General features: G+C 44.1%; 53 protein-coding genes (2 of these 53 running past the window's edge). 20 read left to right on the forward strand and 33 right to left on the reverse strand.

Annotated elements, in window-relative coordinates; genetic code table 11:
* From hutI to AC5JPT_RS06405, 7 genes are all read left to right on the forward strand, one after another.
* Window positions 1–680: the 3' portion of an imidazolonepropionase gene (gene hutI, locus AC5JPT_RS06375; protein WP_493857512.1), read on the forward strand. Its footprint begins 646 nt before the window's first position; 680 of the gene's 1,326 nt are visible here — the last part of the coding sequence; its start codon lies beyond the left edge, outside the window; the stop codon is at window positions 678–680.
* A gap of 244 nt (window positions 681–924) precedes the next feature.
* Entirely contained in the window at window positions 925–1,287 is a 363-nt protein-coding gene (locus AC5JPT_RS06380; RefSeq protein WP_493857513.1) for a roadblock/LC7 domain-containing protein, read from the forward strand.
* 188 nt (window positions 1,288–1,475) lie between these two features.
* Window positions 1,476–1,970, forward strand: coding sequence for a PAS domain-containing protein (locus AC5JPT_RS06385; protein ID WP_493857514.1), 495 nt, complete (start codon window positions 1,476–1,478; stop codon window positions 1,968–1,970).
* Window positions 1,971–1,973: 3 nt separating this feature from the next.
* Complete coding sequence (locus AC5JPT_RS06390) at window positions 1,974–2,723, forward strand: PhnD/SsuA/transferrin family substrate-binding protein (RefSeq protein WP_493857515.1); 750 nt, start codon at window positions 1,974–1,976, stop codon at window positions 2,721–2,723.
* Between the two features lie 99 nt (window positions 2,724–2,822).
* Window positions 2,823–3,452: a hypothetical protein gene (locus AC5JPT_RS06395; RefSeq protein WP_493857516.1), complete on the forward strand. Its 630-nt coding sequence runs from the start codon at window positions 2,823–2,825 to the stop codon at window positions 3,450–3,452.
* Between the two features lie 62 nt (window positions 3,453–3,514).
* Window positions 3,515–4,129 (forward strand): hypothetical protein, encoded by a 615-nt coding sequence (locus AC5JPT_RS06400; protein ID WP_493857517.1) that lies wholly within the window; start codon window positions 3,515–3,517, stop codon window positions 4,127–4,129.
* A gap of 382 nt (window positions 4,130–4,511) precedes the next feature.
* Window positions 4,512–5,189, forward strand: a complete 678-nt coding sequence (locus tag AC5JPT_RS06405) for a class I SAM-dependent methyltransferase (protein WP_493857518.1) — start codon at window positions 4,512–4,514, stop codon at window positions 5,187–5,189.
* 6 nt (window positions 5,190–5,195) lie between these two features.
* Here AC5JPT_RS06405 and AC5JPT_RS06410 read toward each other — a convergent pair whose 3' ends face one another.
* The 7 genes from AC5JPT_RS06410 to nfsB form a co-directional block, all read right to left on the reverse strand.
* The gene (locus AC5JPT_RS06410) at window positions 5,196–5,756 is read right to left on the reverse strand and encodes a GNAT family N-acetyltransferase (protein ID WP_493858439.1); all 561 of its coding nucleotides are present in this window, start codon (window positions 5,754–5,756) and stop codon (window positions 5,196–5,198) included.
* Window positions 5,757–5,790: 34 nt separating this feature from the next.
* Entirely contained in the window at window positions 5,791–6,546 is a 756-nt protein-coding gene (locus AC5JPT_RS06415; protein WP_493857519.1) for an NTP transferase domain-containing protein, read from the reverse strand.
* Window positions 6,543–7,838: an XdhC family protein gene (locus AC5JPT_RS06420; protein ID WP_493857520.1), complete on the reverse strand. Its 1,296-nt coding sequence runs from the start codon at window positions 7,836–7,838 to the stop codon at window positions 6,543–6,545. Before AC5JPT_RS06420 ends, AC5JPT_RS06415 begins: the two co-directional genes overlap by 4 nt.
* 109 nt (window positions 7,839–7,947) lie before the next feature.
* Window positions 7,948–10,371, reverse strand: a complete 2,424-nt coding sequence (locus AC5JPT_RS06425; protein WP_493857521.1) for a molybdopterin cofactor-binding domain-containing protein — start codon at window positions 10,369–10,371, stop codon at window positions 7,948–7,950.
* A gap of 2 nt (window positions 10,372–10,373) precedes the next feature.
* On the reverse strand, window positions 10,374–11,366 hold the full coding sequence (locus AC5JPT_RS06430) for an FAD binding domain-containing protein (RefSeq protein WP_493857522.1): 993 nt from the start codon (window positions 11,364–11,366) through the stop codon (window positions 10,374–10,376).
* Complete coding sequence (locus tag AC5JPT_RS06435) at window positions 11,363–12,034, reverse strand: 2Fe-2S iron-sulfur cluster-binding protein (protein ID WP_493857523.1); 672 nt, start codon at window positions 12,032–12,034, stop codon at window positions 11,363–11,365. Before AC5JPT_RS06435 ends, AC5JPT_RS06430 begins: the two co-directional genes overlap by 4 nt.
* 438 nt (window positions 12,035–12,472) lie before the next feature.
* Complete coding sequence (gene nfsB, locus AC5JPT_RS06440) at window positions 12,473–13,129, reverse strand: oxygen-insensitive NAD(P)H nitroreductase (protein WP_319051328.1); 657 nt, start codon at window positions 13,127–13,129, stop codon at window positions 12,473–12,475.
* A 436-nt stretch (window positions 13,130–13,565) separates the two neighbouring features.
* Between nfsB and AC5JPT_RS06445 the strand changes: the two genes are divergently transcribed.
* Window positions 13,566–14,219: a DsbA family oxidoreductase gene (locus AC5JPT_RS06445; RefSeq protein WP_319051329.1), complete on the forward strand. Its 654-nt coding sequence runs from the start codon at window positions 13,566–13,568 to the stop codon at window positions 14,217–14,219.
* Between the two features lie 43 nt (window positions 14,220–14,262).
* Complete coding sequence (locus AC5JPT_RS06450; protein ID WP_493857524.1) at window positions 14,263–14,958, forward strand: haloacid dehalogenase type II; 696 nt, start codon at window positions 14,263–14,265, stop codon at window positions 14,956–14,958.
* A 128-nt stretch (window positions 14,959–15,086) separates the two neighbouring features.
* On the opposite strand, the gene AC5JPT_RS06455 is transcribed toward AC5JPT_RS06450, so the two are convergent.
* A complete protein-coding gene (locus AC5JPT_RS06455; protein WP_493858440.1) occupies window positions 15,087–16,196 on the reverse strand; it encodes an S-(hydroxymethyl)glutathione dehydrogenase/class III alcohol dehydrogenase in 1,110 nt (369 codons plus the stop codon).
* Between the two features lie 316 nt (window positions 16,197–16,512).
* Here AC5JPT_RS06455 and AC5JPT_RS06460 point away from each other — a divergent pair, with 316 nt between their 5' ends.
* Together AC5JPT_RS06460 and AC5JPT_RS06465 are read left to right on the forward strand one after the other, a co-directional pair.
* Window positions 16,513–17,403 carry a LysR family transcriptional regulator gene (locus AC5JPT_RS06460; protein ID WP_493857525.1) on the forward strand — a complete coding sequence of 297 codons (891 nt, stop codon included), beginning with the start codon at window positions 16,513–16,515 and terminating at the stop codon, window positions 17,401–17,403.
* Window positions 17,404–17,496: 93 nt separating this feature from the next.
* Window positions 17,497–18,012 carry a DUF302 domain-containing protein gene (locus tag AC5JPT_RS06465; protein ID WP_493857526.1) on the forward strand — a complete coding sequence of 172 codons (516 nt, stop codon included), beginning with the start codon at window positions 17,497–17,499 and terminating at the stop codon, window positions 18,010–18,012.
* Between the two features lie 75 nt (window positions 18,013–18,087).
* Here AC5JPT_RS06465 and AC5JPT_RS06470 read toward each other — a convergent pair whose 3' ends face one another.
* From AC5JPT_RS06470 to epmB, 8 genes are all read right to left on the reverse strand, one after another.
* Complete coding sequence (locus AC5JPT_RS06470; RefSeq protein WP_493842653.1) at window positions 18,088–18,360, reverse strand: DUF4031 domain-containing protein; 273 nt, start codon at window positions 18,358–18,360, stop codon at window positions 18,088–18,090.
* A 112-nt stretch (window positions 18,361–18,472) separates the two neighbouring features.
* A complete protein-coding gene (locus AC5JPT_RS06475) occupies window positions 18,473–20,722 on the reverse strand; it encodes a transglutaminase TgpA family protein (RefSeq protein WP_493857527.1) in 2,250 nt (749 codons plus the stop codon).
* Complete coding sequence (locus tag AC5JPT_RS06480) at window positions 20,719–21,735, reverse strand: hypothetical protein (protein WP_493857528.1); 1,017 nt, start codon at window positions 21,733–21,735, stop codon at window positions 20,719–20,721. The genes AC5JPT_RS06475 and AC5JPT_RS06480 overlap by 4 nt, the downstream gene beginning before the upstream one ends.
* A gap of 100 nt (window positions 21,736–21,835) precedes the next feature.
* Window positions 21,836–22,792, reverse strand: a complete 957-nt coding sequence (locus AC5JPT_RS06485; RefSeq protein ID WP_493844402.1) for an AAA family ATPase — start codon at window positions 22,790–22,792, stop codon at window positions 21,836–21,838.
* A 116-nt stretch (window positions 22,793–22,908) separates the two neighbouring features.
* Entirely contained in the window at window positions 22,909–23,370 is a 462-nt protein-coding gene (locus AC5JPT_RS06490) for a c-type cytochrome (RefSeq protein WP_493857529.1), read from the reverse strand.
* Between the two features lie 72 nt (window positions 23,371–23,442).
* The gene (locus tag AC5JPT_RS06495; protein WP_443525861.1) at window positions 23,443–25,542 is read right to left on the reverse strand and encodes an EAL domain-containing protein; all 2,100 of its coding nucleotides are present in this window, start codon (window positions 25,540–25,542) and stop codon (window positions 23,443–23,445) included.
* A 332-nt stretch (window positions 25,543–25,874) separates the two neighbouring features.
* Entirely contained in the window at window positions 25,875–27,596 is a 1,722-nt protein-coding gene (locus AC5JPT_RS06500) for a cyclic-di-GMP receptor FimW-related protein (protein ID WP_493857530.1), read from the reverse strand.
* 387 nt (window positions 27,597–27,983) lie between these two features.
* The gene (gene epmB, locus AC5JPT_RS06505) at window positions 27,984–28,991 is read right to left on the reverse strand and encodes an EF-P beta-lysylation protein EpmB (RefSeq protein ID WP_493857531.1); all 1,008 of its coding nucleotides are present in this window, start codon (window positions 28,989–28,991) and stop codon (window positions 27,984–27,986) included.
* Window positions 28,992–29,139: 148 nt separating this feature from the next.
* Between epmB and efp the strand changes: the two genes are divergently transcribed.
* Window positions 29,140–29,712 carry an elongation factor P gene (gene efp, locus AC5JPT_RS06510; protein ID WP_443525856.1) on the forward strand — a complete coding sequence of 191 codons (573 nt, stop codon included), beginning with the start codon at window positions 29,140–29,142 and terminating at the stop codon, window positions 29,710–29,712.
* A 162-nt stretch (window positions 29,713–29,874) separates the two neighbouring features.
* Here the strand turns inward: efp and AC5JPT_RS06515 are convergent, their stop codons facing one another.
* The 14 genes from AC5JPT_RS06515 to AC5JPT_RS06580 all read right to left on the reverse strand — a co-directional run bounded on the left by AC5JPT_RS06515 (window position 29,875) and on the right by AC5JPT_RS06580 (window position 44,652).
* On the reverse strand, window positions 29,875–31,653 hold the full coding sequence (locus AC5JPT_RS06515) for a GAF domain-containing hybrid sensor histidine kinase/response regulator (protein WP_493857532.1): 1,779 nt from the start codon (window positions 31,651–31,653) through the stop codon (window positions 29,875–29,877).
* A 21-nt stretch (window positions 31,654–31,674) separates the two neighbouring features.
* Window positions 31,675–32,544, reverse strand: a complete 870-nt coding sequence (locus AC5JPT_RS06520) for a tRNA threonylcarbamoyladenosine dehydratase (protein ID WP_493857533.1) — start codon at window positions 32,542–32,544, stop codon at window positions 31,675–31,677.
* Window positions 32,545–32,693: 149 nt separating this feature from the next.
* Window positions 32,694–33,635, reverse strand: coding sequence for a TatD family hydrolase (locus AC5JPT_RS06525; protein WP_493858441.1), 942 nt, complete (start codon window positions 33,633–33,635; stop codon window positions 32,694–32,696).
* A 183-nt stretch (window positions 33,636–33,818) separates the two neighbouring features.
* Window positions 33,819–33,989 carry a hypothetical protein gene (locus AC5JPT_RS06530; protein ID WP_493857534.1) on the reverse strand — a complete coding sequence of 57 codons (171 nt, stop codon included), beginning with the start codon at window positions 33,987–33,989 and terminating at the stop codon, window positions 33,819–33,821.
* Between the two features lie 214 nt (window positions 33,990–34,203).
* Complete coding sequence (gspD, locus tag AC5JPT_RS06535; protein ID WP_493857535.1) at window positions 34,204–36,447, reverse strand: type II secretion system secretin GspD; 2,244 nt, start codon at window positions 36,445–36,447, stop codon at window positions 34,204–34,206.
* 78 nt (window positions 36,448–36,525) lie between these two features.
* The gene (locus AC5JPT_RS06540) at window positions 36,526–37,422 is read right to left on the reverse strand and encodes a type II secretion system protein N (protein ID WP_493857536.1); all 897 of its coding nucleotides are present in this window, start codon (window positions 37,420–37,422) and stop codon (window positions 36,526–36,528) included.
* Window positions 37,423–38,268 carry a type II secretion system protein N gene (gene gspN, locus AC5JPT_RS06545; protein WP_493857537.1) on the reverse strand — a complete coding sequence of 282 codons (846 nt, stop codon included), beginning with the start codon at window positions 38,266–38,268 and terminating at the stop codon, window positions 37,423–37,425. It abuts the gene before it with no gap.
* 229 nt (window positions 38,269–38,497) lie between these two features.
* Window positions 38,498–38,821 carry an H-NS histone family protein gene (locus AC5JPT_RS06550; RefSeq protein ID WP_201607544.1) on the reverse strand — a complete coding sequence of 108 codons (324 nt, stop codon included), beginning with the start codon at window positions 38,819–38,821 and terminating at the stop codon, window positions 38,498–38,500.
* A 345-nt stretch (window positions 38,822–39,166) separates the two neighbouring features.
* On the reverse strand, window positions 39,167–39,604 hold the full coding sequence (locus AC5JPT_RS06555) for a BLUF domain-containing protein (protein ID WP_201607542.1): 438 nt from the start codon (window positions 39,602–39,604) through the stop codon (window positions 39,167–39,169).
* 56 nt (window positions 39,605–39,660) lie between these two features.
* A complete protein-coding gene (locus AC5JPT_RS06560) occupies window positions 39,661–40,179 on the reverse strand; it encodes a BLUF domain-containing protein (protein ID WP_201607541.1) in 519 nt (172 codons plus the stop codon).
* A gap of 140 nt (window positions 40,180–40,319) precedes the next feature.
* Window positions 40,320–40,967 (reverse strand): hypothetical protein, encoded by a 648-nt coding sequence (locus tag AC5JPT_RS06565; protein ID WP_493857538.1) that lies wholly within the window; start codon window positions 40,965–40,967, stop codon window positions 40,320–40,322.
* Window positions 40,968–41,582: 615 nt separating this feature from the next.
* Complete coding sequence (ssb, locus tag AC5JPT_RS06570; RefSeq protein WP_493857539.1) at window positions 41,583–42,206, reverse strand: single-stranded DNA-binding protein; 624 nt, start codon at window positions 42,204–42,206, stop codon at window positions 41,583–41,585.
* Between the two features lie 374 nt (window positions 42,207–42,580).
* The gene (locus tag AC5JPT_RS06575; RefSeq protein ID WP_493857540.1) at window positions 42,581–43,138 is read right to left on the reverse strand and encodes a DUF3833 domain-containing protein; all 558 of its coding nucleotides are present in this window, start codon (window positions 43,136–43,138) and stop codon (window positions 42,581–42,583) included.
* Between the two features lie 149 nt (window positions 43,139–43,287).
* The gene (locus tag AC5JPT_RS06580; RefSeq protein WP_493857541.1) at window positions 43,288–44,652 is read right to left on the reverse strand and encodes an MFS transporter; all 1,365 of its coding nucleotides are present in this window, start codon (window positions 44,650–44,652) and stop codon (window positions 43,288–43,290) included.
* Between the two features lie 699 nt (window positions 44,653–45,351).
* On the opposite strand from AC5JPT_RS06580, the gene uvrA reads away from it, so the two are divergent.
* The 3 genes from uvrA (at window position 45,352) to AC5JPT_RS06595 (ending at window position 51,171) form a co-directional block, all read left to right on the forward strand.
* Window positions 45,352–48,258: an excinuclease ABC subunit UvrA gene (uvrA, locus tag AC5JPT_RS06585; protein ID WP_493857542.1), complete on the forward strand. Its 2,907-nt coding sequence runs from the start codon at window positions 45,352–45,354 to the stop codon at window positions 48,256–48,258.
* Window positions 48,259–48,575: 317 nt separating this feature from the next.
* Window positions 48,576–48,845 (forward strand): hypothetical protein, encoded by a 270-nt coding sequence (locus AC5JPT_RS06590; protein WP_493857543.1) that lies wholly within the window; start codon window positions 48,576–48,578, stop codon window positions 48,843–48,845.
* A 160-nt stretch (window positions 48,846–49,005) separates the two neighbouring features.
* The gene (locus AC5JPT_RS06595; RefSeq protein ID WP_493857544.1) at window positions 49,006–51,171 is read left to right on the forward strand and encodes a nuclease-related domain-containing protein; all 2,166 of its coding nucleotides are present in this window, start codon (window positions 49,006–49,008) and stop codon (window positions 51,169–51,171) included.
* 101 nt (window positions 51,172–51,272) lie between these two features.
* Here AC5JPT_RS06595 and AC5JPT_RS06600 read toward each other — a convergent pair whose 3' ends face one another.
* The gene (locus AC5JPT_RS06600; RefSeq protein WP_493857545.1) at window positions 51,273–51,554 is read right to left on the reverse strand and encodes a DUF503 domain-containing protein; all 282 of its coding nucleotides are present in this window, start codon (window positions 51,552–51,554) and stop codon (window positions 51,273–51,275) included.
* 132 nt (window positions 51,555–51,686) lie between these two features.
* Here AC5JPT_RS06600 and AC5JPT_RS06605 point away from each other — a divergent pair, with 132 nt between their 5' ends.
* The 4 genes from AC5JPT_RS06605 to AC5JPT_RS06620 all read left to right on the forward strand — a co-directional run bounded on the left by AC5JPT_RS06605 (window position 51,687) and on the right by AC5JPT_RS06620 (window position 54,871).
* Complete coding sequence (locus AC5JPT_RS06605; protein ID WP_319051470.1) at window positions 51,687–52,475, forward strand: threonine/serine exporter family protein; 789 nt, start codon at window positions 51,687–51,689, stop codon at window positions 52,473–52,475.
* Window positions 52,476–52,928, forward strand: coding sequence for a threonine/serine exporter family protein (locus tag AC5JPT_RS06610; protein ID WP_493857546.1), 453 nt, complete (start codon window positions 52,476–52,478; stop codon window positions 52,926–52,928).
* 176 nt (window positions 52,929–53,104) lie between these two features.
* Window positions 53,105–54,460, forward strand: coding sequence for a glutathione-disulfide reductase (gene gorA / locus AC5JPT_RS06615; RefSeq protein ID WP_493857547.1), 1,356 nt, complete (start codon window positions 53,105–53,107; stop codon window positions 54,458–54,460).
* 249 nt (window positions 54,461–54,709) lie between these two features.
* Complete coding sequence (locus AC5JPT_RS06620) at window positions 54,710–54,871, forward strand: hypothetical protein (protein ID WP_319051467.1); 162 nt, start codon at window positions 54,710–54,712, stop codon at window positions 54,869–54,871.
* Between the two features lie 46 nt (window positions 54,872–54,917).
* On the opposite strand, the gene AC5JPT_RS06625 is transcribed toward AC5JPT_RS06620, so the two are convergent.
* Both AC5JPT_RS06625 and AC5JPT_RS06630 read right to left on the reverse strand, forming a co-directional pair.
* Window positions 54,918–55,547: a GNAT family N-acetyltransferase gene (locus AC5JPT_RS06625; protein WP_493857548.1), complete on the reverse strand. Its 630-nt coding sequence runs from the start codon at window positions 55,545–55,547 to the stop codon at window positions 54,918–54,920.
* Between the two features lie 195 nt (window positions 55,548–55,742).
* Window positions 55,743–57,386, reverse strand: a complete 1,644-nt coding sequence (locus AC5JPT_RS06630; RefSeq protein ID WP_493857549.1) for an FAD-dependent oxidoreductase — start codon at window positions 57,384–57,386, stop codon at window positions 55,743–55,745.
* Window positions 57,387–57,620: 234 nt separating this feature from the next.
* Between AC5JPT_RS06630 and truD the strand changes: the two genes are divergently transcribed.
* A protein-coding gene (gene truD / locus AC5JPT_RS06635) for a tRNA pseudouridine(13) synthase TruD (protein ID WP_493857550.1) crosses the window boundary here: on the forward strand, window positions 57,621–57,671 show its 5' portion. It continues 1,206 nt past the right edge of the window; 51 of the gene's 1,257 nt are visible here — the first part of the coding sequence; its start codon is at window positions 57,621–57,623; the stop codon falls past the right edge of the window.

Below are 57,671 nucleotides of genomic sequence, written 5' to 3' on the forward strand. Positions count from 1 at the left end.
CTCATATGCAGGACCGTGCAGACGACTATATCGAGCAAGTCTGCGAGTGGCTGCCGATTCTACATGCAGAAGGCTTGGTCGATGCGGTCGATGGCTTTTGTGAAAACATTGCGTTTAGTAGCGATCAAATCAGACGCGTTTTTGAGGTCGCGCGCTCATTAGAGCTGCCCGTCAAACTACACTCTGAGCAGTTATCTGATATCGGCGGTAGTGCATTGGTTGCCGAATATAAAGGGCTATCTAGCGACCATTTAGAACACTTATCAGAAACTGACATAGCGAAGATGGCCGCTAGCAACACGGTTGCGGTGATATTACCCGGAGCGTTTTATACCTTGCGTGACACTAAGCTGCCACCAATTGAGGCACTGCGTAAGCACCACGTACCCATGGCGATTTCGACCGATTGCAACCCCGGAACCTCACCCTTAACATCGCTGCTATTGACGATGAATATGGGCTGTACGCTATTTTACCTCACCCCTGAAGAAGTATTGGCAGGATCAACAATTTATGCAGCGCAGGCTTTAGGATTATCTAATAAAGGAAAAGTAGAGGTTGGTTGTGACGCTGATTTGGCGTTATGGGACATCGCCCGCCCTGCTGATTTGGCATACCAAATGGGGCTTAACCCCATCCAAGGTATTATGGTTAAAGGACAATGGCGCGAGACCATATAGTCAAGCTACCTTTATTTATCTCAGTTAAAAAGCCCCAGTCATTCAATGACTAGGGCTTTTTTTGGCAAAAATATTAAAAATTTTATGAAATTAAAGAAAGAAATGTTCATAACCTTAGTTTAAATAGGGATTTACTATATCAATATCTTTAGTAAGGATTTATAATACCCTTTTTTAAACAGGGTTATTTTTGGCTAACTATAGTTCATAAATAAAAATTAACACACAGTATAGAGAAAGCGATATGCGTACAGATTCATTTCAACAGATATTGGAAGACTTAAACAGCTCATCAGCAGATGTTGAAGCATCCGCCCTAATCTCTAACGATGGTCTGATGATTGCTTCAGCTCTACCTACAGGCGTTGACGAAGACCGTGTTGGGGCGATGTCAGCAGCATTGCTATCACTGGGTGACCGTGCAGGCCGCGAGTTGGCACGCGGCAGTATCGATCGCATCATGATTCAAGGAGAAAGAGGCTATGTGATCATGACTTCATCAGGTGATGAAGCAGTACTCACCATCATGGCAAAGCCCAACGCCAAGCTTGGCTTGATATTCTTAGACATCAAGCGTGCTTCAGAAGCCCTGTCAAAACTCATTTGATTGGTAGCTTTAGCTTTTGATAAGCACCTTATCTATTCGCTTTTAATTATTATAAACATAGTCGGTTCAATATGATTTGGATACAAGGAAGCCAAGTGAAAGCCCTATAACTAGTAGACTAAGCAAGGCTAACACCATATCCAATTTATAGAGCATTGACGACATAACGACTAACGAAGGAGATGACCATGGGTTCTCCAATCCCTGATGCACACAAGCCTGACCTGCCTGCTGAGCAAATCACCCTAATCTATTATGATGGCACGTCACGGACTGTCTATGATACGGTAATAGAACGCCCTTATCCCGATGGCAAACTGATTGTCTCGCGTACCGATCTGGACGGTATCCTCACTCATGTCAACGATGCCTTTGTCGAGATTAGTGGCTACAGCGTTGATGAGCTTATCGGTCAACCGCAATCTATCTTGCGCCACCCTGATATGCCAAAAGCCGCCTATAAAGACCTATGGGATACCGCTGAATCTGGACAAAAATGGCATGGCTATGTCAAAAACTTATGCAAAGACGGTAGTCACTATTGGGTATATGCCACTGTCGTACCCAATGTTCGCCGCGGCGAAACCGTTGGCTATACCTCAGTACGCCGCAAGCCATCACGCAGCAAAATCGAAGCGGCGATGTTGCAGTACGCCCAAATGAAACAAGATGAGGAAGGCTAAATCATGACGACACACAATATGTTAATCGCCCCTGATTTCTCGCCTGAGCGCTTTGCAGGCTGGCATATGTTCAATACCTTGATTCAAAAACGTGCCAACCTAAACATGCACCTAAACATCCCAGCATCACATGCTGAGCAAGAAGCATTGATTGAGGCAGGTGATATTCAAATTATCTATGCCAATCCTTTTGATGCAGCCGCCCTCATCCGCGAGCAAGGCTATCGAGCCATTGCGCGCCCTATCGGTAAATCTGATGAAATGGTGATTGCAGCAGCGGCCAATAGCGATATCAACCGCTTAGAAGATATCACTAAAGGCGCAACTGTGGCGATGGCAGACAACCGCGACGTCAAGCTGATTGGTTTGCGTTTACTAGAAGCCGTCGATATAGAAGAATCTGATCTTAACTGGGATGTGACTGAGACCTATCAAGCCGCCGCCCGCAAAGTGATCAAAGGCGATGCCCAAGCTGCCTTTTTCTTAGCGGAAATCTTCCACAGCTTCTCACGCTTAACCAAAACCCAGCTATCGGTACTGATTGAGAGTGATTTGGCCGACATCAGCCATGTACTCCTTGTTAAAGAAAACTTTCCCGATGCGCAAATCTTCCTAGAGGCCATCCTCAATTTGCATAACGATGCAGATGGTAAAGAAGCCTTGGCTGAGCTTGGCATGCCTCAAGGGTTTGAGCCAATGAGCGAAGAAGATGCTGAGTTTATGATTGATTTGATGCAAACGCTATTGGACTGATCGCTTATTCGCTTTATTGATATCGCACTTCGTTTTACGGAATTAGGCGGTGGCTTGTTGCGCTTATTGCCATCACGGCTATGATACAAGGATACTATGATGTCTGATGCAGACCTGATCAAAGAAAATGAGAAAGTGGCGCACCGAGTATTTCGACTTTATTCGCGCAAGGTGTTTTTGGCACCCAATAACCGTCACTTTCATGAGCAGCGTATCAACGCCGCCTTACTGATGACTGAAAAAGAACCGTTACAAGGCGCTATAGCGGACTTTTTCTATGGGTGTTGGTTTGATATTCCGTACGATGTCAACAATCTCTTTACACGTATCAAGGATCGTTTGCATCCTGATGCCCAGCAAGGGTTTCGTGATTGTATTGATAAAAAGAGCTACATTCAGCGCAACAGTATGCTCGCCACTCGCTGGAGCGTGCTGGTGTCGCCGTCGCTCAATGAGCAGAAACAGCGACTGCGTATCAGTAGCGATGATGCCAAAGAAGTCGCTAAAGACATCACAAGCGAGCTGATGCAAGCATGTGCTGATCAAGACTGGGGCACCATTGAGCAAATTGAGAATGAGTTTTTTGCCTATTGTATGGCACGCAACGATCGTCTGGCATTTTCCTTAGTGTGGTTTAGCTTGGGCAAAAGTGATTGGCAGTTTGATAAGCGCTGGGACAATTGCCAACAGCACCTTGACCAAACCATTAGACTTTCTACTACACGATAGATCATCGTTTGTTTATAACCTTAAATATTTTTTATCACCCTTTCATCACTACGGTAGCCGCTATGTCTTCTTACTTAAATGCTGATAAAACCTATCTAACCCTCACGCCTGCTGGTATTTTTGAGGCGTTTTCACAAAATGAGCCAACTGACGAGCAGTTAGCACTACAAGATTTATTGTCTTATGGGCAGACACTACTCGCTGCTGATTGGTTACAGCGTTATTCTGATATCTGGCTACAGAGCTTTATCGAGCAAGGCTGGATTGAAAAACTGTCTTTGCTTTTACCCGCACCCAATTTGCCACTGGATCAGTTTTTGCCTTATGTGGTGGCGAGTTTATCGGGCAAACGCCGTGCTGCGATCGGCTCTGATGAAGGGTTTTGTCTGGCTCGGATTGGCTACAGTCAAGAAGAAGCGGACATGCTCAGTGTCGCCGCCGCCGATTTTTCAGGGTTTATGCTTCGCCAAAAGCAACGCGGCTGGGCAGTAGAGAGTCAAGCCATCTCGTTTTTTCAGCAAGTTGATTTACTCATTCCTGAAATCAGTTTTGTGTTTTTATGGATTGATGGCGCGGGCTATGTGCTTATTATCGATGGTGAACCTTTAACCAACAGTCGCGCCTTTGTAGAGCTAGTATGGGCATTAAAAACGTCTGGGCTAAAATTTCTTAGCTGATTAAATTAAAAATATCAAAGATACACTCCATATTAGATTCGTGCGCTTATATCCACTAAAGCGCACAATATTTTTCATTACTCTTTATAAATTTCCACACATCAACGCTTCTCGTATTTTTCTCGATGCCATGCTTTAGTTATAGCTAAGCTGATGCAGCAATAACAATACCTTCAGAATTAACAATAACTTGTCACTATTTGAGGCATACTCTTCTCAGACTTATCTTGTCACTGACTAAGTTTCTACGAGATATCAGCTTCTACAACATCGAGTTTTACACCATTTCCAAGATTTAAATTATCGCCTCCAACGTCCTACCTTACTGAAAGTGGCACCCTCTGCCAGGCTTTGCATTCTTGCTTCTTTTTTAGGACAGTTTATGACTTCGCTGACCACCGTGCGCGTGCGCTATCAAACGATCGAAATTGGCAACACTGATATTCATGTGTGCACTTTGCGTGACAATCAACAATTTAGCGACCCTAATGATGAGGCGTTAAATTTGGGCATTTGCTCGGCGTCTTGGCCGATGTTTGGCGTCATATGGCCATCCAGTTTGGTACTGGCCAATCATATGCTCGATTACAATATTGCGGGTAAACGAATTTTGGAAGTGGGCTGTGGCATGGCGCTATCGAGTCTCCTGCTCAATCATCGCCATGCAGACATCACAGCGACCGACTATCATCCCACGGTTGAATATTTCCTTGATAGAAATACCACGCTCAATAATAATAAAGAGATTAATTTTGAGCGCTTAGACTGGGCAGAGGACAATAGCCACCTTGGCAAGTTTGATATGATTATTGGCAGTGACTTGCTCTATGAAGACCAGCATATCGATATACTTGCTGAATTTATCGAGCGCCATGCCTTACCGACCTGTGAGGTCATCGTAGTCGACCCTGGCCGTGGCCGCAAAAACAAACTGACCAACAAGATGATTGAGTATGGCTATAGTAGTCAACATATCAAACCTGAAAATACGACTTATCTAGAGTTACCGTTTAAGGGGCATATTTTGACGTTTTCGAGATCAGCCGCATCGGATAAATAGAATGCGTTATGCTCTAAGGACTTGCCATTGCTGCCGCGTAATTTTATACAGGACATGCTCAGCAAGTGGGTGCTTAGCATTAAGCATAGGATGATAAAAATCTTGCTGTGTATTGCTCATACCTAGGCGTCGCATAAGTTTTTGCGAACGCTTATTGATAACGGCAGTAAAGGCAACGACTTCACTAAGTTCTAATATCTCAAAAGCATAGCGCAAAGCAGCATGCGCGGCCTCGGTCGCATACCCTTGTCCCCAATACTCACTATGCAAGCGCCAAGCGATCTCAACAGCAGGGGCAAATGGCATATCAGCATGTACCTCATTTAACCCAACCATACCGATAAAATCATCATTTTTATCTGAGCTGTCTTTGCGACTCACCGCCCAAAACCCCCATCCATTATCCTCAATCAGCGTCTGGCATTTTTTAGCGATAATGTTACTCATAGAAGTGGTTAATAATTTAGGAAAGTATTCCATCACTTCAGGATTGGCATTCATCTCAGCGAATGGCGTAAAATCACTAGCTTGCCACTGTCTAAGGTACAGTCGTTCGGTTTCTATCATGCTTGTCATTTCGGTCGCTTAATACTTATTATCGCTAGGATTTCTTATCCAGCCAGCCTCGTTGTTTGGCATAGATAAGCTGCTCGGGCGTATCAATATCATAGGTAAGATTATCGTTGATCACTGTACCTATTTGATCGGCTGGTAACCTTCTAATCAAATATCGTAACCCTTTATCTCCTGCTAACATTGCCTGCCATTGTTTAAGCAGCTGATAGTTAATTGCTAAAGGTAGACCAATGATATGGTTTGCAGGTTTGCTAGTAGCAGAGTTTTTATTAGATTCCGCTTCGTCCAAATTTTGATGCTTTTCTAAACGCTGCCAACTACAATAGCCACTTGCCACCACGGATTGATCACCAGCCAACAATGCGGTTAAATGCGACTCATCTAATAAAACTTGATCAACGCCTATAATAAGCACGCGCTCGATTGAATCAGCATCAAGACTGGCAATTTCAAAACTAGCAATGGTCTCAATACCCAAATACAAACTGTCCGCCATGCCGGTGTCAGGTTTTGAATTTAGCACCGCTTGAACCGCTGGATATTGTATAGCCAGCTCTGTGACTGCACTGGCAATTGCAGGATGCTTATCAGGAATCACCACGACAATGAATTGCGGATTGGTGCTCGCCGCCAATCGGATCATAGAATTAATCAACGGATCGCCATTCTTAACAAGTAGCTGTTTAGGTTGACCTAGACGCTGACTGAGGCCACTTGCCAATATGATGACCGCATGATTTTGCCCCTGTCTATCATTGTCTTCTAAAACGATACTATTCATACGGTACTCGGCACAATATCAGCATCCGTATTACCAACGCTTTTTGCTACATTCGAGCCCTCACTGTGAGAGCCTTCTACTGATGCAGCTTGCCCATGCATGACTGCATTTATCTGTGCCATGATGCCAAGCGCAAGAGCTTCAGGGCCATCACCGCCTAGCTTATAGCCAATCGGATAATGCAACTTACGGATACCAGCAGCCAAGACGTCAGGTTGTGTGAGAGTGGCGCTGATTTCATTGATTAAGCGTTCGGTACGATAACGTGGCCCTAACTGACCTAAATATCTATAATTCTGCGTATGCGCTAACAGTATCGCCAAGCGAGCGCGGTCTTGACTAAGACTATGTGACATCATAGCAACCGCCGCATTACTACTCAATTCAAGTAGCTTTTCAGTATTTTCCAGTGATAGAGCCAGCACGGCATCTGCTTGAGGAAAACGCATACGAGTCGCATATTGGGTACGACTGTCTATGACCGTGACATGCCAGTCTTGTAGCTTTGCCATCGTCACCAGTGGCATCACGTCATTGCCTGCGCCGCAAATTAATAAACGCACTTGTGGTTGCAAGCGTTGTACGAGCCACTCAGTAGTTACCTCATTCGTTTCTATAGTCACGTATTCGGTATTACTCTCAGACAGCTTGTACTCTACTAACTTTTCTACAATATCAGCCATCGTATTCAAAGGATTTATTACCTCTTGGTCTGACAAATCCTCCGAATCGTGATGTTCCTCTAAATTGATGCGCATGCCTATTGTCAACTCGGTATTCTGATAACCGTTGTTGCGAATTAAAGTAGCAACCATAACTGGCTGCTGAGTTCGCCGAACCTGACAAGTTAAATCCAGAAATGGTACGGCTGTTGCCAGACGCTCAAACAGTACATGTACACGTCCATTACAACCGAGTCCAAAGTTCAACTCATCAAAGTCTAGGCCATCCAATTCATCTAAGTCGTCTGACTCAACATCTGCGTCGATTGCTTCTTTGTTGATCGCTACCTGCGCTTGACCGTTTTCTGTATATTCAACGTCATCACCGGTCTGATAGACTTGCACAGTAGCACCGTCACGCGTGAGCCAAAAGGCACGTTTGATAATATGTGGCTCCAAGCAGCCCCCACTAATCATCCCAACCGAGCGGCCATCTTCACAGATGAGCATCATCGCACCAGCACGGCGATATGCTGAGCCCTCAGTATGTACGACCGTTGCCAATACAGCATCGACCCCTTGCTGCTGAGCGTCACCTGCCAGTTTAAGAATGTCAGCAACTTGATTCATAATGTCTCTTATTTAATGATTATTTTTTGATAATGTTGAAACATACTACCGATTAATTTACAAAAACCCGCTCAGTAAGCGGGTTTTCGTCATATATAAACTTATAAAATTACTCTGGCATCTCATACAGCAGCTTGTCGAGCGTAATCGGGAAATCGTAGACACGGACACCGACAGCGTTGTAGACGGCATTGGCAATCGCGGCAGCCGCACCTGCGATAGCTGTCTCACCGATACCCTTGATATGCATCGGGTTGGTATAAGGATCATCTTCTTCTACCAAGATAACTTCCAACTGCGGTACGTCTGCATTGACTGGCACATGGTACTCGGCGAGGTCATGATTGCAGAGACGACCGTCACGTTTATCATGGATAACTTCCTCCATTAGTGCTGAGCCAATACCGAACACCATGCCGCCGTAGCATTGTGAGGTTGCTGTTTTGTGGTTAAGAATACGACCAGCGGCAAATGCACCTGTCATACGCTTAACCCGAATCTCACCAGTCACCTTGTGAACAGCGACTTCAGCGAAGTTAGCGCCAAAAGACGACTGACGATACTTTTTGCCATTCTTACCCGGCTTTATCTGACCTTTAGCACTGACTTTTTGCTCATCATAGCCAGCGACTACTTCTGCAAGCGCGTAAGCATCTGTATTATCAAAGTCATACTCTTGTGATGCCGACTCTCCTGATAATGAAAGCCCTGTGGTTTGCGATAGCTTATCAATAGTACTATCAGCAAACGATTGACCACCCTTCTTAGCCGCTTCTACTGCCGTTAAATCATGCTCGCCTGTTTTCTTGATTTGACCATTGTCCAACTGAATGTTATCAGGATACAGACCAACTTTTTCTGCTAGCATTTCACGCAGCTGCTCGCAAGCTAGGTAGACACTACTACCAGAACTCGCAGCGCCCCAACTACCGCCTGAGCCTGATGCTGGTGGCAATGCACTGTCACCTAACTTCATTTCGACATGATCGATAGGCAGTCCTAGCAGGTCTGCAGCTACCTGAGAAAACACCGTATAAGACCCTGTACCAATGTCTGTCATATCTGTCTCGATAACAGCTTTGATACCGAGTGCTTTTGACTCATCTACCTGTAGGGTTGCACGTGCTTCAGATGCCTGTAATTGGTTGCCGCGGGCAGCAGCAGCCATGCCTGTACCTATCCACCAGTCACCTTCTAGTTGACTGGCAGGTTTTGCATTTCTTTTATCCCAACCAAACTGCTTAGCACCTTGCTCCATACACTCAATCAGCTTACGTGTCGAAAATGGAATGTCTTTACTAGGATCTTTTTCAGGTTCATTGCGACGACGCAGTTCGATAGGATCAAGCGCTAACTGGGTAGCCAACTCATCCATCGCACACTCAACGGCAATCATACCAACCGCTTCCCCAGGCGCACGCATTGAGCCGGATAACACTTGGTTCATGTCTACCATTTCATAATTTACACGGCGGTTTTTGCCACTATATAGATAGTGTGTAGACAAGGCAGTTGGCTCAAAGAAAGCCTCATCTGGCAAATTACTAGAGATCGTATCGTGAATCAATGTATCGATCACACCGTCATTGTTCGCACCGATTGCGATACGCTGACGCGTGTTTGAGCGTCTGATTGTCGCCTCCATCACTTGTGGACGCGTCATAGTGATCAGCACAGGGCGACCAAGATCTTTTGCAGCAATTGCCGCCGCAATAGATTCAGGAGCAATACCAAGCTTACTACCGAACCCACCACCGACATAGTGTGCGATCAGTTGTACTTGGTCTTTGTTTAGGTCCAGAGCATCCATGACTTGCTGTTTGCAAGAAGCGAGCATCTGATTGGCAGTATACAGAACTAGCTTGTCGTCTTCCCAATGAGCCAATGTTGCATGGGGCTCCATCGCAGAGCTGTTTTGACTTGGCGTATGATAAAAGCGATCAACGGTCACTGCCGCATCAGCTAAGCCTTGTTCTGGATCTCCTTGGACATAGTTTTTGTCAGAACCTTTCTGCTCATCGACCGCGTGTGCATTAGAAAGCTCTTGAGTAAAGTTCAATGCTGCCTGATCAGTCTCGTCTGTATAAGTGATTTTGAGCGCCTTCGCGCCTTCTCTCGCTGCTTCAAAAGTCTCAGCAATGACTACCGCGATGGGCTGACCATGATAAAAAATCTCAGTCGCTCCCTGCGTCGGTGCTTTTTTTAATCCACCTTGTTGAGAGTTACGTAAAAAATGCTCAGGATCGGTCACAACCTTAATAATATTAGGAATGCCTTTGAGCGAATCGTTATCAATGCTCTCAACTCGCCCTTTGGCAATCGTCGCGCCTACCAAGACACCATACGCTTTATTGTCTAGGTGTATCTCAGCACTATAATGCGCTTGCCCGCTGACTTTTAATGAGCCATCGACACGATTGATCGGCTTGCCGACTAGCTTGCTTGCCGTTGTGCTAAATAGCGTTTCAACAGGCTCATCCATGGTCAGTTTTTTGGTCGGTTCTGACTGCGTGATTGATTGTAATAGTGCCATGATTATGCTCCCTCGCCCGCTAGTGCGCGCTGAATGACTTGTTTTAGTAGGCGACGCGTCAATGGTATCTTAAAGTCGTTCTGACCATTACCTTTGGCATCACTCAATAGCAGATCGGCTGCCTGTGTGATGACGTCATTGTTGCCATCGGTATCTGTCAATAATGTTTCAACCGCCTCATTGCGCCATGGCCTAGTACCAATACCACCAAATGCCAAACGTACTGTGTTCAACTTACCACTGTCATCAACATCTACCACTGCTGCACAAGAGACCAGTGCAAAAGCATAAGAGGCTCGGTCGCGTACTTTGTCATAAGTATGTATACCCTTAATAGGAGCTGGCAGTACAACATGCGTAATCAGCTCACCTGCCTCCAATACATTTTCGATATGCGGCGTGTCTTTTGGCAAGCAATAAAAGTCTTTAACATCGATAGTGCGAGTCGAGCCATTTGCTTTAACCGTCTCTATCGTCGCATCTAGTAAGCGCATTGCCACTGCCATATCGGATGGATGCTGAGCAATACATGAATCACTGGTACCTAAGACAGCTAGAGTACGGTTCTCCCCATTGATAGCAGGACACCCTGTGCCCGGTTCACGCTTGTTGCAAGCGCTGTCTGTTTGATAGAAATAGTAGCAACGGGTACGCTGCAAGAAATTGCCGCCTGTAGTCGCCTTGTTACGTAGCTGACCGGTCGCCCCTGCCAAAATTGCTCGCGACAATACTGGATAATTGGCAATCACGTCAGGGTGGGCGGCTAGATCACTATTGGTGACTAGCGTGCCAATACGTAAACCACCATTATCAGTAGTCTCAACCTGCTCTAATTCTAAACGGGTGATATCGACCAGTTTGATTGGGCTCTCGATCTCTAGTTTCATAAGATCTAATAAGTTGGTACCACCAGCGATAAAAGAAGCGTCTTTGGTACTTGCAGATATTGCGGCTTGCTCTGGTGCATCAGCACGGCTGTATTCAAAACGTTTCATGAGCGGCCTCCTGTCGTACCAGTTACTGTTTCTTTGTTTGTATTCTTATTGGCTGCTGAAGCTTTACCAAGTTGCGTCTCGCTTGGCGGCGGTGACCAAATACCTGTCACGCTTGAATTTTGTGTGGAGGTGTTATTGGTCTGGGCAGTAGACTCTGACATCTCACTTTCAAGTACTTGTGAGATGGCTTTAATAATGTTTGGGTAGGCAGAGCAACGACAGATGTTACCGCTCATACGCTCAGCGATTTCTTGTACCAGTAGACCATCAGGATGTTGTAAGTCTGTGCTCACATGGCTTGGCCAATTTTGTTTTACTTCTTCTATTAATGCAGTGGCCGAACAAATCTGTCCTGGTGTGCAATACCCACACTGAAAAGCATCATTATCTTTAAAGGCTTGCTGCAACGCCGAGAGCGAGTCTGGCATCCCAATACCTTCGATCGTCGTAATGTCATCGCCATCATGCATGATGGCAAGTGTAAGACAAGAGTTGACACGGCGACCATTGATAAGCATGGTACAAGCACCGCATTGACCGTGATCACAGCCTTTTTTGGGTCCAGTAATTTGTAGATGCTGACGACAGACGTCGAGCAGTGTCGTACGGGCGTCAAGATTCTCGAGCTGATAATCCTGCTTATTGATTGTTAACGTCAAGGTAGACATGCTGGCTTCTCGCTGGCAGATGAATATAATGGGTGAAAAGATCGCCTTGTAGCTATAGCGACAATAAATCCATTATGACGTACCAAAAAACTTGTTTTGTTTTTACTTTGTAGTTATTACAGTGTAGTTTTTAAACCGTAGCAAGTTCTGTAAGCGAGCATTACCAATAGCTGCAGGGTAATTAATAATCATTTGCATCAACTATAATTAACCACCTATTGATGCCTAATATAGGTTGGTTGTTGTCTATAAGTACTCAAATTCAGGCTTGATAATCTGACAATGTACTTTGTGATGCGAGCAATACGTTCTTAGAAAAAGACAGCAGATTCAATAAATTTTGATAAAAAAAAGCCCCATAAACGAAAACTTATAGGGCTCTTAAAAAACTAATTTAGAATAGTGGTCGCAAACAAGTTGCGAACAAAATACTATAAACTAAGCCTTTGTGATAATGGTCTCTTCGGCAAAGCGAGATTTGGGCAACTCAGCATTGAAATCATCTTCACTACGGTAACCAAGCGAGATGACGGCAACGGCTGTATAGCCTTTACTACGTAATTCAAACTCTTCATCAAGCGCTTTTAAATCTGCGCCTTCCATCGGCACAGCATCAATACCCAAAGTAGCAGCGCCCAGTAGCAGTGCACCCATATTGAGATAGAGCTGTTCGATCAACCAATGCGGCTCATCCTTTTGCTCATAACGGCGAATATCCAAGAACATTTTGCGCGTTTGATGCATTTGCTCTCTGAATTTTGGTTCTGCAAAGCGACCATCACTATCTTCTTTATCTAATATTTCCTGTAAAAACTCATCATCAGCATAGACACGGCTACAGAATACGATGACGTGCGAAGCATCTTTTACTTTGGCATCATTAAACTCATACATACCTTCAGTGCCTTTGGCGACTCGAGCTTTGCCAGCTTCATCATCAGCAATCACAAAATGCCAAGGCTGAATATTAGTGCTTGACGGACTGAGTCGCAAAATGTCCTTTAAACTCTGAAAGTCTTCTGCTGATATTTTTTTATCGGTATCAAATTCTTTGGTGCTGTAACGCCATCTCATTGCTTCAGTGATGCTTTTCATATATGACTCCTATAATTAAAATTTTATTTGTGGTTAGAGCTCTATTATTGATTAGGTATCCGATATTAACGTGGTTTATTTGTTAGCCTACGTTATCAGTTGTCATTGCTCATATATAAGATCATCTCAGACAACCACCTTTTTTATGACCGTGATAAATGGGTTAATTTTTCATATGCTTTATTATTAATACTTTAAACCATCTTAGACACCAGTCAGAGTTTGCAAAAGACTCATTTGTATCATTGGTGACAGTTACAATTAAGCTACCTAAGTGGTAACGCTGGCTGCAGAGGATACATTGTAATCACTCGATCATTCTCTTAGTATAAACTGACTTATCTTGCAGTGAGCAGGGCTACCTAGACAACTGTCCCTTATAGCCCTGTCATCGCACTATCAAACAACATACCAATAAAAATCCCCGCGAGGACTTATGAAACCATCAGAAAACACGCTCCGTATAGACATCGTCTCTGACGTCGTCTGCCCATGGTGTGTCATTGGCTATCGTCAACTGGCAGCAGCACTTGAGCAAACCAATACAGAACACACTATCCACTGGCATCCGTTTGAGCTGAACCCAAATATGCCAGACGAGGGTCAAAACTTACGCGAGCACATCATCGAAAAGTATGGCTCGACCAAACAAGAGTCAGATGCGAGCCGAGTCAGAATGACCGAAGCTGGTCGTGAGGTTGGTTTTGAGTTCAACTTCAATGACGACACGCGCATGCACAATACCTTTAATTTGCATCAGCTTCTGCATTTTGCAGATCAACAAGGCAGCATGCATGACTTAAAACAAGCGTTGTTTACCGCGCACTTTACTAACAATAGAGACATCTCAGACATCCATGTACTTGCTGATATTGCAGCAGAGACTGGTCTTGATAAAAGTGAAGCGTTAGCGGTATTAGAAGGTCAGTTTTTCGCAAAAGAAGTACGAGCAGAAGAACAACACTGGCAACAACAGGGCATCCAAAGTGTACCAGCGATCATCTTTAATGAGCGTCATCTGGTCAGTGGTGCTCAAGGTGTCGAGAACTATGTCAGTATCTTAGAGCAACTGGCTAACATGGCTGAGTAAATCACTTGTCGTTATAAAAAATCATTATAAAAAGGGATACTTTATGTCTTCTAAACACTTTCCTTCGATTATCGTGTTCGATGTCAATGAAACGCTACTGGATATCGATACGCTTACGCCATTTTTTACGCGAGTTTTTGGCAAGCAAATAGTATTGCGCGAATGGTTTGCTCAGCTGGTGTTGTACTCTCAGACAATGACACTCTCTGGTCTGTATGCGCCTTTTGGCGAGATTGGTGTTGGCGCATTGCAGATGGTGGCTGATATCAGACAAGTGACGCTAACAGACAACGATATCAATGAGTTCAAAGAAAGAATGAGCGCGCTGCCTGCTCATCCTGATGCGGCGCCTGCCCTTACACGTTTGCGCGAGGCAGGACTCCGACTGGTGACACTCACCAACTCAGCGAGTAGCCCGTCTCCTACGCCGTTAGAAAAAGCAGGGCTAAGCCAGTTCTTTGAACAGCATTTCAGCGTTGAAACCGTTAGTAAGTTCAAGCCAGCACCTGAGACCTACCAGATGGTAGCTGATACGCTTGCTGTTGACACCTCAGACTTGTGCCTAGTTGCTTGTCACCTTTGGGATACCATCGGTGCCCAAGCAGCAGGCTGCCGAGGTGCTTTTTTGACGCGCCCTTACAATGAGATGCTGAGCGCACCAAATGTACCCGTACCAGATCTGACCGCAGCAGATTTGTTGACACTAGCGGACCAAATCATTAGCCAGCAGAACACTTGATACACTAAGCTAAGAGCCTGTGTTTAGAAATAACATACGAAAAAGCTGCTTCAATATCGAAGCAGCTTTTTTATTATGCAGTCGTCAAGTTAAAAACTTGATTCTGATATCATCATCAGTAGCGACGCTTAAAAATTGACAACCGTACGGATGCTCTCACCTTTATGCATCAAGTCAAACGCTTCGTTGACATCTTCTATTGGCATTGTATGCGTAATGAAATCCTGCAATGGGATTTCGCCCGCAAGGTAACGCTCGACATACCCTGGTAGTTCTGTGCGACCTTTGACACCGCCGAATGCTGACCCTTTCCAGACGCGACCTGTCACTAACTGGAATGGACGCGTTGAGATTTCTTGCCCAGCACCAGCGACACCGATGATGATTGACTCGCCCCAGCCTTTGTGACAGCACTCTAGTGCCGAACGCATGACATCGACATTGCCGATACATTCAAATGAATAATCAACCCCACCATCGGTTAGCTCAAGGATGACTTCCTGAATCGGCTTATCGTAATCTTTCGGGTTAATGCAATCAGTTGCGCCTAGCTTTTTGGCCAGTTCAAACTTGCTCTCGTTGATATCAATGGCAATGATGCGTTGGGCTTTTGCCATTGCAGCGCCAATTACCGCCGATAGTCCGATACCGCCCAGACCAAAGATAGCCACTGTTGCGCCCTCTTCGACTTTTGCCGTATTCATGACTGCGCCCATGCCAGTGGTCACACCGCAACCAAGCAAGCAAACTTCTTCTAATGGTGCTTCTTTATTAACTTTAGCCAAAGAAATCTCTGGCAGCACCGTATATTCAGAGAACGTTGAGCAGCCCATGTAGTGGTAAATAGGCTCGCCGTCTTTGTAAAAACGCGTGGTACCATCTGGCATCAGGCCCTTGCCTTGAGTCTCGCGAACCGCAGAGCAAAGGTTGGTTTTGCCTGAGCGGCACATCTTACAAACGCCGCACTCTGCTGTGTATAACGGAATAACATGGTCGCCAACTTCTACGCTAGTCACACCTTCGCCAACTTGCTCAACGATACCACCACCTTCATGACCCAAAATCGCAGGGAATACGCCTTCTGGATCTTCACCAGATAAGGTGAACGCATCTGTATGACAGACGCCGCTTGCGACGATTTTGACCAGCACTTCACCTTTACGCGGTAGCATCACGTCCACTTCTTCGATAGATAGTGGCTCATTTGGTGCCCAGGCGATGGCGGCTTTGGATTTGATAAATTTATCTGACATAGGAGTCTCTCTTTTAGTTGATTGTTATTTGTGGGTTGCGGCGTAATGCAGACTTAGCAAACCATCATCACCGTCACCCTTTTTCATTATTTCATCCGATTATCTACTCGGCTTGATAGCTACGACTGTCATCGCTGAGACGACTAAAGATAGATTGAGCTTATCTTGCCTGCTGTCTATAGGCAAGCTTCTATAAAAGGAAAGCACCATCTCTATACATTGTTGTTAATCATTATATTTATCTCTAAATAGATAACAATATGCTATATTTGCAAATATCTTTTACATATTGGTAATAATCATGCACTGGGAAGGAATCAGTGAGTTTGTTTATGTGGCAGAGTACGAGAGCTTTACACAAGGGGCAAAAACGCTTGGCATCTCAACTGCTCAAGTTAGTCGGCAAATCAGCGCTTTAGAGCAGCGTTTGAATATCAAACTGCTCTATCGAACCACGCGCAGGGTCTCACTTACCGAAGAAGGTCGCGTCTTTTATCAGCATTGTCGCGGTGTACTCGATGGGCTAGATGCCGCTGAGCAAGCAGTAAGTAATTTACAATCCAAGCCTCAGGGCAAGATCAAACTAACTGCACCTGTGACTTATGGCGAGCAGCAGTTATTACCACTCATCAATGATTTTATGGTGCAGTATCAAGATATTGAAGTGAGCGCTTTGTTGAGTAATCAAAAAATCGATTTGATTGAAGGGGGTTATGATTTGGCCATTCGTATTGGCAAATTAAACGACTCAACCATGATGGCAAAAAAACTCAGCCAGCGTACCAACTTTGTCTGTGCAGCGCCTGCTTATCTTGATAAACATGGGATACCAACAGTGCTCAATGATCTCAGTCAGCATAATTGCTTACTTGGCACTCGAGATTACTGGCACTTTATAGATACTGACCCACGTGTCAGTGAGGATGCAGGTAAAGAAAAAAACCTGCGCGTCTCTGGTACCGTACAATATAATAGCGGCTATAGTCTGGTTGACGCAGCCCTAAAAGGGCTTGGTATCGTACAGTTGCCTGACTACTATGTACAAAAGTATCTTGCATCTGGTGAGCTAGTGAGCTTACTTGATGATTATAGAGAACCCAAAGAAAACATTTGGGCCGTCTATCCACACAACCGTCATCTATCACCAAAGATTAGATTATTGGTTGATTATTTAGCAGAGCAGCTGGTTTAGTCATCTATGAAGGTGTGTTGCAATAACCAAATTGATTACGCACAATGACTATTCGATGTTACTCACTTATGGATAACCTAAAAGGATATAACTATGATAAAAATCATCTCTATCACTGCTCTAGCAATCGCCGTATCATCCTGCGCCAGTATCAATACGCTATTAGATAACACAGATACTACAGGCGCTATGACCAAAACCACGATGTCTATGAATGCCGAAAAAGGCTTGGTCACTTTACAGAGCAATCACTCTGTCCAAGCTACTGCTGATAAACTGGTCTCAGTTATCGAAAGCAAAGGTATGAAAGTATTTGCACGCGTTGATCATCAAAAAAATGCGCAAAGTGTCGATCTGTCATTGCGACCCACACAAGTCATTATGTTTGGGAACCCTAAAGCAGGTACACCCTTGATGAACTGTGAACAGACCGTTGCTATTGATTTACCACAAAAAATCCTCATTAGTGAAGATGCTGATAACCAGGTATGGTTGTCATACAACAACCCTGACTATCTTAAGACACGTCATAATATCAAAGGCTGCGATACTGAGATTGCCAATATCTCAAAAGCACTCAATGCCATCAGCACGGCAGCCGTAAAATAAGACACGTCGCTATTCACTTAATTTGGCAAAAGCGCTAGCGATTGATTCAAAAAATCGAAATGAACGATGACCAGATCACCTTATCTGGTCATTAAGTTCTACTTTTAACTTTTTGGCACACTCAATAATTTTTTTCCTATCGGCAGCAATAGCGCCTTGGGCAATAGCCGTTTCGCGCATTTGTACCGTAATATCATAATGAGGATAGCTGGCATTACGGTGGAATAAACGCGCATCCACCTCGATCAGTGCCGCAAAATCATGCAGCTCTTGCAGGCTGTCCGCAAGCATATGGCACCATTTATAGCCTTTAAATGGTATCTGCACAAAATCTACATATATTGCCATATTTCAATCTCTTACTTATTTACTGAATTAGCATACTGCATCGTGTACTGCTCTAAAATTGGAATGAGCAGTTCTAATCACAAGTAAATCAGTGACACCAAACCCAAAAACCTTAGAGTAATTCACGTACGTTTTTTTTGATTTTCTGGAGTGTTTTTTGATACTCGCTATGACTGGTATCAAAGGTACTCAAGCGTCCATAGCGTAACTGACGGTAGTCTTGTCTAATTTCAATGAGCTTGGACTGAATCGTTATCGGGTTTTCACTGTCTGTTAACTTACTTGTTGCATGATGAGTGTTACCGTCAAGCCGACTATCAATAGCAGTAGCCAAACGCTCTAGCCACGCCAGTTGCCCCTCACTGTCCTCTCGAGCCAGCGATTGATCACGTTTACCCACACGTTTTGAGAGCTGTGCAAGTGGCAAGTCCGCTGGATGCAAGCGTTTGCGGCGGCGCTGCCATATGATAAATACTAAGACTGCCATAATAATAACAGCACTGGCTGCTAACCAAATGATTTGCTGCGTGATTGAGCTGATATTGAACCATTTTAATAGCGAGTCTGCCTGCTTGTCTTGATCATAGCCAACGACATCTTTTTGCCAGTAATAGCTTGCTTGGTCTGATAAGCGCCTTAATGTCTGTAGCATTTGATACTGCTGATAGCTGATTTGAGCACTAGCACCACTGCCAAACATGGCGGCCCCTTGCTGCTGGGTCATCGTATTCATACCCTGCTCAACACGCTCAGGTGCGACAAATGCCGTCGGATCCACACGCACCCAGCCTTGACCCTCAAGCCATACCTCAGTCCATGCATGTGCATCCATTTGACGCACTTCCCAGACATTCCCATTACGACTCGGCTCACCGCCTTGATAGCCTGCTACTACTCGCGCAGGAATACCAGCTGCCCGCATCATAAAGGTAAAGCTTGAAGAATAGTGCTCGCAAAACCCTGCTTTGGTCTCAAACAAAAACTCATCGATACGATTAGTATTCAGTGGCGGCGGCGATAAAGTATAGCGAAACTCTGTCTGATTGATCCAGCGCTCGATAGCAGCCATATAGCGCACCGGATCTGAGCCTGACTGCGCAAACAACTGCTTAGCAAGCGCGCGTGCCTGCGGATTACCTTCATTAGGCAGCGCAAGGTTCGAGCGCCGGGATGCCTCTGCTAACACTGAATCTATACGCATCGGCGCAAACTGCACTACATCGTAGCGAAGCTGTTGCGTCACCGGCTGGTCTTTGGATAACGTAAAGTTGGACGTGATGTTGATATCTGGTTGCTGAGAGAAAGGATAATCTAGTCCAAACAACCAGTTTTGTTGTGTAGGTTCTAGGATAACTTGATATTGAGTAGGTGCTGCTTGCACTTGTTCAGGAACAGTAGCAAAAGCATTCTGGATCCATATAGGTGGTTGTGATCTTACTGACCACTGGCTTGCCTGAGGGCTTGGACGCCAAGTTACCCCATCAAAATCACTAAATACCAAACCGCGCCAGTAAAGCTGCTGCTGCGGTGGACGCTCATCTGCAAACTCTACGCGAAAAGCCAGCTCGGTCGACTGACCTAAATTAGCAAAATCACCAGGTGACATGCTATCAGAGACCCCTGTAATCGCTTGCTGACCTGACAACTGTACGGACCACAGCGGCGGCAATCTCGGGAAAAATAAAAACAGCACTACCAATAAAGGTAACGCGCCAATACCTAATACCCCCAAGGTGCGTATGCGTCCATCACCGCGAGTATTACTATCATCGTTGAGCGCGATAAATGCCAATAAGACGATGATCGCACCAATGATGACCTCTAGCGTGGTAATCAAGCCTTGATCCATCAAAAATAAAGCAGCCAACACAAATAATGATAAATTCAGCACCACGTAAGCATCACGGCGCTTGTACAACTCCCAAAGTTTACTGACCAAACATAGCACCAAAAATGCAACGCCCATATCCAAACCAAAAGCGGTGTTATAAGTCAGCCACAGACCGACCAACCCCAGCAAAAAACCTAGCATTTGCATGCCTTGATAGACACGCTTTAGATGAGATAGTTTTTTGAATCGTCTTTTGATACGTGGCAATTGCCCAACAATACTGACAACAGCAAACCCTATTAACCACAACGGCAAGTGAGCAGCATGCGGTAGTATGACTGCCACTTGAGCGATTAGGACCCAGTAGTACGCTGGTAATGCCAGCAGCTGCCGATACCATTTTTTGTTATCTGCTACGCGGTGGAGCGTTTGAGTACTATTTTTCGCTCGGGTGCGAGACCCAAGTGACAACTGCTCAAAACTTGCCATGTCTGTAGCATCAGTCGCTGGAGGTTGCTTAAATTGGGTCATGGTGCTTTCGCTAACCTTAGCAAGCACGCTTGCGCAAAAACCTCACCGTCACCCATCACTGCGGTAGCAGGAGCATCACTGGGTAAACGCATTTGAAAGGGCACACCGAGCTGACCGAGCGTTAACGCTCCATGAGCCAGTTGCGCCAGTTTTTGTTCATGATGCGCAGCTGGCATATCTGCATAATCTAATGTCTGCTCATGACCGACAGGATCTGCAAAATGCTTGGTAAACATTCCTTGGCCCCGTGCTACGTGACTCCAAGAGACACGCGCCAATGACTCCCCTTCTATATAATTATCTAGGCGCTCAAAGTCGTCTTGCCCTTGCCTATACTGACTGCCTGTTGGCAAATCCTCCATGCTTGCAACTGCATACTGAGCTTGCCAATCAAAGGCTTCAGGTTTGGGGTATACCCAAGCTTTACGCGCAAAATAGACATAAGACCATGCCCGCATGATACCCAAAGGATAAACGGTTTTGATGGTCAACCGTGGTAACTCAAATTGACCACGGTTGCTCGTTTGCACGGGTAGCCTTATGACTTGCTCACCTTGTAGCCTGGTAATAAGGATAGCATTTTGATCATTCGTATCTGCTTTATCTTGACGATCAGCAGATGTCTCAAATTCAAATAGCAGCTGCCTGCGTGGTTGACGACTCTTGCTATCTAACTGTAACGTTATCCAAGCAGGACTACCTGCCTGAGTCATCGTAACGTCTAATAGACGAATATGTAGACCGGATATGTGCGCAAAAGTCACATGGAAGCTAATCAGCCAGACACTGACCAGATAAAAACATAAGCCTAGCACCAAGTTGTTGCCATAATTGACACCCGCAATAAAGGTGATCACTAATAGCACAGCAAATAGCATGCCTTCACGGCTAAAAAAAATATAAACATTGCGTAGATTGAGGATGGCACTATCGTTTTTGGGTGCACGAGAAGCAAACCAACGGCTCAGTGCTGACTTGATTGGTACGGTTAAGGCCTTTGGTAAAAAGCTCATGACTACCCTACTCTTGCCATGTGATTGACTGTGATACTCGTCTTCAACCGACGAATGTAGCCATTTGTTGTAGCCACTGCTCGAGCTACAGTATGGACAGTTAAACAGTAACTGACACTTCTGCCAATATACGCTGTGCGATCGTTTTGGTTGCCTGTCCACCGCTCACATGTGCAGGCACGAAGCGCTGGCCCAGACGATGATCCACTACGGCTGCAAACACCGCTTGGATGTCTTCAGGTACCACCTCCATATGCCCCGATACATAGGCATGAGCTTGGGCAGCACGCTGTAGCGACAGTACGCCACGCGGTGATAGTCCATGATATTCCTGGCTTGCTCGAGTTTTTGCAACGAGCCTTTGTAAATAATCCAACACAACATCTGCCACATACACTTGTCTAACACCTTGCTGAGCCATCAGTACCGCGTCAGTATCAAGTACTGCATCTAAATCTTTTAGTAGCTCGCGACGATCTTGACCTCTTAGCAGCTCACGCTCTGCCATAGGAGAAGGGTAACCTAGTGATAAACATAATAAGAACCTATCTAGCTGTGATTCAGGGAGTGGATAGACACCTGCTTGCTGTAATGGGTTTTGAGTGGCAATGACAAAAAACGGTCGCGGTAATGGATACGTTTGACCATCTTGAGTCACTTGTCGCTCTTCCATTGCTTCGAGTAGCGCACTTTGCGTTTTAGGACTAGAGCGATTGATCTCATCAGCGAGTAATAGCTGGGTAAAGACAGGCCCAGGACGGAACTCAAAGCGTTGTTTACTTTGGTCGTAGATGCTCATACCTAAGATATCAGCAGGTAGCATGTCATTAGTGAACTGCACGCGGCTGAAGCTCAGCCCTAATAGCTGAGCCAATCCTTGAGCCAGCGTTGTTTTACCCATGCCCGGCAAATCTTGTAATAACAGATGCCCACCTGCCAAGATACCACTGAGTGCAAGTTTAACGGCTTGAGGCTTGTCCAATACGATTTGATTCAACTGGGTCATCAGCTGTGCAATTTTTTGCTGATTATATTGAAAGTCAGCAGTAGTCGGCATGGACTGATTAGGCGTCGCTGCTGTTTTTTGAGAGTTGGATGATGATATATCGTTCGCGGTCTGGGTCATAGTCAGTTATCGGCTCATTTTTATGTCATAACGTTCAACAGTTAGCATCAGTTTGTATCCTCTGCAGCTGCTGGAGGCTCAGCGCGGAGGGTAGATAGATAAGCAATGACGTCTGCACGCTCTTTGGCATCTGGCATAGGGTCAGATAGCATTTTTGAGTTTGGTATGGCTTTTTGTGCATCCGCAATATAAGGGTCAAGCGTTTTGGCATCCCATACCCACCCTGATGACTCTAGTCCTTTGCTATAGTCATAATCTTTTAGTTCGGCAGCTGGCGCACCATATACATTCATGAGCTGTGGGCCTTTTTTATTCAGACCTGCATTGAGCTGATGGCATTGACCGCATGCCTCTTTGTAAACCACCAAGCCATTTTTAACATCACCTTTTGTATATAAAGGTAGGGTTACTGGGTCTCGATGGTCAGGCGGAATACTGCTCTCACAAGCGGTAAGCAACAAAACAGTGGCAAAAAGACTGCTTATTTGATATTTACTAATAAGTGGCATTTGGGCAATCTTTGGTTGGTAAATGTCAGTGATAAAGAGTCTATGTCATTACAACTTTAGCATCACAACTTTTTAACTTGCTGCATGGCTTTCTAGTTTTATCGTCTGACTAGGCTCTTCTAAGTAGTACCCTTGTAGATAGCGCGCACCAACACTCCATGCAACCGACATGGTCGCTGCCTCTTCGATATAAGGCATCAACACATCCACTTTCACCTCGTTGGTACTTGTGATGAGTGATTTGACAGTATCTAAGTTATCTGCTGAATTGATATCTTGTACGTAACTGCGCGCCAGACGCACCATATCTGGCTGTACCAAACTGGCAATTTCGATAGATTTGGCAGAAGATCCGAAGTTGTTAATGCCCATTTGGCAATCAACTTCACTCAGAGCGGAGAACTGAGATTTGGCTACAGTTAGGTGATCAACGATGTCTTTTTCATTGAATTGTAATGTTAATACACCGGCGGCACCGCCTACTGCCTTGATCAACTGGCTTGCAACGTTGGGTAGTTTTTTATCGACCAAGGTTGCACTCGTCAGCTGTATCAACAGTCTGGCTTCAGGATGGTGCTTGCGTACATCATTGATTTTTTTGCAGGCGTTAATAAGTACCCAGCGATCTATCTTTTCTAGTAGGTTGTGGCTCTTGGCCACAGTCATAAATTGATCTGGTGTCAATACGGTGTTTTCGGCATCGGAGAGCGGCAGGCGTAGATACACTTCAAAAAAGTCACTGCGATCCCGATCAATATCATAGATTGGTTGAAATGACAGCTCAAAACGGTTGTTAGTGATAGCGTCAACTAACGATTCAGCAAGCGCATGGTCATCACTGTTGGCGTGTTCGCTTGGATCGTATATATGATAGGTACCGCCATGATTAGAGGTTTCTACCATAATATGGTTGATGGTTTCCATGGCACGCTCAAGTACAATGGTAGGCTCAGCGGTATTTTTCTCGATTTTGACCACTGCGATACTGACGGTCGTACTGGTCGTACGCTTATCGACTTCGATGAGCATCTCACTGATACGAGAGCCAATATGTGCTGCGAGCTTTTCAAGATCAGCGGTACTTTTATTTTTGACCAGTATCATAAATGCAGTATCACTAAATCGGCTGACGTGCCCATCAGGTATGAGCTCATCTAACATATAAGCCACTTGTTTGACGGTTGCATCAATCCCTTTCAAACCAAGACTGCTTCTAATCTTACCAACGCTATCGAGTTGCACATACAGCAGCCCTGCTGTCAGCTCCCCTTGAGTCGCTTGCTGGTGTATTACCACCATTTGCTCCTCAAAGCCGCGTCGGTTATCAAGACCTGTCAGATTATCTGTGCGCTCAGCTTCAGCTAAGCGCTTAGCAACCTCTGCACTGTTACTCTGGTTTTGTTGAATGATAATCTGAGTGACCGGCTCACCCTCAAGTGTCGCTGAAGCCATTTGTAGCTTTGCTTCAAAGGTGCTGCCATCAGTACGTACACTCTCAAAGTTAAACTCTACATCTTTGCGACTGCCTTTATCAAACTGACGCAAAAATTGTTTGAAACCTTTGACATTACTACCACCCGAAATCAAATCAATTACTGGCACACCAACGACATCATTCATCGATTTAAAGCCAAATAGTTGCAGATACGGGTCGTTGGCATAGATGTGGATGCCTTCATCGATATAAGCAACGGCACTTTTTGAGTTCTTAATCAAAACATTGGCACGCTGTTCTGATTCGGAGAGCACTTGGCGTAAGGTTTTTAGCGTACGGCGACTGCGCAAGTTACTGTGCTGCAGACAGATAGCCATAACTACTGGCAGCTCTTGATCAAACCTAAGCGCTTTAATCATCGTGCCACTAACAACAGCAGGTAGCCCTTCATCATTAGAGACCGCTGCTGCCGTCTCTTCATTCACTAAGCAAATCATTGGCAAATCGATACTTTGCTCTTGTACGATACTCACCACATCCGTAAAGCTCATATCATAGGCTTTGCCAAATACGAGAACGTCCCACTGTTGACGTAGTACTTTTAACAACTCTTCTTTATCGTCTAAAAATCCTAAGTTCACACTGTCATAATAACCGCTAAGCAATTGCACAAGACGTTCCGCGTAAAGCTGATCATCATTGATAACTAACAAGTTTAAGGTAGACTGAGTGCGCATAGGAAGCCTTTTAATCTTATGGACGTATTTTTATCTATTATTTCTAATAACCTGACACCTTTTCCAAAAATAAACCTAGCACAGAAAACACTAAGCTTGGCGATTATCATAATAATAACTGAGCCTTGCTCTGTATAATACGCTTGGTTAACTAATTTTGGTTACATTAAATAGGGTATCAATTAGAATAACAATATCCATCATTATAGACAATAACTCGGCAAGCTGCAGATTAACTTATGACCTTTCTTGTTTATTAGGATTCTGCGAAGAAACCCTCCAAAACCTCCACATATCAACATGTGTCTGCTTTTTGACAAAAATACCGTAGGCTACAACTGAACTATCTCATACTGACTAAACTCATCAGTCATCAGTATCTTGTTTCCCAAGCGTAATGGCGTTTGCTTACTACCAATACGCATAACGACTCGGTCATTGTTCTGAAAGTAAGAAGGCGGTACGATGAGCGTACTCGTGGTTTTTAGTTGCTCATCCCTACCCAAGATAAATGCAGGTACAAAGTGACGGTTTCGTAGCTCTCTACCCTCTAGACGCAAGCCACAAGCCACAAGTTTATGTCCGAGCACTTGCCATTCTATGATTGGGGCTTTGCTATCAAGATTCGTCCAGCGCACGACACCTATTGACCAGTCAGTTTGTTCTGTTGCCGTAGAGTGGCAAATCAAAAACAAACGCATGAGATGTAATAGTGGCGGTGCATTTCTAGAAGTGTCATCTTCAGCTATCACTTGATCAGGGCTATCAGCATTCTCTTTTTCGGGCCCATCTGCTTCTGGCAACAGTTGCAGCGCACGAAACAGTGAAAGGTGATCATGGCTATCAAATACTCTAATATTTAACGGATTGTTGCTATTTTGCTCTTTACCAAATGTGTCATAACGAGGTCTCTCTTCCTCTGCTAACTCTTTTATTGAGACCAAATTAGCAAAGCTGTTGAAATCGCCCACACGGTAATGAATATCATTAAAACCTGTGACCAATAGCACTTCTTGTTTTTTGCTATATTTGGTAGGCAAAGTAAGCGGAGGCTGTAAGTAACGATAACTGACTGTTGATGCGATTGTATTGAGCAAACCGTACTCTAACGCTGCACTACTATCTCCAAGTAGAGCCTGCTTGCGTGAATCAAAATACTCAATCATCGGTGCCAGCTCTAAGAACAGACAAGTGCGATGTTCTTCATAAGGGTTTATCTCGGAGTTGGCCGTGAGATAGCTTGGTGGGTAATGAGCTTCCAAATCAACAAATACGCGTGTTCTGGTGGTAGGCTCTGTTGTCGCGACCATGTGCTTTGCCCATTCAGGCAAAAAACGTTGCACTAGCAAAATGTTGGTGCGACGCATACCGCGTAGGTTTAGCAGACTGTGTAAACAGATTTGACAATATAGCTGATAGATATTGTTTGCATGAGGGACAGCCGCGTCTATACCCAAATCAATATCGGTTATGCGGTGCTGATAGGCCAGATGATACAGCTGATTTATTTTTGACCACAGATAACTTGCTGGTGGTCGATAGCAGAGTACCTCTTCTGCCAGTATTTTTTGATAGCTGGACAAAGACTGGTAAATAGCAATAGCAAACGTATTAGAAGATTTCTTATTATTGAAATAACGCTGCCAGCCATTTCCCAAAGAGCGTTTAGACCCAGTATTAGGCTCTGAATCTTGTTGGCGTATGATCCTATCATAGACCATGATGATGAGATAATGTAACGACTTGGTTTGTGCGACATAGCCTAGCTGAACCTCATCGAAAACCCCTGTCTCATAAATATACTGTTGCCGTAAAGCAGCAATCAATCGAATTGAAGCGTCAAGTACTGATGCCATCAACTTGAGACGCTGATCTTCATCTATATGAGCTTCTCGTAATGCTATGAGTACACTCTCTAAATGCTGGTATTGCTCCTCAGGCGTTTGTGATGGTAGCGTGGTAAGTAGCTTGACTAAGTAACGCTCTTGACCGTTTACTGATCGATTTGACGATACTGGCAATGGTACAGTAGAAGACAAATGCTCTTGAAACATGGATAACGTTATCATTGGTATTACTACTCACTATCAGTCAATATCAGTCGCTTTGAACGAACGTGCAAAAGTACGCAATCACAAAAAATAGCGTTCCATGAGGTACAGAATATAAATGTAATAACGCTATAAAGAGCAGTACCTACACTCATAAGTATTTATACAATCGAGTTGATAGATACACATTATCAAATATAAGGACAGGCTGTATTACAGATTTTATTATCTAAGCACAACGAGGTAGCTTTTATAAGCAAATACAACTCCCTTACGCACTATTACCATATGCACTATGTTGTCACAACAACTGGCACATTCGCTTTTAATAGTACGCGCGCTTTTAATAATTGCTTTTTGTTTGCTATTCAAAACACCATATTGCCTAAACTAAGCCTTGCTGTAAATGTCAATCGGCACTTTAAACGGTCTATTCGGCAACTCTCTCACCAGCTTAGGTACCAAATATCCTGGTAATGCTGATAATAGTGACCAGTAAAGCTCAATTGACGACCGCTCGTCGCTATCGAAATGTGCGGCACCAGCCACTTTATCTAGCACATGCAAATAGTATGGTAATACGCCAGAAGCAAACAAACGCTGACTAAGCTGCACTTGTGCGTCGACAGTGTCATTGACACTTTTTAATAACACTGCCTGATTCAATAGCGTAACGCCAGCTGCCCGGACACGTTGCAAGTATTCAGCTGTTAATTCATCAATCTCATTGGCATGATTGCAATGGATCACCATGACGATACGGCAACGACTTTGAGACAGTCTATCTAATAGATCGGTATCTAAACGCGCTGGGATGACGAGTGGCAAGCGGGTATGCAGCCTAATCGTAGTGAGCTGCGCAACAGACTCAAGAGCATCTAACCATGCAAATAAGCGTCTGTTGGTCACATTTAATGGATCACCTCCACTTAAAATCACTTCATTAATCTCGGGGTGTTCGCCAATATAATTGATGATATTTTGTTTTGCGTCCGCAGTAGGCATATTGGCGCTATAGTCAAAGTGCTGACGAAAGCAGTAGCGACAATGAATGGCGCACGCCCCCGTAATTGTCAACAGGACTCTCGACTGGTATTTATGTAGCATGCCCTTGATAGGGTTTTGAGTAGTTTCACTCAAAGGATCGGCCACGTAGCCTGTGACGTTGATTTGTTCCTGCTGATCCGGCAGTACTTGCTTCAATAACGGATCATCACGGTCACCCACGACCATTTTTGCTACAAAAGCGCGCGGCACACGTAGCGCAAAATGCTTGGGTATATAGACATCGGCACGCAATGACTCCAGCTGTAGGATACTCAGCAGCTCGTCAACGGACGTAATGGCTTCGGATAATTGATTTTGCCAGTTTTTTTGTGTGATTAAATGGTTTATCATGACAGCCTACTACCTGTACCCAAAATCCGATATTATACGCCCTTAGTGTCTACCCTATCAAAGTATACCCGCTGATACGTAAATACTTGGCTGAACAATAGCTTTTGGTATAGTCAGCCTCATCTATTACAACCCCTAGGAGTCTCTTGTGGCAAGTTTTTCTACTAATGAATTCAAAGCTGGTCTAAAAGTTATGCTTGATGGCAACCCTTGTGCCATTCTTGAAAACGAGTTTGTAAAGCCTGGTAAAGGCCAAGCCTTTAACCGCGTTAAATTGCGTAACCTTCGTAGCGGTAAGGTATTAGAGCAAACATTCAAATCAGGCGATAGCTTAGAAGCCGCTGATGTGATGGATACTGAAATGAACTATCTATACAACGATGGTGAGTTTTGGCATTTCATGCATCCTGAAAGCTTTGAGCAGATTCAAGCTGACAAAAACGCCATCGGTGATGCTCCTAAATGGCTAAAAGAGAACAGTAATGCATTGTGTACCATCACTCTGTTCAACGGCTCTCCATTATCAGTCACGCCGCCTAACTTTGTTGAATTGCAGATTACAGAAACTGATCCTGGCGTACGCGGTGACACGTCAGGTGGTGGCGGTAAGCCTGCCAAGCTAGAGACAGGTGCCGTTGTACGTGTTCCTCTATTTGTGCAGCAAGGTGAAGTTGTTCGTGTTGATACTCGTACTGGCGACTATCAGACTCGTGTGAGCTAACCGATCTATAAGACTAGCTGGCAGCTGATACTTGTATCACTATCATCAACAAAAAAGCTTAACCACCAATAGAGTGGTTAAGCTTTTTTGTTTTTATAACTATCGCTTTACTGCTAAATTAGTCGTTTACACCACGACGTTACCATAAATGCTGCCTACTGTTTACTCTTCTTCTAATGGCGGCTTCTGCATCAACCAGTATTGTACCAAAGCGTTAAGCTGCTCTTGTTTAAAGGGTTTGGTGCAATAATCCTGCATACCAACTTTTAAGTACTTTTCACGCTCGCCATCCATAGCATTGGCAGTCAATGCGATAATGGGTGGCAGGTCTTGAGGGTCATAAAGCTCATGTAACTTGATAGTTGCCTGTACACCATCCAAGATCGGCATGTGATGATCCATCAAAATAACGTCATAACGGTTAGGGAATAGCGCAAAAGCTTCAATGGCTTGTTGACCATCTGTCACATGCGTCACCTTGTGACCACTACTGGTCAGCGCCTTTTTGGCAATGATTGCATTGACGGCATCATCTTCAACCAACAAGATATGTCCTGCACGCTCATGGCTCGGCTCTGTCAATGTTAGATCGTTAGAGTCTTGCCATGTTTCGTACTTATTCTCGTCAATAGTTGGCAAGGGCAATAGAACACGAAAGGTCGTACCCACTCCCACTCTACTCTCCACATGGATATAGCCCTCCATCAGATCAACTAGAGACTTGCAGACCGAGAGACCTAGACCGGTGCCACCATAGAGGCGATGCGTAAACTTATTGGCTTGATCATAAGCATCAAATATTGCTTCTAACGATTCAGGTTTGATACCAACACCCGTATCTGTCACCTCAATACATAAGGTCATATTTTTGTCAGACTTATTGTTTACTACGCCCTTATTGTCGCCAGTCTTGTCAATCTCCTCGCAATAACAGTTGTCCATATGCCTGACATCGATGCTCACGCGCCCACCCTCACGAGTGAACTTTATCGCATTGTTGACCAGATTTGCTATGATTTGCTTAAGGCGTACTGGATCTCCTTTCACGTAAGGCGATAATGACTCAGTATAATGATAATCTAACGTCAAACCTCGTTGACGTGCTTTGATAGAGAACAGACTGACCACTTCATTACATAATGTCGATAAATTCAATGGGATAGAATCGATGGTCATTTTGCCCGATTCAACCTTCGATAAGTCCAAAATACCATTGATAATCACCATCAAATGCTCGTTTGAGACCTTAATATTATCCACGTATTCTCGTTGTTCAGCACTAAGCTCGGTATCACCCAGCATTTCTACCATACCAATGATGCCATTCATTGGCGTGCGTATTTCATGACTCATGTTGGCCAAGAAACTAGATTTCATTTCATTGGCATGCTTGGCATCACGCTGTTTGTCTTGTAATTGCAATGCGTCTGCTGCCATCATGGCAAACTGCGCTAATATTTGCTCTTGCTGGGCATCAAAATTATGGTTTGGCTTGATATCCATGAGACACAACGTGCCTAGACGATAGTTTTTATTGTCTTCGTGTAGCAAAATTGGGGCACCAACATAAAACCTTAAGTATGGCGACCCTGTGACCATTGGGCTTTGGCTAAATCGGCTGTCTTCCAATGTATCGGGTACTATTAACACATCATCAGACAGTATGGTGTAATTACAAAAAGCCATTTCGCGTGGTGCTGTACTGACACTCTCAGACATCGTCTCAAATTTGCAGGCTGGTTTTAGATACTGCGTTTCTTCGTCCATAAAAGTGATCGTGACCACGGGTACGTCAAAGAATAACTTTACAAGGTCGACCAGTCTATCAAATGCTGGCTCTTCGTCTTCATTGAGCACCTGATATTTTCTGAGCTTATTGATACGCTCTATTTCACCTACCGCGACTGGGTAACTTTGTTTGGGTGAGTTAGATATAGACAAGGTAGACTCCATTAAATAATATCAGACGCTCGGTTGATGGCTCGTCTGTTTTATCAATAATTGTAATGCTTCATTGACCATAATCATTGCTACTACCGATGTGACAACCACTGCTGACCCATAGCCTCCACACTGTAAACCGCCTGCTTGGCAACTCTTGTCTACATGTGGCGGTTCTATAGAATAAACGCACTTGATACCGAACTTCTCTTTTAGTGCGCTATTGATGCCTTTTTCATGACGTAATTTATTGCGCAGTTTGGCCAGTAGTGGATCTTGATAGCTGTCGCGCAAATCGCTTACTCTAACTTGACTTGGATCTATTTTGCCGCCTGCACCGCCCGCACAGACGAGCTTTAGTTTATTAAAACGGCAATGCAGTGCGATTGCTAGCTTGGCATTCATGTCATCTACGCAGTCTAACACTACTATGGGCTTACCTTGCTTGGCAGCAGCTTTTGCATCATCAAGACTTGGTAGTAGGGCAGCGACGTTATCTACTGTCAAAAAATCATCAATAAGATTCAACGTCACTTTGGGGTTAATCTCTTTGATACGTGCTGCCATTGCCGCAATCTTACTTTGACCAAAGCTACTGTCTAAAGCAGGTAGCTGCCGATTGACATTAGAGGCGACCAATACATCCAAATCAATCAAAGTGATGGTACCTACTGCTGTTCGAGCCAGTGCCTCAGCGGCCCAAGAGCCCACACCCCCTACGCCAATAACGTAGATATGAGCTGCCGCAAAAGTATCTACCGCTGACGTACCATAGAGCGTGCGCGTCCCTTGAAAACGGCGATCATACTGCTCACTTTCTTGATCAGTGGCGCGTTGTACTAGAGCGTTTTCTTTTAATTTTGGCGGCTCAAATTGTTGTGTTTCATTCATAACGGTTCGAATTACTCTTTTTAATGATAACTATTGCTTTATGTGCTAACCACGACATTTATGACTTGCGTTTTACCCCTTGCCTTCCTCGCCTTTTCCATTTTCCTATCGTCTCTCATGGTCATGCAAGATTAGTCATGCAAGATTAGTCATGCCGGATAGGTCCATGTTACTTTTAGGGCGTCACAGCTATTTTGCCACAACTGCTTAGCAAGTTTATCACGTGATACGCCCAATAGCTCACTCAGACTTATTAGCACCCAAGGCAAATTAGCAGGGACATTTCTATCGTGCTTATGGGCATTTTCTCTTTCATTATAGGGGCTTTGTCCAGACTCTGAATGCTCATCATGCGATGTTTGACACATCATAGGCGTCATATCTGGGCAGTCAGTCTCTATCACCAAACATGCTATACCATACTCTTCAACAACGGCTGTAATCGCACGGCGGAGTTTTTTGGCATTTGGATTGGTAATCTGACCGGTAACGCCCAGCTTAAATCCCAATTTTACAAAAGCCTTGGCCTCTTGTTCACCGCCGCTAAAGCTATGGGCAATACCACCCAATTCATGTGCATCATAATCATGCGCTTTTAATATAGCGAGTGCTTCGGCATGTGCCTTACGAATATGTAGCATCACTGGCAATTTATGGGTCACTGCAATATCTAATTGCGCCTCAAAAAAGCGCTTTTGCCTAGCAAATACACTAGGCGCTTTCATCGCATCAGTAAATGTATCTAGGCCGATCTCACCAATAGCTAAAGGGCGGCGCTCTATCACCATCTGTGCCAATGCTATCAGGTGCTCGTCAGCATGCTGTTCGATATAAAAAGGATGCAAACCCAGCGCAATATGAGTATGTATATAAGGTTCGTCCTGATATTGAATATCGCTGGCAGAAGACTGTGACGCTTTTTTGTTCAGTACCTGCTCAGTGTCGTACATCCGCTCAAAATACTGATATAAGTAACCTACCAACACTAAATGGCGTACACCTTGACTATAAGCACGCTGTACCTGCCAAGCTCGATCATCATCAAATACTGGCGTATCAAAATGAGTATGTGTATCAATGAGGGGATACATCCTGACTGATGTTTTTTTATCGAGAGTCGATGACTCGGTAGCCGCCATTGATATGCTCCAAAATAACTGTTTTAGCAAAATACCTTATCAATCATCATATTATACCAATGACTATATTAACAGCTGATGCGCTAACTATAAAACCCAATATAAAAAGCCTGCACTGCCTATTTAATACGTGATCTAATTAGCGTTCGTATCATCATGAGAGCTACTTTGATCACTGGCTTTGTTGCAGTCTTCATTGGATACCTCTGTGTCAGCGTTGCGGCTGCTGCGCCGAGGAATGAGCGTCAAAGCGGTAGCAATAGCGCTCAGGGCCAGCCATTTCTTAAACATTTTATGATTTGCCATTTTGGCTCCATTTACTACCTGAATATAAATCATATCAACAGATATCGGATACGCAATATTATTCTACTAATGTTTAGTATAGTAGTGGCTATATTGTGAACACGCAAGCCAATGTACGACATAACTATACAATTATATCGTGCATTGGCTCATAGTAATTAAGGGACATTGGCGATCTACAGTAGCAAATAACTAGTAGCGAACTACGTTAGCTTTAACGACTTAGCGGATAGGTCGTTATACCACTATTAGGACTGTCTACCTTGGTAAAACCTTGAGAAGTTGAATTTGGGGTCTGATCACGCTTAGGAATGAGCGGGTTGAGTGGCATTAACTCGTAGTCTGCACTGACATCACCGTCCCAACCTTGTGTACCACTCAGTGGCAGTTGTTTAATCGTGCCGTTTTTGTCAATGACCAGCTGCAGTACACGCATCTGATTGAACTTGCGCTCAGTCACACTCGCGACCGCACCACCATCACGCAAGATAGTTGGCTGCAAAAATATGATCAAATTGCTCTTTTGGGTACTGTCATTATCAGAGCGGAATAATCTTCCAATCAGCGGAACATTACCAAGACCTGGAACTTTTTGTTGGCGCGTGGTGCTGTTGTCACGCATCAAACCGCCTAAAGCGATGGTCTGCTGATCATCTGCTAAAATTGTCGTATTAATAAGGCTTTTATTAGTGATTAAGCCACTAGCATTGCCAGTACTGCCTGGTACGACAGACGAGACTTCTTGAGACACCTCCAAACGTACTGTGCCGTTATCGCCAATGTGCGGAATGACATTAAGGTTGATACCAATGTCTTGACGGTCGATGGTCTGGAAAGGGTTGTTTGAATCATTGCCGCTAGTGGTGAATGAGCCTGTGACAAAAGGAACATTCTGTCCAACCAGAATACTGGCTTTTTCATTGTCTAATGTCAAAATAGACGGCATAGATAGTAGATTGGCACTGGTAGAAGAATCAAGTGCCTGCAAAATAGCACCATAAAACTCAGTATTCCCTTGACTGTCTGTTCGACTGTCACCGATACCGACCAATGCACCAACGATAGAGCTGGCAGCCGCACTTATACCCGTACTGCTCCCTGCCAGTGCAGCGGCAGCCAGCGTCGTTGCACTAGCGCCGACATTATTAAAATTCACAACGCCGTAACCGCTGTTGGCATTGCCAAGCGCCCACTGAACACCGAGCTGAGTCGCATCATCTCCTGAAACTTCTACAATAGCAGCCTGAATCAATACCTGCGCACGGCGACTGTCTAATTGATTGACGGCGTCTTCAATCTCAAACATGAGCTCAGGCGCAGCATTCACGATAACGGCATTTTGCGTTTCATCAGCAATGATACTAAACGGTCGGCCCCCGACGCCTGTACTCGCTACGCCTACATTGCTGGTGGGTACCACTGAGGGGCTGCTATTATTAATACTTTCATTTGCAGCACTATTGATGGATGCGCCTATGCTGCTTGCATCATTTAAAGAGGCTGATTCTAATGTGGATGTTGCACCAGCGCTATTGATCGACTGATTGGCCAGCAATCCTCTTAGCATATCGGCGATGTGAGTGGCACTAGCATACTTTAGGCGAAAGACACGGAGGCCACTTAGGCGTCTTGTCGGCGTAGTATCGAGCTGATTGACCATCTCCTGAACTTTGGCAATCATCTCAGGACTGCCTTTGACCAGCAGTCTATCGCTTGAGGTATCAGCGATGACCTTTAGCTGATTGTTACTACCTTGCGCTTGACCGCTACCAGCATTTGCGACCAACGCACTAATGAGCTCCATCATACGTTCGGCATCGACGTGACGTAATGGAATCACTTGTAAACTATCATTGACGTTACTGTCCAAATCACGGATAAGCGCTGTCAGCTGATTGAGGCTATCTGCTCGATCCGATAGCACAAGCGCATTTACACCAGGTACCGCAGCAGCGTGGGCTGACTGCGGCATCAGTGGCCGTATGACCCCTAAAACCTCCGCAGCCTGGGTATTTGTCAAATAGATCACTCGGGTTGCCAATGACTCCCCAACACTGTTGCCACGCAAATCAACAGCAACGCCAGATTGCTTAGCAACATTATCCGGCACTAGCTTGGTCGTCGTACCCGACTCAATCGCCGCGATACCATTGACCTGCATCACACTCAAAAACAGCTGATAAATTTCATCACGGGATAAGGCTTTGTTGGAGATGACCGTTACGTTGCCATTGATACGAGGATCAAGGACAAAATTTTGATCAGTGATGGTTGCCACTTCATTGATAAAAGCTTTGATATCGGCATCTTGTAAGTTGACCTTCCAACTCTCAGCACTCGCAAGACCCATACTGGCTGCCCACAATGGTACCGCTAGGCAGATAGGACGGCTTAGACGCATCAAGCGCTGCAGAACACGATGTAAAGGTGTGGCTGAAAATTGATGAAAACTTACCATATTTATAATTACCTACAATGATATTGCATAATATGTACTGAGTTTTTAACGAGCAACCTGTGCTAAAGAGCCGCCGTGCTAGAACTGCTGGCGAATCGTAATGACTTGCTCACCACGTTGAACCTCGATCTGTGCTTCACCTGCTTGCTGTACTTGCTGTAACACGCCCGCATCTTGATCCGGATTATTACCCACGCTTTGTCCATTTACTGTCAGTACTTTGTCACCCGGCTCAAGCCCTAATCGATTACGTAGTTTTGACGGCATCGCGGCTGTCACTTGATAGCTCTCACCTGACGCCATTACCCCCATTCTACTCAAATAACTGGCAGGGTTTTCTTGCAGCGCCGTGACCGCCTCCTCAATAGCTGATTGTGGACTACTTTCACTCGTCTCTACTGCGGGCTCAGAAGGTGTCTCTTGCAATGCCTGAGGAGCAGTCGGTAATAGGCTGTTATTAGGCAAGCGCTGATTACTAATGCTACCTGCCAGCATTTTGCTTTGATCTAGTATCATGGCATCCGGCATGCTAATGATGGTTTCTTTATCATTAGCATCAGCGATAATAACTGAATTCCAATCAACAGCGACAAGAATATAGTCACTATCTTTTAGTCCATCACCGATTCGGTAGTTTTTCACCTCACCATTAATATTAAGTAATGCCGAAGACATACTCTCAGGTATCGCTAGCAACACCCCTTTGAGCTCAACGTTGGGTGGTGGCTGGACTGCCGCCGCAATGGGATCGGGATCAGCAAATATCGCAAACAAACCACTGTAATCATTGGTAGACTTTGCATTACTTTGCAAAGGGGCTAGCGGTAATGCAGGTGCTAAGGGCGCTGCCAACAATAACCACAAAAGACGGGCAGCTGTCCAACATAACCAAGCAATGGCGAGTAGCAATAACCATCCTGAAAAACGATTGAGAGTATTTATAACGGGTTTTAGGCTTGCGGTCATATTGGCCATTTAGTTTGCCCCTAGACCAGTTAGCAACGGTTGACGCACACTAACGACTGGCGTATCTTGCGGTGCCTGTCCTTTGTACTCAGGCATGTTTTCTAGTAGGCGCTGGGTCAGACTGACATCCAGCATATTATCACCGTCTATATACAGATCACCCAGACGCTTATCTTGATTATTCAACAAGTTGATATGCAGAAGGTTTCTATTGTTTTTCTGCTCTGCGCTCAGCTCTGCGCGTAATGCAGGCATAGTCAGATAAAAAACTTTGCCGCCACTGGGATAGCCCACCTCACCGCCTACCCATGTCAGTTGTCCCTCTGCAGCAATGAATCCAGTAGTACTCTGAGTAGATGCATTGTTAGAAGTTTCTGATGTTACCTTGTTGTCGGCGTCATCAGATAAGCGCGTCAATGAGACGCCATTGACCTGAATAGGCGTATTGGGTAATTGCCAGTCAACGACACTTTTTAGAGTCTCAGGCGCGATTTTCCCACTCATATCGTCGACTTGCCATGAGTTAAAACCAAGCTTGACCTGTCCATTCAGTCTTGTTTGCTCTGTTTTTATGTTGATATCTGCGCCAAGCTTACCTGTGAGCAGTTGCCATGGCTGCCATGACCAGTCGGCCATGCCTATGAGCGGTGTCGATGATATGGGAAGTTGCCAGATAGCAGAGCCCTGCCAGACATTGCCTGACACATGCTGTACATATGGAGTATTGGGCGCATATTTCTCAAGTAGCCAAGCCGCTGGCATCTGCAACACGGCAAATAGTGCAAACAATACGAACCCGATCAGCCACCAAAGCTTACGAGGACGTTTATGAGACAACTCAGATACTTGGGTCACAGTTGCACAACTCTTATATAAGACCAAAACGTCATTATCATAACAAACAATGGCCTATAGATGACAGAAAAAAAGCCAGTATCTTTTTGCCAAAATACTGGCAACATAGATACTGGCTTCTCTGTTTTGCGGTGCTACGTCACTTACGACTAAATACTTGTAAATAAACCACTATCTACAAGACTGCTAAGCTCGTCTGCGTGCCGTATGACGACCTAGGTCTACACCATTAGATCGCAAAGTCTTCAAGATCACGACCTGCTGCGAGTGCTTCGACCAACCACGTTGGTTTACGTCCACGACCAGTCCAAGTCTCTTCGTTGTTATCCCCATTGCGGTACTTAATACTGCGTTTTTTCTCTAACGTCTCACCAGCTTTTAAGATCTCTTCGATAGTCGCGTTGCTCTCTTTTGCGATTTTTTCGAACTGCATATAAGCGTCATATAAACGCTGATGCTGTTTTTTGGCGATAAGCTGTTGTGCATTTTCAGTAATAGCACGTAGCTCGTCTACGTTTAAGTTGTCTAAATCGATTGCGTTGTTTTTGCTCATAATAAATCCAATTGTATAAAAGTTATTCACCTCAATAGAGCTATCATCTCTACTAAGAACCTGAATGAATATTCATTCATCATTAACACTATTTTAACTAAGTCGATATTACATCTTCAAAAATTTGCTTAATCATTCATTTATCAAAAACCATTCGTTGCTGTTTTGATATCTCGTCATACTATCAATTGAGCGTTATTGGCAATAAAGCATTATTAGTCATAACAAATATTCATTATACTAGATACAACCAAAGTCAATCGACTGTTATCCTAATTATTATCTCAAAATATTTTTTGATTAACTCTAGGGTATTTGACTGTTATTAAGACCGAGATATTTTATCTAGCCTTTTTGAGCACTCAGCTCATTCATCAAGCCATTGGCAGAGTCAGCATTCAACAAATATGGATTGAACCCATTCGTAGTAGAGTATTTTAGATACACAGCAGCGTTCTCTTCGGTTGGAGATGCGTAATTCATAGACCACTTTGACCATTCTCTGTGCTTTAATTCTCGCGTTTCAATAACCTGTAAATCGTAATGACGCTCATCAGCAATCAGGCTATATAGCAAACGATTAATTTGCGCTCTTGGACCTTCTACGGTCTGCAAAAAATAATCTTTATTAAATGTCAGCATGCCAGTAATACCGTTGGCGGCGTTATTGATCTGTGCTTGCTGCAATATCTCGTTGAAGTCAGTAGCCGATACATCTGGGTTTGCGCGACTGGCATAGGTCATGCTCATTAAGATGTGAGCATCTGTATTTACTGATGTCATATTTTTCTCTTATAAAAAAGTTATGGAAGCAGGTAGACTCTATAGGCATCAACCAATTAGCCAAAAGCATACCAAGGTTTTTTCTTTTGAGAAGTACGCTGTCCTTCTTGCTCTTGAAGCTCCGATAACGTATCAATCAACATCATAATTTGGTTGGTACTCATCAGGTAGGGGTTGAACTCATTACCTGTCGAAAACTTCAGAGCAATCCCTTTATTCTCATCGCTTGGAATCAAGTATTTCATTGACCATTTGTTCCAGTGACGCTGATCCACTTCGCGGCACTCAACGATCTGTAAAGAGTGGTGGCGATCGTCTTGGACAAGTTTTCTAAGCAGTGCATTGATCACTGGTCTTGCCCCTTCAATACTCTGCAAAAAATAATTGTGGTTAAATACTAGAGCACCAGTAATACCATTGCGCTCGTTGTTTTGCTGCGCTTGCTCAAGAATACGAGTCACCTCACCGTTGAGATTATCATTGTTATAACGGCTAATATAAGTCAAACGTACAATGAGATGCTCTCCATGTTGCATTTTTTGACGATTTGACTCTGAAAGATCGACTGATTCCATAAGTTTTTCCAATTAGTTTGTTAGGCTTGTAAATATTTAATAGCTTGTAGATATTTAATAGTGTGTACATATTTGATAGCCCAATAAGCAAAGACAGCTTATTTACTTTTGATAACGAGCCAGTTGTTTTATCCACTCTACTACTGAGTTCTTTTGATAAACTCATTCATACCACGTGATAAATTTGCGTTGCTGCTCTTTTGTATCTCTTGTGCCAATCGCAGCAATTGTGAGCTGTCATTGCACTGCTCCAAACTTAACAGATAACCCCAAGCCTCAGCAGGTGGGGCGTTTTTTTCAATATAAGTCGCCAAGTCCGATTTTATCGTTCCATAATTGCTATCAGATATTTTTGACTTAAAAATACCGCCTAGCGATTTTTTGCCAGCGTCTATAACGCTGCTAGGTGATTTACTATTAAAAGTACGATCGAACTCTGTCTCGGTACTGGTATCAAACGAGTTTTGTGTTGATTGAGATCGCAAGGTCTCTGGCACTTGCGTGCTGCTAGATGCTTGAGGTTCTGTCTTGATACGGGCACGCGTATTTATGGTATTCGCCACTTCGATACACTCAAGCTCTAAAAGCAGCTCAAATAGAGGTGCAACACCACCAAAGTCAGCAAAAATTTTGCTATTATCGAGTGTATCTAGGTAGTTTTGGTAGGTTCGCTTACCGTCGATCATAATCAACAACGTTCTTGCTTCTCTTGGTAATACACCAAGACTTTGAGACTTTATCTCTTCTCTACCCACATCACTTTTGCGAAACACATCACCGTCATTCATTCTTTATACTCTGTACTGGCAGTCAGATGAGCACCCTGCCTGTAAGATGCCAACCCAAATAATTTTATGTTTTAAACCATCACATGATCGAACTTTAATTGATTCGTATTTATTGCTAGATAACTTTTTAGTAGCAGCATCAATACTTAAAGTCGTGTGCAGTTTTATTTGAGCTGAGTATATCAATGTCATCGATAAACTGTTAGTCCCAATTAAACTGGATAGAACAAACGGTTTATATGAGGTATGAAAGGTAGTTTTTATAAATTTCAATATAAAAAATGATAATAAAAACAGTCATGAAAAGTAGTTTATGGCATTAATTTTATTTGCAGGTGGCTATTGTCCATTTACTTGTGGCAAAAAACGAATAAAGATAATAAATGATCTAAAAATGAAAAATAGGCAAAAACAAACAGAAGTTTTATCTTTATGTATTTCTAAAGATAGATGCTTTTATATGTCTTAGCAATCAACTTGTAATATGACCAAAGCTGATATTAGAATTTTAGCAGTGACTGAGTTTTTAGTTATTTATGATTACACATTAAAAAACCCCGCCAGTGGCGAGGTTCTTTATCTATTTTTATCTTTACGTTCTATGTCTTATCATCATCAGAACGGAATATCATCATCTACAGGACCATCTGGCATTGCTGTAGGCTTAGACTGTGCTGGCTTTTGTGCTGATTGATTAAACTGATTTTGCGGCGCAGGTGCGTTTTGGTTATTAAAACTGTTTTGCCCACCATTCGCTTGGTTATTGTACCCGCCTTGCTGTGCTGGCTGATTATTACCTTGCTGACCATAGTTGTTTTGGCCATTTTGATTGTCATAACCCTGATTTGAGCCACCTTGGTTGTTACTAAAACCACCACTATTGCCTTGTCCCTGTCCACCGCCAGTCTGACCATCAAGCATCTGCATTTGCTCAGCGCGAATCTCAGTAATGTAACGATCTTGGCCACTTTGGTCTTGATATTTACGCGTACGCAGACTGCCTTCGATATAGACCTTGCTGCCTTTACGCAGATACTGCGCGGCGATCTCACCCAGACGATTGAATAGCGAGATACGATGCCACTCTGTCGCTTCTCTTTTTTCGCCGCTTTGTTTGTCTGTCCACTGCTCTGATGTCGCAACTGAAATATTGGTCACGCTGCCACCATTATTGAACTGACGTGCCTCAGGATCTGCTCCAAGGTTACCAATGATGATAACTTTATTAACTCCGCGCATGATACCGTCCTTTTATTGATGAATAATTTAATAAGTTGTTTTAATCGTTATCTAATAGCAGCATTTGATGCTATCAACTCTTAGTAATATCAATTATATGAGTTTACTTTAACCAATTTTTATCGAAATATCTACAGTCCACTTAGGGTAGACGTCAATCTATGTCGCCTGCATAATTTCTCAAAACTATCGTAGTTCTACACTATTAGGGGTATTTTGCCGTTTTCAAGATGCGCTGAATACTGGGTGCTTTTAAGCATTTTTTATTGTGCTTGATGATGTATCGTGTTGTCTAACATCAGCGCTACCTAATTACTGTGCTACCCAATCGCAGTCCTATCAATCATTACTTAAGAATAGTTACCTAACAGTAATTACTTATCAGTAGCGTTTTGACGGTGCATACTCAGCGTCACACTGCCCAGCTCCACGCCGAACTTTGTCATCACTGAACGATTGAGCATGACATCTTCATTGATAAGATACATCCAATCGTCAAAATTGACATTATAAGTCTTATCTTCGACAGGTAGCTCTAATACGTAGTTCCAGTGCAAGGTATTGCCTACCACCTCTCCTGTTGCCGCACCAACGACGTCTCCAGCGGTACCAACCCAGCGACCGTCTGATTGTTCAGTCAGACGCCATATGCGTTGAGACTTTGTGCCATCTGCCCATGAGAACTTTTCATTTAAGACGATGACATCATCGCCTTCATGAGTTGCATCAATATCGACATAAAAACGTTTTTTGACCTCACCATTGCGACCTTGGAACATTCCCCAACCCTCAATTTGACCTGAGAAAAACTCATGCATATCGAGCGTCGGCGTCGTGTTCTGATAGGCTTGAATATTCTGTGTCGCACAGCCAGAAGCCAATAGCGTGGCTGACAGTCCAAAACCCATCGCTAGCTTTTTAAACTTACTCATATCAATTCCTTGTAAATAGAGATAAAGGGTTAATGTCTACTTACTCATAATGGCCATCTATAGGAGTATTGTCTACTCAGCGCTGCACATTTATCTTCGTTTCTACAATATTCCCGCTTCTACGAATTTATGAGTCTATAAATAACGTACTAGAGGTCGAGTGGACTCTGTGCCAAACTTGACAGCTGCTGACGCGAGTCGTCCGTCAATTGCGTCTTATCTAATTTTAAATAAGCCACCTGCTCTTTTGCCATCACGACCAGCTCATCAACGCCATCTACCGCGAGCATTTGACGTGACCACTCTTGGATATTGATGTTTTTGGGTATCGTCACTGTCGTACTTGATAAATAAGGCGGCTGCGCAATCGGAAGAATGATCAATAGCGCGGCGCCCATAATGATAGCCAAGATACCCCATGCCAATAAGTTCGGCTGGTTTAGCAGTAAACCACCCATCGCCCCGCCAACGAACGCACCGAAGAACTGACTCGAAGAGTTAAGCCCCATCGCCGTTGCTTTATTGGCAACTGGGGCACGCTTAGAGATCCATGAGGGAATGGTGGCCTCAAGTAAGTTAAAGCCCATAAAGTACAGCAGCAAACCCAAGATTATGCCGACACCAACCTGACTGCCCAGCGCAAGCAGGGCCAACGCTGCGGTCATTAGCGCTATCGCTGCCAAGAACACCTGACGCATTTTGCGCTTCTTTTCGGCAATGATGATAAAAGGTATCGCGATTGCAAAACCAATGAACAACAGCGGCAAATACACCAGTCCTTGCTGACGTACTGACAGCCCCATCACTTCGCTCAGCTGATGCGGCAATATGACAAATATAGCCGTCATCGTTAAATGCAAAGCAAATATAGCCATATGTAAGCGGTTAAGATCGCCAATCTTGAGGACAGTTGCCAGTTGCTGACCGATGGTTTTATTGTCTAAATTGTGTTTGAGCACACGCATCGGTGTTGGCACGGCAAGCAGCAATAACATCGCCAATACGGCAAACCCTGATGTCAGCCAAAACAGCCCAGATATACCGAGCGAACCGACTAACAATGGACCAAAGGCAAAGGCAAGCATGATAGAGGTCGCAATGGTCAGACCCATGGTCGCCATTGCTTTGGTGCGCATCTCCTCGCGAGTCACATCGGCTAAGAGCGCCATCAATACCGCAGAGACCGCACCACTACCTGCTAGCGCCCGTCCAATAATTACCTCATATATGTCAGTCGCATTTGCCGCAATTATCCCGCCGATGGCAAACAATACCAATCCCAAAAATATAATGGGTTTACGCGGGAACTTATCAGCAGCAAGGCTCATTGGTATCTGAAAAATAGCTTGCCCCAAACCATATATACCGACTGCCAGCCCAATCAAAAACGGCGTCGCATGCGTATAACTGCTCCCATAAACAGAGAACACTGGCACAATCATAAACAAGCCAATCATTCGCAAGGCAAAGATACCACCGACCCCGAGGATTGCCCGTTTCTCTACGCTATTCATAATTGCCTCACTGGTTGATCACTGCTGGTTTTTCGCTGCTGGCACTTTTACTACACCATGATTTATCACTACTGGTTTATCAAGGCATCAGCCTACAAATCAAGCCCCCTAGTATAAGACATTCGCCGTTTGGTTGCCGAGACTTTTGGGTTTTTGTGCTGACGCTACCATTCAAGCGAACAGACCTTAGAGACGGCTCACGTTCAAGCCGTTCATATTACAAGATTATTTTGTTACTAACTGCATCATATACCTTATTACACCTTGAATAATGCTGTCGCCATGACAATAAAGTAAGGCGTCGTAAACGTTATTAGCACTCGACTCAGACGATAATTTAAATGACAAACCCCTTCAAAAAATGACACTTTTGGTCAAAACCATAACAAACGATGCCTGTTACTTAACAGGGATTTGATTTAGATTTGCTTAAACGCACAAGGCAGATATACAGAATCAATTGCCTCGCTAAATAAATAGTAAGTAACCACATAAAGCACTAGTAGTCAGCAGCGAAACTATTAATAGTAAAATTATAAGTGGTAGCACAATTACAAACTTAAAACTTATTTCCGTTTTGAACCAACCACTGCATATTTTTAGTTAACCACTATCAATTAACTATTGTATTAATCTGTATTTAGCTTTTTATTTGACATATTTTCACTCCCCTTTTAGCAAATAGGAAACCCATAAACGATGGCACATGACCATATCGCAATACGCGGCGCACGTACTCATAATTTAAAAAATATTGATTTAGACATTCCGCGAGATAAGTTCGTGGTAATCACAGGCTTGTCTGGCTCTGGTAAGTCTTCATTGGCTTTCGATACCCTCTATGCCGAAGGACAACGTCGCTATGTTGAGAGCTTGTCAGCCTACGCACGTCAGTTCCTCTCACAAATGGAAAAGCCTGAAGTCGATAGCATCGAGGGCCTCTCCCCTGCGATTGCCATCGAGCAAAAATCGACCAACCATAACCCGCGCTCCACGGTGGGTACGATTACTGAGATTTATGACTATCTGCGTCTACTCTATGCCCGTATCGGTACGCCGTACTGTCCTGAGCATGGCGAGCCGATGGTTGCGCAGTCGGTCACCGAGATGGTTGATCAAGTCATGGCATTACCAGAAGATACCAAACTCATGATCTTGGCACCGGTGATTCGCGAGCGTAAAGGTGAGCATACCGTGTTACTTGAGCAGCTGATTGGTCAGGGTTTTGTGCGCGTACGCGTCGATGGTGATGTGTATGACACCGATGAGCTGCCGACCCTCGATAAAAAGAAAAAACATACTATCGAAGTGGTGGTCGATCGCTTTAAAGTCCGTGATGATTTGGGCAACCGTGTTGCTGAGAGTTTAGAGACGGCGCTACGTTTGGGTCAAGGACTGGTCACCCTGCACTTTATGGATGGCAATCCAAAAGAAGGCGGTGACGACAACCAAGTCATGTCAGCCAAACACTCATGCCCTGTCTGTGATCGTGCCGTACCTGAGCTTGAACCGCGTATGTTCAGTTTTAACAATCCATACGGTGCGTGTCCAAGCTGTGATGGTCTGGGCAAACGCCAGTACTTCGCCGCTGAAAAACTCATTACCCATCATGAAAAATCGCTCAATCAAGGCGCGATTAATGGTTGGGACAAACGTCATGCCTACTATTTTGGTTTGCTCAGCACTGTCTGTAAGCATTTCAAAATTGATATGGATATGCCGTGGCAAGATCTTGCCAAAAAGCATCAAGACATCATCATGCATGGCTCTGGCAAAGAAAAGCTGACCTTTAACTTTACTGATGAGCGCGGTCGTAAGACCAACAAGACCGTACCATTCGAAGGCGTGCTGCCTTACCTAGAGCGCCGTTATGCTAAAACGCAAAGTAACCTCGTCCGTGATGAGCTGGCCAAGTATCTGGCTGATACCACTTGTAATGTCTGCGATGGCGCGCGTTTGAACGAAATCTCTCGCAATGTGCGTGTTGACGACCAGACCATTGCTGACATCGTTAAGCTCTCTATTGGCGACTCTGCAGAATATTATAAAACGCTAAAGATCGGCGGTCATAAAGGTGAAGTCGCTGAAAAGATCTTTAAAGAGATTAATGAGCGTTTAAACTTCCTTGTCAGCGTTGGACTGGATTATTTGACCCTTGCCCGCTCTGCCGAAACATTATCAGGCGGTGAAGCGCAGCGTATCAGGCTTGCCAGCCAAATCGGTGCAGGTCTGATGGGTGTTATGTATGTACTTGATGAGCCATCTATCGGCCTGCATCAGCGTGACAATGATCGCCTACTAAAAACCCTCACACGCTTACGTGATTTGGGCAATACCGTACTGGTCGTTGAGCATGACGAAGATGCCATTCGCCAAGCGGATCACGTGATCGATATCGGTATCGGTGCAGGTGTCCACGGCGGTCATGTCATCGCTCAAGGTACGGTCGATGACATCATGGCAAACAAAGAATCGCTCACTGGACAATATATGTCTGGCAAAAAGCGCATCGAGATTCCAGCCGTGCGTCATAAAGCCAAAACCATGGATATGGAAGTCAAAGGTAAGGCTAAAGCTAAAAAAGTACCGATGAACATCGAGCTAAAAAGTGCATCAGGTAACAACCTACACGATGTTGATTTGACTATCCCTGTTGGTATCATGACCTGTGTGACGGGCGTATCGGGTTCGGGCAAGTCAACCTTGATTAACCGTACGCTTATGCCATTGGCAGCGACACAGTTAAACAACGCCTCAACGCTGATTGCCGATAAGTTTGAAAGCATCAGTGGTCTTGAGCATCTGGACAAGATGGTCGATATTGACCAAAGCCCCATCGGTCGTACACCGCGCTCAAACCCAGCAACATATACGGGTGTGTTTACCCCTGTACGTGAGATGTTTGCTCAAACGCAAGAAGCACGCGCTCGTGGTTATAAGCCAGGTCGCTTTAGCTTCAATGTCAAAGGCGGACGCTGCGAGATGTGCCAAGGCGATGGTCTCATCAAAGTTGAAATGCATTTCTTACCTGATATGTACGTGCCTTGTGATACCTGTGAAGGCAAACGCTATAACCGCGAAACCCTAGAGATTCACTACAAAGGCAAAAGCATCGCCGAAGTGTTAGAGATGACTGTCGAAGACGCGACTGAGTTCTTCTCAGCGATACCTGCGATCTATCGTCGTCTGCAAGCGCTCATGGATGTCGGTCTTGGCTATATTCGTTTGGGTCAGTCTGCGCCAACGCTCTCTGGCGGTGAAGCGCAGCGTGTCAAACTGGCGCGTGAACTGGCCAAGCGTGATACGGGACAGACGCTCTATATCTTGGATGAGCCAACCACGGGCTTACACTTCCATGATATCTATAAGCTGCTCCATATCCTGCATACCCTACGCGACAAGGGCAATACCATCGTGGTCATCGAGCATAACCTCGATGTCATCAAAACAGCCGATTGGGTAATTGATCTTGGCCCTGAAGGCGGTAAAGGTGGCGGCATGATCATCGCTGAAGGCACGCCTGAGGAAGTGGCAGAAGTGAAAGGCTCATATACGGGTGAGTTCTTAAAGCCCATGCTTGAGCAAGAGTTAAAAGACGTAAGCTAAAACAAATTAGTGAATGATTGATAAAAGGCCGCTCTTTCGGGAGTGGCCTTTTTTTGGCTAGTACAAAGTACAGTACACGCTCTGAGCTGCAATTCTAAATCGTTATATATATTAGACCAGCATCCATGCTGCTCTGCTGCGTTACCTTTCTTAATCTTTATTAAAGATACTTAAACATTGATTGTATTAATATTTAAATAGTTAAACACCATGCGCAAATGTACACGATATAGAAATATCTGATTAAGAACGATATAGCACGTATGAATTGATGCTATTTGCTCTTGTACAATCTCTAAACCCTTTAAGGACTCTTTATGAAAAAATTAATGTTTGTTATTTTGGCATCTACTGTTGGCGTTAGCGCCTGTGCGTCAAGCGGCACATCAAATGGCGCAAGCGGTCGCAACCATCAAAGACCTAATATGTCAGCAGACATGAAACAAGCTATGGATGACTGTGCTAAACGCATGAATGTAAAAATGTCTCATGATAGTCGCCCGAGTAAAACTGACATGAAAAAAATGGAAGCGTGTATGAGTGCGAAAGGGTACGAGAAACCTGAAGGTCAAGGTCGTCGTCAATAATTGGTATTTTTTAGAAAATCATCGATAAAAGGCTACTCTTTAGGGAGTGGCTTTTTTTGGTTATAGTGAAAGAACTGAAATTATAGATACTAATTAATAGCGCTAATGCAATTTACTATGGTAGCCTTTACTAACTATAGACAAATGTAAAGGAATAACAGTGTTCAATAAAGACAAGCAAAGAACAGAAGCAGAGGTCTTTAGTGATCTAGAATCATTGTGCCAATCTGATGGATATTTACACACTATTGCGTACTTTTGTTTTAGAGATAATGTTGTACGATGCGGCGAAAAAATACAGAAGGAGGATTTTTTAGAGCAGTATGGTACGGACAGACTATTACGCATTGAAATATCTACGCTAATCGGTCTTGCATGTAAAATTGAATTAAACGTGAACTTGCCAACCCCTGCTAAAATGCAAGAGTACATAGAAAGAACAGAAACTTTTCTTTTAGAGCTTCATCATTCAATGATGCCTGATATCTCAGATATGTTTAAATTAGATGCTAATAATAAACCAGATAAGAGTTACAACCCTTTTAATAAAGGTGCTTTCTTAAGAGAACCTATATTTTATGGAGGAGAATCAGCTTATCACTTCCAATACAGAGATTTATCAAAGTTAAAATATAAACATGATGAAGATTGGCTGATAAGAAACAAGGGCTATTCTTTAGAAGAATTGTTTATAGTAATTGAAGCTATAGGAGACTTACAACTCAAAAAAGTCAACAATATTCTTACTCAATTGCTCGGAGAGCATCCAAATCAATGGTCTTTTTTAGCTCCTTATACGTTTACAGTAGATGAGCTTTCTCTAGCGGTCTTTTCCACTATATCAAAATCTACAGTAGACTTAATTGTTAATTCCTTTGTCTCCGTAGAAAATTACACATTTGAAGCACTCGATGATTTCAATCCCAAAAATGCTTTTCCAATTATAAAATTGGATACAGATACTTACTTATTATTCCAGAATTATACTTTGTTAGAAGCATTGTATGAATCTCCTTTCTTTTGGTTTTGGGATGACGAGTTATATCGTAGTCAGGCTATGATAAATAGAGGTAATTTTACAGAAGAATTTTCTTTAGATAGACTAAAAAGTGTTTTTGGAAGTACTAGAGTTTTCCAAGGTGTCAACATTCTTGAAAAAAAGGGTGTAGTTGCTGGAGAAATAGATATTTTAGTTTTATTTGGTAATAGAGCCATTATATTACAAGCTAAATCTAAAAAACTTACTATAAGTTCACGGAAAGGAAATGACCAATCTCTACAGAGCGACTTTAAAAAAGCGGTGCAACATGCTTATGACCAAGCTTATTTTTGTGCCGATTTATTACTACGTAGTGAATACAAGCTTGTGGATATTAATAACAATGAAATAGATATTTCAAGCACTAAATTTGAAGAGATTTATCCCGTATGTATCGTATCAGACCATTACCCTGCACTTTTTTTCCAAGCTAGACAGTTCCTAAAATATCACGAGACAGAAATAATAAGAGCACCTTTCATAATGGACGTCTTCTTCTTAGATGTGTTTGCTGAAATGCTAGATTCACCACTATATTTCTTAAGTTACTTAAACCGTAGAACTAACTACTCACAGGAGTTAATGGCACATCATGAAATGAACATACTAGCCTACCATTTAAACAGTAATTTATGGCTAGATAAAGGGATGAATTTAATGCACATCGGAGATGACTTCTGTGCAGAACTTGATATGGCAATGCTCACTCGTAGAGACGGATTAGACTCTATACAAACTCCTGAGGGTATACTTACAAAATATCAAGCTACTACAGTTGGAAAATACATCTCTAATATTGAAAGGATGAATAACTCTAGTACATTGGATTTTGGATTACTACTATTAACAATTAATGAAAACTCTATTCGACAGATAAATGGTGTTATCGACCTGATATGTAGTAAGAGCTTAGTAGATGGCAAAAATCATGATTTTACAATTGGGTTTGAACATGCAGATGGTGAAGGGTTAACAATTCATTGCAACTACGACGATTATACAACTGCTAAAGTAAGATTAGAGAACCATGCCAGAAAAAGAAAGTACTATACAAAGTCTAAAAAATGGCATGGTATATGTATCGACCCTAAAACTAAAGAAATTAATTTTGGTATATATATAGACTCTCCTTGGAAATACTCTCAAAAGATGGAACAAGAAACATCTCATATGGCAAAACCATTGGCTACTTTCAATCCTAAAACTAGAGTTATGCCTAAAAAAAACGGAAGGAATGAAAAATGTCATTGTGGTAGTGGAAAGAAATATAAAAAGTGTTGCTTATAGCTTTCCAGCTTTTGTTTAAAATTATAACTTATGCTTTTTATATAATAGCTCTCATGAGACACGATTTAGCCCTGATCGTCTCTCTACGAAGGCACCATAAACTAAACAAACTCCCTCTCAACATTCATTACCCTTGCATCTACCGTACGTTCTAGCTTTTCCTCAATTTGACTACATTGCGACTCGACCTCACGTTTTGACAGTCCAACGATCACAAACGTCCATTCGCTCGCGTCATGGCGCGCGCGGCCGCCACTCTCACAGACCGCGACGCTTGGCGTATTGCCAAAGCGCGCGTGCAAGCCGCCCATGCGTTGGCGCTTTTCTTTTAGCGAGCTACAGCCGGGCAATGAAAACATCAATGTCAAAATAGCGATATGCATTTTATGCTCCTTACCAAAAATTTTATAATAGCAGCCAACATAATATTCGATAATGACTCATATTGTCTGCGCGTCAGCACCTATACCCTTTATAATGGCGTATCAATACCAACCAACATGCGTATCTAACTCATGACCTCTATCAGCTACGTCAAGCAGCAGCGTATCACTCGACTATGCGTGCGCTGCGGATTACTCCTTATGCAGTATGGCGCTGAGTCGGCTGTGGTGGTGGATTTATCCAAACGCTTGGGGCTTGCCTTGGGGATGAACAGCGTCGAATGTTCGCTGAACTTTAACGCTATCACCCTAACGACCATCTGCGATGAGCGCTGTATTACCACCACCCGAGATACGATCAATCAGAGCATCAATGTCAATTTATTGGTGCAAATTCAGCAAATCATTAATAAAACTGAAGCCACTATAGATAGTACCGACTTGATTGACCGCACGACGATTGCCTTTGATGAGTTGGATAAGACCGTGTATCCGACATGGCTAGTAAGCATCTTTGTTGGTGCCTCATGTGCCGCGTTTGCTTATCTAAATGGCGGCAGCTGGTCGATTACAGCAGTGACCTTTATCGCAGGTATGGTGGCGATGTTTACCCGTATTTACCTGTCCAAACACCACTTTAACCCTTTTATCACTGTTATTGTGACGGCTTTTATTGCCTCGCTCATTGGCGCGACAACCTATTATTTTGATATTGGCAATAATGCCGATATTGCCGTGGCCTCTAGTGTGTTGCTACTGATTCCTAGCTTTCCACTGATTAACTCGTTATCTGATATCCTAAAAGGCTATGTCAATATTGGCGTTGGGCGTGCAGTATTTACCTATATGCTTACCTTATCTGCTTGTGTGGGCATCGTAATGGCGCTAGTGTTACTACGCATACAGCACTGGGGGTTTTAGATGTGGTTTATTGAGACGGTCATATTGTCTTGTATCATTACCCTTGGCTGGACGCTGATGTTTAGTGTCCCCAAACGCTATATCTTGCCGTGTCTACTGATGACGGCGTTTGGCTTTGGGTTAAAAACGGCGCTTGTTTATCAGCATGTCCATCTGGTGATCGCGAGCTTTTTTGGAGCGATGCTTGCCAGCTTTTTGGGTGTATATTTTTCTAGGAAATATACCCTACCGCCCAAAGCGCTCATCTCGCCCAGCGTCATCTGTATGATGCCGGGTATCGCCGCCTATAAAGCAATGGTGAGCATGGTACAGATTGGCTATTTTGGTTATTCAGACGAATTGTTTAGCCAAATGATGGTGTATTTTTTTGAGGCGCTATTTGTGACTTCAGGATTGGTATTGGGTTTATCCATCCCGGGGCTATTATTTTATAGACGGCGCCCTATCGTTTGATAGATTTGATCAAGTATATAGACCCTAGCCTATTCCTAGTTATGTGCTGTCCGCATGTAGGCTATTTGCCATGCCTTCAGCACAAAAAACTTGTAAGATGGGTAGCATAGATAGCATGACCCGTTATGCTGGCATCTAAAACAATACGTACAACAACTCAGTAAAGAGACCTTATTATGACCAAACATTATGACTATATCGCCATTGGTGGTGGTAGCGGCGGTATTGCCTCAATCAACCGTGCAGCCAGCTATGGCAAAAAGTGCGCCATTATCGAAGCCGACCAGTTGGGCGGTACTTGTGTGAATTTGGGCTGCGTTCCCAAAAAAGTCATGTGGTATGGCGCGCAAGTTGCCGAAGCCATTCATAAATATGCACCAGATTATGGGTTTGATGTCGATGTCCGAGATTTTGACTTCCAAAAGCTGGTACAGAGTCGTCAACAGTATATCGAAAACATTCACCGCTCTTATGACAATAACTTGGCCAAAAACGGCGTAGAAGTCATCAAAGGCTTTGCTAAGTTTGTTGATACCAATACCGTAGAGGTCAATGGCGAGCTCGTTACCGCTGATCACATCTTGATTGCGACTGGCGGTCATCCTATTCGCCCAGATATCGAAGGCGCAGAGTACGGCATTGATTCTGATGGCTTCTTTGCGTTGAGGCATTTGCCAGAGCGCGTAGCGATTGTGGGGGCTGGATATATCGCTGTCGAGATCGCAGGTGTATTAAACAGTCTGGGCGCTGAAGTGCACCTGTATGTCCGTCAGCACTCACCGCTGCGTGCATTTGATCATAGTGTGGTAGAGGCTCTGCTCATAGAGATGGAGCAAGACGGTATACATTTGCATACCAACACCACGCTGACCGAGGTTCATAAAAACGAAGATGATAGCCTGACGTTATGTAGCAAAGACGGCAGCCTAGATACGACAGACTGTCTGATTTGGGCGATTGGACGCGCACCATCGACTGACAATATCAATTTGCAAGTGACTGGCGTTGCAACTACCGAGACTGGCAAGATCAAGGTCGATAAGTTCCAAAATACCAATATTGAAAACATCTATGCCGTTGGCGATATTATCGAAGACAGTATCGATCTGACCCCAGTAGCGATTGCCGCTGGTCGCCGTCTATCCGAGCGTTTGTTCAATAATAAACCTGATGAGCATTTGGACTATACGTTGATACCGACCGTGATCTTTACCCACCCTGCTATCGGTACGATTGGCTTGTCTGAGATTGACGCGATTGAACACCATGGCAAAGAAAACATCAAATGCTACAAATCAACATTTACCTCTATGTATAGCGCAGTGACTCAGCATCGTCAAAAATGCATGATGAAACTGGTATGCTTGGGTGATGATGAGAGAGTTATTGGTCTACACGGTCTTGGGTTCGGTGTCGATGAGATGATTCAGGGTTTTGCCGTCGCGATCAAGATGGGCGCGACCAAAGCTGACTTTGACAATACAGTCGCTATTCACCCGACTGGTTCAGAAGAGTTTGTGACGATGCGTTGAGCGCTAAGCATCGAGCGCTGTTGCTTATAGTCTTATTGAACATAAAAAAGGATGCCGTTTGTGCATCCTTTTTTATGTTATCAGTCGACACCTCTATTTTTTAACATCAAAAAATACAGATAGTAAATACAAAAGAGTCACTTACTGACAGTACAATCCCAATACTGCTATGATGCGATGAATACTAACCGTTGAGAGATCACTGTGTGGCAGGTATACTTATTTATATTGCCGATTGGCATCGGAATCATGACCTTAGCAGCGAGCCTATTGTTTTTGTTTGCTTATCTGATGTCTGATGACAATGCCACGCGCTTGCCAGCATTTAACTGGTTCAAGCGCTTGATCATTGTGGCATTTTTACTATTAAGTTTGGGATTGTTTATGACCTTTGGACACTTTTGGGGTTAAATGAGACCTTGTTATCATTGTCATTTCAAGCGACCTGTTGCCAGACCTACGTTTGGCTCACTATCTTTTCCAACTCCAATAGCTCCAAGTCTTCACGCTTGGGCTCGCCATTATTGCCATCGTTTGGAAACGGCATTTTATTGCCATTGAACTGATAACCGCGACGCTGATAGTATGCCAAGAGCTCAGGGCGATGACTCAAGATAGACATGGTCAGACGGCTGGGCTGGTTCTGTGACTGCAAGTGACGATTTGCAAAAGTCTCTGCCGCTTGTAAGAGGACGTTCCCTATGCCCTGCCCTTGTAACTCAGGATGTACCGCAAACATACCGATATAGGCTTTTTTATTAGCGTCAGCATCCGTTTTGATATCGACAGCAATGCAACCAAGTAGCTCGCCCGTCTCTTCTGCCTCACGCTCGCCTGTTATTGTTTTTGGATAAACAAAGTAATAGTGGTTAGGGTCATTAATAACGGCAGCAAGCTCGGCTGACGTGGTTCTAATACCACCAATCAAATCTGCCTCATTGGTCCAGCCTGCTGTCTCGCGGTAGCAGCGATTTAATAAGCGCTCAAGTGCAGCGATATCATCCAATGTAGCTTCACGTAAAAATACAGATTCTTTATTGAGAGAGTCTATATGTATGTTGCTGTTATTTATATTATTTTCGCTCATATTATAATTTTTCCTTTTTTATCTATGCATAGTTGAATTCAAATACTTTCGATACAAGAAAACCGAGTACAAGTTATACCTTAGTATAGGTAACGAGAATGATAATGTAGCGAATTCATACGGATTTGCCTGTATAAAAAAACTGGCTTAGTGCCCTAAGCCAGTCTAAATATTAATACGTATTGCTTTGTAGTACTAGCGCGATAATACCTGCGCTTGCTCAATAATATCAAACCCTGCATTGAGCTGCGCGCGCGTTGGCGCATGACCACGGCGCAATAGCTCAGAGAACGCGACCAATTCTTTGTCGCGTCCGAGCGTACTCGCTGCGCTAGCTCTTGTGTTCTCGCTGTCGTCATCGAAGTAATATTCGATATAGTCGAGCGTATCTGGCGTGCCAAATAGGATATTGTGCTCTGGTGTCTCGGCATGACCGCTATAGCGCAGGCTCTTGCCATACTGCATGGTCCAGAAGAATGGAATGCGCGCCTCCAATGAGTCGACATTGTCATCACCTAATATAGCAGCTGCCGTGACCATGCCGTGCTGCAATGCTACACGCCAATGTTCGATGCGCATACGACCCATTTGATTGCTAGCTTTGGCGATGTCGCCTAGCGCATAGACCCCATCGCGCAGCTGTAGATGGTCATCGACCTGTACGCCATCTGGGTCATTAACCTCGTTCAGTATCTCTGTGCGCGGTGAGACGCCAGTACCCAAGACCACGATATCGGCATCAATGTGCTCACCACTCGCTAGCGTAACACCGCCCACATGTGAAAAAGCTTCGTTATCTTTGTCTTGGTCAGCTTGACGGTCAATCTTGGTAATTTCATTGACGGTGGCATCAAATACAAAGTTGATGCCCTTTTCTTCATGCAGTTTGATCAGTGCATTACTCACAGTCTCCGATACGATATTGCCCATCACGCGGTCGTCTTGCCCAATCACCGTAATAGAAGCAGTCGTACCCGCCTGTGCTAATGCAGAGGCAACCTCCATACCGATGAAGCCTGTACCAATGATTACCACGCGCTGATCATGACTGGCCGCTTTGATCAGTTTGGCATCTGCCATGCTACGCAACGTGTAGACGCCATCGACATCTGCCCCAGTAATGGGCGGAATGCTAGGTGATGCACCTGTCGCCACCACCAAGAAATCCGCAGTCTCTCGCTCGCTAGTGCCGTTTTCATTTTCTATGACGATGGTCGCCTCATTGGGCAATACTTCGCTGACCGTTTGATTAAGTCGCAACTCGATATCGTTGTCTTTGGCCCACGCTGCGCCGCCTAATAGCAGTTTATCTTCGGCCATATTGCCAGCTAAAAATGCTTTTGATAGTAAGGGGCGATTATAAGGTGCGGTATCTTCTTTGCTAATCAGTGTGATTTTGCCGCCATAGCCTCCATGACGTAATTGGTTGGCTGTCATAAATCCTGCACCGCCGCCGCCCACGATAATGGTATGAGTACCTGTGAGCTGGTCGTTATCTATCGATTTTTTTATCGGAGCTGAAGTATCAACGGTCACATTATCACCGTCACTGGTGAGCTCATATTGAGTCAAACCCTCTGTTGCTATCGGCTCTAGTAATGATCCGTCGCGGGTATCAAAACTTGCATGATGCCAAGGACAGACGACTCGGTTGCCGCAGCGCAGACCGTTGCCCAAATCTGCACCCGCATGCGGACACTTGCCATCAAATGCACGGAACTCATCGTCATCACGCGTGATTAAAATGATACTATCGTCTTCTTGCTTATAAGATTTCATGCCACCACTTGGAATATCAGCTTTACTAATGGTGACTGTGTTGATCATCGCCTTGGTCATAATGCTTCCTTAACAGTTATAATAATGTCCTAATAACAGCGCATTGAAAATGACCAGACCGAGCCTGACAATTTCAACTTACTCTATTGTCTAAGTATGCTATGTACTGATAGTAGCAAGACCACATCACACACGATGTTTTTTTGTATGTTACCTGCGTTGCAAAACGTAATTGCTCACCCGATTGCTTATGTTATCCCTCTTGCTTATCACCACAAAACAAAAGACCAGATTATGACTTCTCAAGACACCTCTACTGATATCGACAACACCCCTGCCCCTGAT

The sequence above is a fragment of the Psychrobacter sp. H26 genome (genome assembly GCF_059073035.1).

What these genes read in the sequence shown, in the direction of transcription:
- AC5JPT_RS06460 (WP_493857525.1), top strand. Translation starts at nt 16,513, where the DNA reads ATGCACTGGGAAGGAATCAGTGAGTTTGTTTATGTGGCAGAGTACGAG.
- AC5JPT_RS06445 (WP_319051329.1), top strand. Translation starts at nt 13,566, where the DNA reads ATGAAACCATCAGAAAACACGCTCCGTATAGACATCGTCTCTGACGTC.
- AC5JPT_RS06425 (WP_493857521.1), bottom strand. Translation starts at nt 10,371, where the DNA reads ATGGCACTATTACAATCAATCACGCAGTCAGAACCGACCAAAAAACTG.
- epmB (WP_493857531.1), bottom strand. Translation starts at nt 28,991, where the DNA reads ATGATAAACCATTTAATCACACAAAAAAACTGGCAAAATCAATTATCC.
- AC5JPT_RS06380 (WP_493857513.1), top strand. Translation starts at nt 925, where the DNA reads ATGCGTACAGATTCATTTCAACAGATATTGGAAGACTTAAACAGCTCA.
- nfsB (WP_319051328.1), bottom strand. Translation starts at nt 13,129, where the DNA reads ATGAAAAGCATCACTGAAGCAATGAGATGGCGTTACAGCACCAAAGAA.
- gorA (WP_493857547.1), top strand. Translation starts at nt 53,105, where the DNA reads ATGACCAAACATTATGACTATATCGCCATTGGTGGTGGTAGCGGCGGT.
- AC5JPT_RS06470 (WP_493842653.1), bottom strand. Translation starts at nt 18,360, where the DNA reads ATGGCAATATATGTAGATTTTGTGCAGATACCATTTAAAGGCTATAAA.
- AC5JPT_RS06405 (WP_493857518.1), top strand. Translation starts at nt 4,512, where the DNA reads ATGACTTCGCTGACCACCGTGCGCGTGCGCTATCAAACGATCGAAATT.
- AC5JPT_RS06525 (WP_493858441.1), bottom strand. Translation starts at nt 33,635, where the DNA reads ATGTATCCCCTCATTGATACACATACTCATTTTGATACGCCAGTATTT.
- AC5JPT_RS06520 (WP_493857533.1), bottom strand. Translation starts at nt 32,544, where the DNA reads ATGAATGAAACACAACAATTTGAGCCGCCAAAATTAAAAGAAAACGCT.
- AC5JPT_RS06385 (WP_493857514.1), top strand. Translation starts at nt 1,476, where the DNA reads ATGGGTTCTCCAATCCCTGATGCACACAAGCCTGACCTGCCTGCTGAG.
- AC5JPT_RS06530 (WP_493857534.1), bottom strand. Translation starts at nt 33,989, where the DNA reads ATGGCAAATCATAAAATGTTTAAGAAATGGCTGGCCCTGAGCGCTATT.
- AC5JPT_RS06390 (WP_493857515.1), top strand. Translation starts at nt 1,974, where the DNA reads ATGACGACACACAATATGTTAATCGCCCCTGATTTCTCGCCTGAGCGC.
- AC5JPT_RS06400 (WP_493857517.1), top strand. Translation starts at nt 3,515, where the DNA reads ATGTCTTCTTACTTAAATGCTGATAAAACCTATCTAACCCTCACGCCT.
- AC5JPT_RS06580 (WP_493857541.1), bottom strand. Translation starts at nt 44,652, where the DNA reads ATGAATAGCGTAGAGAAACGGGCAATCCTCGGGGTCGGTGGTATCTTT.
- AC5JPT_RS06485 (WP_493844402.1), bottom strand. Translation starts at nt 22,792, where the DNA reads ATGCCGACTACTGCTGACTTTCAATATAATCAGCAAAAAATTGCACAG.
- AC5JPT_RS06575 (WP_493857540.1), bottom strand. Translation starts at nt 43,138, where the DNA reads ATGAGTAAGTTTAAAAAGCTAGCGATGGGTTTTGGACTGTCAGCCACG.
- AC5JPT_RS06410 (WP_493858439.1), bottom strand. Translation starts at nt 5,756, where the DNA reads ATGATAGAAACCGAACGACTGTACCTTAGACAGTGGCAAGCTAGTGAT.
- AC5JPT_RS06430 (WP_493857522.1), bottom strand. Translation starts at nt 11,366, where the DNA reads ATGAAACGTTTTGAATACAGCCGTGCTGATGCACCAGAGCAAGCCGCA.
- AC5JPT_RS06605 (WP_319051470.1), top strand. Translation starts at nt 51,687, where the DNA reads ATGACCTCTATCAGCTACGTCAAGCAGCAGCGTATCACTCGACTATGC.
- AC5JPT_RS06475 (WP_493857527.1), bottom strand. Translation starts at nt 20,722, where the DNA reads ATGACCCAATTTAAGCAACCTCCAGCGACTGATGCTACAGACATGGCA.
- ssb (WP_493857539.1), bottom strand. Translation starts at nt 42,206, where the DNA reads ATGCGCGGAGTTAATAAAGTTATCATCATTGGTAACCTTGGAGCAGAT.
- AC5JPT_RS06420 (WP_493857520.1), bottom strand. Translation starts at nt 7,838, where the DNA reads ATGAATCAAGTTGCTGACATTCTTAAACTGGCAGGTGACGCTCAGCAG.
- AC5JPT_RS06610 (WP_493857546.1), top strand. Translation starts at nt 52,476, where the DNA reads ATGTGGTTTATTGAGACGGTCATATTGTCTTGTATCATTACCCTTGGC.
- gspD (WP_493857535.1), bottom strand. Translation starts at nt 36,447, where the DNA reads ATGGTAAGTTTTCATCAATTTTCAGCCACACCTTTACATCGTGTTCTG.
- AC5JPT_RS06630 (WP_493857549.1), bottom strand. Translation starts at nt 57,386, where the DNA reads ATGACCAAGGCGATGATCAACACAGTCACCATTAGTAAAGCTGATATT.
- AC5JPT_RS06450 (WP_493857524.1), top strand. Translation starts at nt 14,263, where the DNA reads ATGTCTTCTAAACACTTTCCTTCGATTATCGTGTTCGATGTCAATGAA.
- AC5JPT_RS06560 (WP_201607541.1), bottom strand. Translation starts at nt 40,179, where the DNA reads ATGGAATCAGTCGATCTTTCAGAGTCAAATCGTCAAAAAATGCAACAT.
- AC5JPT_RS06480 (WP_493857528.1), bottom strand. Translation starts at nt 21,735, where the DNA reads ATGAGCTTTTTACCAAAGGCCTTAACCGTACCAATCAAGTCAGCACTG.
- uvrA (WP_493857542.1), top strand. Translation starts at nt 45,352, where the DNA reads ATGGCACATGACCATATCGCAATACGCGGCGCACGTACTCATAATTTA.
- AC5JPT_RS06600 (WP_493857545.1), bottom strand. Translation starts at nt 51,554, where the DNA reads ATGCATATCGCTATTTTGACATTGATGTTTTCATTGCCCGGCTGTAGC.
- AC5JPT_RS06490 (WP_493857529.1), bottom strand. Translation starts at nt 23,370, where the DNA reads ATGCCACTTATTAGTAAATATCAAATAAGCAGTCTTTTTGCCACTGTT.
- AC5JPT_RS06500 (WP_493857530.1), bottom strand. Translation starts at nt 27,596, where the DNA reads ATGTTTCAAGAGCATTTGTCTTCTACTGTACCATTGCCAGTATCGTCA.
- AC5JPT_RS06565 (WP_493857538.1), bottom strand. Translation starts at nt 40,967, where the DNA reads ATGAATGACGGTGATGTGTTTCGCAAAAGTGATGTGGGTAGAGAAGAG.
- AC5JPT_RS06550 (WP_201607544.1), bottom strand. Translation starts at nt 38,821, where the DNA reads ATGAGCAAAAACAACGCAATCGATTTAGACAACTTAAACGTAGACGAG.
- AC5JPT_RS06495 (WP_443525861.1), bottom strand. Translation starts at nt 25,542, where the DNA reads ATGCGCACTCAGTCTACCTTAAACTTGTTAGTTATCAATGATGATCAG.
- AC5JPT_RS06620 (WP_319051467.1), top strand. Translation starts at nt 54,710, where the DNA reads ATGACCTTAGCAGCGAGCCTATTGTTTTTGTTTGCTTATCTGATGTCT.
- AC5JPT_RS06415 (WP_493857519.1), bottom strand. Translation starts at nt 6,546, where the DNA reads ATGAATAGTATCGTTTTAGAAGACAATGATAGACAGGGGCAAAATCAT.
- AC5JPT_RS06555 (WP_201607542.1), bottom strand. Translation starts at nt 39,604, where the DNA reads ATGACATCAGTAAATACAGATGCTCACATCTTAATGAGCATGACCTAT.
- AC5JPT_RS06395 (WP_493857516.1), top strand. Translation starts at nt 2,823, where the DNA reads ATGTCTGATGCAGACCTGATCAAAGAAAATGAGAAAGTGGCGCACCGA.
- AC5JPT_RS06540 (WP_493857536.1), bottom strand. Translation starts at nt 37,422, where the DNA reads ATGGCCAATATGACCGCAAGCCTAAAACCCGTTATAAATACTCTCAAT.
- AC5JPT_RS06590 (WP_493857543.1), top strand. Translation starts at nt 48,576, where the DNA reads ATGAAAAAATTAATGTTTGTTATTTTGGCATCTACTGTTGGCGTTAGC.
- AC5JPT_RS06465 (WP_493857526.1), top strand. Translation starts at nt 17,497, where the DNA reads ATGATAAAAATCATCTCTATCACTGCTCTAGCAATCGCCGTATCATCC.
- AC5JPT_RS06625 (WP_493857548.1), bottom strand. Translation starts at nt 55,547, where the DNA reads ATGAGCGAAAATAATATAAATAACAGCAACATACATATAGACTCTCTC.
- AC5JPT_RS06435 (WP_493857523.1), bottom strand. Translation starts at nt 12,034, where the DNA reads ATGTCTACCTTGACGTTAACAATCAATAAGCAGGATTATCAGCTCGAG.